At 58.2% G+C, this 57,549-nt stretch carries 48 protein-coding genes and 4 tRNA genes (1 of these 52 only partly in view); 31 read left to right on the top strand and 21 right to left on the bottom strand.

Annotated features, from left to right (window positions below; genetic code table 11):
- Together DXB53_RS06150 and DXB53_RS06145 are read left to right on the top strand one after the other, a co-directional pair.
- A protein-coding gene (locus tag DXB53_RS06150) for a DegV family protein (protein ID WP_117583755.1) crosses the window boundary here: on the top strand, positions 1-412 show its 3' end. It extends 443 nt beyond the left edge of the window; 412 of the gene's 855 nt are visible here — the last part of the coding sequence; its start codon lies off the left edge, out of view; its stop codon occupies positions 410-412.
- Positions 413-491: 79 nt separating this feature from the next.
- Positions 492-812, top strand: coding sequence for an MGMT family protein (locus tag DXB53_RS06145; RefSeq protein WP_117583754.1), 321 nt, complete (start codon positions 492-494; stop codon positions 810-812).
- 331 nt (positions 813-1,143) lie between these two features.
- On the opposite strand, the gene trpS is transcribed toward DXB53_RS06145, so the two are convergent.
- Together trpS and DXB53_RS06135 are read right to left on the bottom strand one after the other, a co-directional pair.
- Entirely contained in the window at positions 1,144-2,193 is a 1,050-nt protein-coding gene (trpS, locus tag DXB53_RS06140) for a tryptophan--tRNA ligase (RefSeq protein ID WP_089572045.1), read from the bottom strand.
- 159 nt (positions 2,194-2,352) lie between these two features.
- On the bottom strand, positions 2,353-3,552 hold the full coding sequence (locus DXB53_RS06135) for an MraY family glycosyltransferase (protein ID WP_117583753.1): 1,200 nt from the start codon (positions 3,550-3,552) through the stop codon (positions 2,353-2,355).
- A 524-nt stretch (positions 3,553-4,076) separates the two neighbouring features.
- On the opposite strand from DXB53_RS06135, the gene DXB53_RS06130 reads away from it, so the two are divergent.
- From DXB53_RS06130 to proB, 5 genes are all read left to right on the top strand, one after another.
- A complete protein-coding gene (locus DXB53_RS06130; RefSeq protein ID WP_117583752.1) occupies positions 4,077-5,015 on the top strand; it encodes a radical SAM protein in 939 nt (312 codons plus the stop codon).
- Positions 5,016-5,209: 194 nt separating this feature from the next.
- Positions 5,210-5,282: transfer RNA gene (locus DXB53_RS06125), tRNA-Ala, on the top strand.
- A gap of 64 nt (positions 5,283-5,346) precedes the next feature.
- On the top strand, positions 5,347-5,805 hold the full coding sequence (locus DXB53_RS06120) for a hypothetical protein (RefSeq protein WP_055252324.1): 459 nt from the start codon (positions 5,347-5,349) through the stop codon (positions 5,803-5,805).
- Between the two features lie 81 nt (positions 5,806-5,886).
- A complete protein-coding gene (locus DXB53_RS06115) occupies positions 5,887-7,392 on the top strand; it encodes a nicotinate phosphoribosyltransferase (protein ID WP_117583751.1) in 1,506 nt (501 codons plus the stop codon).
- 79 nt (positions 7,393-7,471) lie between these two features.
- On the top strand, positions 7,472-8,599 hold the full coding sequence (gene proB / locus DXB53_RS06110) for a glutamate 5-kinase (RefSeq protein ID WP_117583750.1): 1,128 nt from the start codon (positions 7,472-7,474) through the stop codon (positions 8,597-8,599).
- A gap of 101 nt (positions 8,600-8,700) precedes the next feature.
- On the opposite strand, the gene DXB53_RS06105 is transcribed toward proB, so the two are convergent.
- Positions 8,701-10,119 (bottom strand): alpha/beta fold hydrolase, encoded by a 1,419-nt coding sequence (locus DXB53_RS06105; protein WP_117583749.1) that lies wholly within the window; start codon positions 10,117-10,119, stop codon positions 8,701-8,703.
- Positions 10,120-10,231: 112 nt separating this feature from the next.
- Here DXB53_RS06105 and DXB53_RS06100 point away from each other — a divergent pair, with 112 nt between their 5' ends.
- Both DXB53_RS06100 and DXB53_RS06095 read left to right on the top strand, forming a co-directional pair.
- Entirely contained in the window at positions 10,232-11,518 is a 1,287-nt protein-coding gene (locus tag DXB53_RS06100) for a glutamate-5-semialdehyde dehydrogenase (protein ID WP_117583748.1), read from the top strand.
- A gap of 171 nt (positions 11,519-11,689) precedes the next feature.
- Positions 11,690-12,289: an HD domain-containing protein gene (locus DXB53_RS06095; RefSeq protein ID WP_117583747.1), complete on the top strand. Its 600-nt coding sequence runs from the start codon at positions 11,690-11,692 to the stop codon at positions 12,287-12,289.
- A 170-nt stretch (positions 12,290-12,459) separates the two neighbouring features.
- Here the strand turns inward: DXB53_RS06095 and DXB53_RS06090 are convergent, their stop codons facing one another.
- The gene (locus tag DXB53_RS06090) at positions 12,460-13,218 is read right to left on the bottom strand and encodes a transposase (protein ID WP_158552035.1); all 759 of its coding nucleotides are present in this window, start codon (positions 13,216-13,218) and stop codon (positions 12,460-12,462) included.
- A 356-nt stretch (positions 13,219-13,574) separates the two neighbouring features.
- Positions 13,575-14,060, bottom strand: a complete 486-nt coding sequence (locus DXB53_RS06085) for a CarD family transcriptional regulator (RefSeq protein ID WP_089572030.1) — start codon at positions 14,058-14,060, stop codon at positions 13,575-13,577.
- A gap of 342 nt (positions 14,061-14,402) precedes the next feature.
- Between DXB53_RS06085 and argS the strand changes: the two genes are divergently transcribed.
- The 4 genes from argS (at position 14,403) to DXB53_RS06065 (ending at position 21,771) form a co-directional block, all read left to right on the top strand.
- Positions 14,403-16,256: an arginine--tRNA ligase gene (gene argS / locus DXB53_RS06080; protein WP_117583745.1), complete on the top strand. Its 1,854-nt coding sequence runs from the start codon at positions 14,403-14,405 to the stop codon at positions 16,254-16,256.
- A 788-nt stretch (positions 16,257-17,044) separates the two neighbouring features.
- Positions 17,045-19,600 (top strand): transcription termination factor Rho, encoded by a 2,556-nt coding sequence (gene rho / locus DXB53_RS06075; RefSeq protein ID WP_369831575.1) that lies wholly within the window; start codon positions 17,045-17,047, stop codon positions 19,598-19,600.
- Positions 19,601-19,913: 313 nt separating this feature from the next.
- Positions 19,914-21,314 (top strand): hypothetical protein, encoded by a 1,401-nt coding sequence (locus DXB53_RS06070; protein ID WP_117583743.1) that lies wholly within the window; start codon positions 19,914-19,916, stop codon positions 21,312-21,314.
- A 7-nt stretch (positions 21,315-21,321) separates the two neighbouring features.
- Positions 21,322-21,771: a VanZ family protein gene (locus DXB53_RS06065; protein WP_117583742.1), complete on the top strand. Its 450-nt coding sequence runs from the start codon at positions 21,322-21,324 to the stop codon at positions 21,769-21,771.
- 115 nt (positions 21,772-21,886) lie between these two features.
- Here DXB53_RS06065 and DXB53_RS06060 read toward each other — a convergent pair whose 3' ends face one another.
- Positions 21,887-22,324 (bottom strand): ROK family protein, encoded by a 438-nt coding sequence (locus DXB53_RS06060; protein WP_233503826.1) that lies wholly within the window; start codon positions 22,322-22,324, stop codon positions 21,887-21,889.
- Positions 22,325-22,341: 17 nt separating this feature from the next.
- Complete coding sequence (locus tag DXB53_RS06055; protein WP_055252293.1) at positions 22,342-23,523, bottom strand: pyridoxal phosphate-dependent aminotransferase; 1,182 nt, start codon at positions 23,521-23,523, stop codon at positions 22,342-22,344.
- 166 nt (positions 23,524-23,689) lie between these two features.
- Between DXB53_RS06055 and DXB53_RS06050 the strand changes: the two genes are divergently transcribed.
- The 3 genes from DXB53_RS06050 (at position 23,690) to DXB53_RS06040 (ending at position 23,983) form a co-directional block, all read left to right on the top strand.
- A tRNA-His gene (locus DXB53_RS06050) sits at positions 23,690-23,766 on the top strand.
- A gap of 22 nt (positions 23,767-23,788) precedes the next feature.
- Positions 23,789-23,864: transfer RNA gene (locus tag DXB53_RS06045), tRNA-Lys, on the top strand.
- A gap of 43 nt (positions 23,865-23,907) precedes the next feature.
- Positions 23,908-23,983 (top strand) — tRNA-Lys (locus tag DXB53_RS06040).
- 83 nt (positions 23,984-24,066) lie between these two features.
- On the opposite strand, the gene dinD is transcribed toward DXB53_RS06040, so the two are convergent.
- From dinD to DXB53_RS06020, 4 genes are all read right to left on the bottom strand, one after another.
- Positions 24,067-24,927 carry a DNA damage-inducible protein D gene (dinD, locus tag DXB53_RS06035; protein WP_117583741.1) on the bottom strand — a complete coding sequence of 287 codons (861 nt, stop codon included), beginning with the start codon at positions 24,925-24,927 and terminating at the stop codon, positions 24,067-24,069.
- Between the two features lie 161 nt (positions 24,928-25,088).
- The gene (locus tag DXB53_RS06030) at positions 25,089-26,615 is read right to left on the bottom strand and encodes an FAD-dependent oxidoreductase (RefSeq protein ID WP_117583740.1); all 1,527 of its coding nucleotides are present in this window, start codon (positions 26,613-26,615) and stop codon (positions 25,089-25,091) included.
- Positions 26,616-26,871: 256 nt separating this feature from the next.
- Positions 26,872-27,876 carry a GGGtGRT protein gene (locus DXB53_RS06025; protein WP_055252290.1) on the bottom strand — a complete coding sequence of 335 codons (1,005 nt, stop codon included), beginning with the start codon at positions 27,874-27,876 and terminating at the stop codon, positions 26,872-26,874.
- Positions 27,877-27,894: 18 nt separating this feature from the next.
- Positions 27,895-28,629 (bottom strand): iron-sulfur cluster assembly scaffold protein, encoded by a 735-nt coding sequence (locus DXB53_RS06020; protein ID WP_006235554.1) that lies wholly within the window; start codon positions 28,627-28,629, stop codon positions 27,895-27,897.
- 403 nt (positions 28,630-29,032) lie between these two features.
- On the opposite strand from DXB53_RS06020, the gene DXB53_RS06015 reads away from it, so the two are divergent.
- Positions 29,033-29,833 carry a transposase gene (locus DXB53_RS06015; RefSeq protein WP_117583739.1) on the top strand — a complete coding sequence of 267 codons (801 nt, stop codon included), beginning with the start codon at positions 29,033-29,035 and terminating at the stop codon, positions 29,831-29,833.
- 65 nt (positions 29,834-29,898) lie between these two features.
- Here DXB53_RS06015 and sufU read toward each other — a convergent pair whose 3' ends face one another.
- Genes sufU through sufC form a run of 5 tightly spaced genes read right to left on the bottom strand, consistent with a single transcriptional unit; the run spans position 29,899 to position 35,144 of the window.
- Positions 29,899-30,333, bottom strand: a complete 435-nt coding sequence (gene sufU, locus DXB53_RS06010) for a Fe-S cluster assembly sulfur transfer protein SufU (RefSeq protein WP_117583738.1) — start codon at positions 30,331-30,333, stop codon at positions 29,899-29,901.
- The gene (locus DXB53_RS06005; RefSeq protein ID WP_197032756.1) at positions 30,326-31,651 is read right to left on the bottom strand and encodes an aminotransferase class V-fold PLP-dependent enzyme; all 1,326 of its coding nucleotides are present in this window, start codon (positions 31,649-31,651) and stop codon (positions 30,326-30,328) included. Before DXB53_RS06005 ends, sufU begins: the two co-directional genes overlap by 8 nt.
- The gene (locus DXB53_RS06000) at positions 31,648-32,919 is read right to left on the bottom strand and encodes a SufD family Fe-S cluster assembly protein (protein ID WP_117583737.1); all 1,272 of its coding nucleotides are present in this window, start codon (positions 32,917-32,919) and stop codon (positions 31,648-31,650) included. Before DXB53_RS06000 ends, DXB53_RS06005 begins: the two co-directional genes overlap by 4 nt.
- A complete protein-coding gene (gene sufB, locus DXB53_RS05995; protein WP_022094821.1) occupies positions 32,919-34,331 on the bottom strand; it encodes a Fe-S cluster assembly protein SufB in 1,413 nt (470 codons plus the stop codon). Before sufB ends, DXB53_RS06000 begins: the two co-directional genes overlap by 1 nt.
- Before the next feature lie 12 nt (positions 34,332-34,343).
- Positions 34,344-35,144 (bottom strand): Fe-S cluster assembly ATPase SufC, encoded by an 801-nt coding sequence (gene sufC, locus DXB53_RS05990; protein ID WP_117583736.1) that lies wholly within the window; start codon positions 35,142-35,144, stop codon positions 34,344-34,346.
- Between the two features lie 224 nt (positions 35,145-35,368).
- Between sufC and DXB53_RS05985 the strand changes: the two genes are divergently transcribed.
- The 3 genes from DXB53_RS05985 to DXB53_RS05975 all read left to right on the top strand — a co-directional run bounded on the left by DXB53_RS05985 (position 35,369) and on the right by DXB53_RS05975 (position 39,748).
- Positions 35,369-35,800 (top strand): Rrf2 family transcriptional regulator, encoded by a 432-nt coding sequence (locus tag DXB53_RS05985; RefSeq protein ID WP_117583735.1) that lies wholly within the window; start codon positions 35,369-35,371, stop codon positions 35,798-35,800.
- Positions 35,801-35,939: 139 nt separating this feature from the next.
- A complete protein-coding gene (locus DXB53_RS09935) occupies positions 35,940-37,748 on the top strand; it encodes a hypothetical protein (protein ID WP_158556503.1) in 1,809 nt (602 codons plus the stop codon).
- Positions 37,749-37,948: 200 nt separating this feature from the next.
- Positions 37,949-39,748 (top strand): AAA family ATPase, encoded by a 1,800-nt coding sequence (locus tag DXB53_RS05975; protein WP_158556502.1) that lies wholly within the window; start codon positions 37,949-37,951, stop codon positions 39,746-39,748.
- Positions 39,749-39,772: 24 nt separating this feature from the next.
- On the opposite strand, the gene DXB53_RS05970 is transcribed toward DXB53_RS05975, so the two are convergent.
- Positions 39,773-40,792: a glycosyltransferase gene (locus DXB53_RS05970; RefSeq protein ID WP_117583733.1), complete on the bottom strand. Its 1,020-nt coding sequence runs from the start codon at positions 40,790-40,792 to the stop codon at positions 39,773-39,775.
- A gap of 256 nt (positions 40,793-41,048) precedes the next feature.
- On the opposite strand from DXB53_RS05970, the gene DXB53_RS05965 reads away from it, so the two are divergent.
- The 8 genes from DXB53_RS05965 to DXB53_RS05930 all read left to right on the top strand — a co-directional run bounded on the left by DXB53_RS05965 (position 41,049) and on the right by DXB53_RS05930 (position 50,733).
- Positions 41,049-42,152: a glycosyltransferase gene (locus DXB53_RS05965; protein ID WP_117583732.1), complete on the top strand. Its 1,104-nt coding sequence runs from the start codon at positions 41,049-41,051 to the stop codon at positions 42,150-42,152.
- Between the two features lie 6 nt (positions 42,153-42,158).
- Positions 42,159-43,199: a glycosyltransferase gene (locus DXB53_RS05960; protein ID WP_117583731.1), complete on the top strand. Its 1,041-nt coding sequence runs from the start codon at positions 42,159-42,161 to the stop codon at positions 43,197-43,199.
- A 74-nt stretch (positions 43,200-43,273) separates the two neighbouring features.
- Positions 43,274-44,392, top strand: a complete 1,119-nt coding sequence (locus DXB53_RS05955) for a glycosyltransferase family 2 protein (protein ID WP_158556501.1) — start codon at positions 43,274-43,276, stop codon at positions 44,390-44,392.
- 12 nt (positions 44,393-44,404) lie between these two features.
- Complete coding sequence (locus DXB53_RS05950) at positions 44,405-45,472, top strand: glycosyltransferase (RefSeq protein WP_117583729.1); 1,068 nt, start codon at positions 44,405-44,407, stop codon at positions 45,470-45,472.
- Positions 45,473-47,959, top strand: coding sequence for a glycosyltransferase family 2 protein (locus DXB53_RS05945; RefSeq protein ID WP_117583728.1), 2,487 nt, complete (start codon positions 45,473-45,475; stop codon positions 47,957-47,959). It begins immediately after the preceding gene.
- 276 nt (positions 47,960-48,235) lie between these two features.
- Entirely contained in the window at positions 48,236-49,006 is a 771-nt protein-coding gene (locus DXB53_RS05940) for a hypothetical protein (protein ID WP_147330902.1), read from the top strand.
- Between the two features lie 281 nt (positions 49,007-49,287).
- Positions 49,288-50,301 (top strand): Abi family protein, encoded by a 1,014-nt coding sequence (locus DXB53_RS05935; protein WP_117583726.1) that lies wholly within the window; start codon positions 49,288-49,290, stop codon positions 50,299-50,301.
- Positions 50,302-50,544: 243 nt separating this feature from the next.
- Positions 50,545-50,733: a hypothetical protein gene (locus tag DXB53_RS05930; protein ID WP_117583725.1), complete on the top strand. Its 189-nt coding sequence runs from the start codon at positions 50,545-50,547 to the stop codon at positions 50,731-50,733.
- A gap of 105 nt (positions 50,734-50,838) precedes the next feature.
- On the opposite strand, the gene DXB53_RS10205 is transcribed toward DXB53_RS05930, so the two are convergent.
- The 3 genes from DXB53_RS10205 to DXB53_RS05920 all read right to left on the bottom strand — a co-directional run bounded on the left by DXB53_RS10205 (position 50,839) and on the right by DXB53_RS05920 (position 52,992).
- Positions 50,839-51,057 carry a DUF4869 domain-containing protein gene (locus tag DXB53_RS10205; protein WP_199409692.1) on the bottom strand — a complete coding sequence of 73 codons (219 nt, stop codon included), beginning with the start codon at positions 51,055-51,057 and terminating at the stop codon, positions 50,839-50,841.
- Positions 51,058-51,293: 236 nt separating this feature from the next.
- On the bottom strand, positions 51,294-51,797 hold the full coding sequence (locus DXB53_RS09890) for a hypothetical protein (protein WP_147330901.1): 504 nt from the start codon (positions 51,795-51,797) through the stop codon (positions 51,294-51,296).
- 670 nt (positions 51,798-52,467) lie between these two features.
- Complete coding sequence (locus tag DXB53_RS05920; protein WP_117583724.1) at positions 52,468-52,992, bottom strand: hypothetical protein; 525 nt, start codon at positions 52,990-52,992, stop codon at positions 52,468-52,470.
- Between the two features lie 1,553 nt (positions 52,993-54,545).
- Here DXB53_RS05920 and DXB53_RS05910 point away from each other — a divergent pair.
- Both DXB53_RS05910 and DXB53_RS05905 read left to right on the top strand, forming a co-directional pair.
- Complete coding sequence (locus DXB53_RS05910; protein WP_117583722.1) at positions 54,546-54,968, top strand: DUF2971 domain-containing protein; 423 nt, start codon at positions 54,546-54,548, stop codon at positions 54,966-54,968.
- Between the two features lie 400 nt (positions 54,969-55,368).
- Positions 55,369-56,055 carry a hypothetical protein gene (locus DXB53_RS05905; RefSeq protein WP_117583721.1) on the top strand — a complete coding sequence of 229 codons (687 nt, stop codon included), beginning with the start codon at positions 55,369-55,371 and terminating at the stop codon, positions 56,053-56,055.
- A gap of 228 nt (positions 56,056-56,283) precedes the next feature.
- Here the strand turns inward: DXB53_RS05905 and DXB53_RS10035 are convergent, their stop codons facing one another.
- A complete protein-coding gene (locus DXB53_RS10035) occupies positions 56,284-56,484 on the bottom strand; it encodes a hypothetical protein (protein WP_199409691.1) in 201 nt (66 codons plus the stop codon).
- Between the two features lie 351 nt (positions 56,485-56,835).
- Here DXB53_RS10035 and DXB53_RS10030 point away from each other — a divergent pair.
- On the top strand, positions 56,836-57,549 hold a 714-nt coding region (locus DXB53_RS10030; RefSeq protein ID WP_199409690.1), incomplete at its 3' end, for a fibronectin type III domain-containing protein.

Here is a 57,549-nt window from a genome sequence, read left to right as displayed (position 1 = left end):
CCGTGACCGCGTGGTGGTTATTGGTCTGCTCGAGACGCTGGAGTACCTGGTGCGCGGCGGTCGCCTGTCTGCTGCTGCCGGTGCCGTGGGTACGCTGCTCAACGTAAAGCCTGTTGTGGCTGCCGAGGACGGTCTGATCGTGCAGCTGGGCAAGGCGCGCGGTTCCAAGAACGGACGTAACCTGCTCAACCAGAAGGTCGAAAAGGCAGGCGGCATCGATTTTTCCATGCCGCTGGCGCTCGGCTATACGGGCCTTTCGGATGCGGTGCTCAAGAAGTATATCGAGGACAGCGCGGCACTGTGGGCTGGCCACACCGAGGGCGAACTGCCCGTTCACACCATCGGTGCCACCATCGGCACCCATGTAGGCCCCGGCGCCGTAGCCGTGGCCTTCTTCCAGCCCGTTAACTAGCCCACCTGCCAAAACCACCACAAAGGGGACAGGCACCTTTGTGGTGGTTTATGCTATTCCGGGTGGAAGGGAGCGAGCAATGGCGTCTGAGGGCTTTTTTGAGCGGGTGTACGAGGTGGTCGAGCAGATTCCCGAGGGGATGGTCGCCACGTATGGTCAGGTGGCGCTGCTTGCTGGACGTCCACGAAGTGCGCGGTACGTGGGGTATGCCCTGCATGGCAATCCGCGCCCCGGCGAGAGTCCCTGTCACCGCGTGGTGTTTGCCGATGGCCGCATATGCGATGGTTTTGCTTTTGGCGGTCCCGATGCTCAACGTGAGCTTTTGCTAGGGGAGGGTGTGGCGTTTAAGGACGACATGCACGTCGACTTGGCCGCCTGTCGCTGGCCTGCAGGGCTCTAGCGGCTCTGCCGTGGCTTAAACCACCACAAAGGTGCCTATCCCCTTTGTGGTGGTTTTGGCAGGTTTACCGAGGTTAACTTATGGAGAAGGTATGGCGGCGCGGTTTGTCGCAGCAAAGTAAACCACGGTGAACTATATTGTTTTCAGCAACGGAGCAGGCAATAGGCGATGAAAAAGCCTGCCCTGTTGAGTTTGATTCGCATTCCTCCCCTCTGTGCGATTCAACGGTGTACTTCGGGAACAGGCCCGCTGGCAACTATCTGCCAGCGGGCCTGTTCCTGTTTCGGTGAGGATTCAGCCTCACCGTCTATGTTGTGCGAAGGCGCTTTGCCTAGTACACCATGCCCATGGCGTCCTGAACCTCGGCCAGGGTCTGCTCGGCAATCTCGTTGGCGCGACGGTTGCCCTCGTGCAGCACGTCCTTCACATAGTCCAGATCGTTCTCATAGCGCTGACGACGCTCGCGGATCGGCGCGAAGTACTCGTTGACGGCCTCGGTCACGTACTTCTTGAGCTGGCCGGAGCCGCCCATGCCAATCTCCTCGGCAATTTCGACCTCGGAACGGCCGGTGCAGATGGCGGCGGTTGAAAGCAGGCCGGACACGCCGGGGCGGTTCTCGGGATCGAACGTGATCATGCGCTCGGAGTCGGTCTGGCTCTTCTTGATGCGCTTGGCCGTCTCCTCGGCGGTCATCGAGATGTTGATGGCGTTACCGTAGCTCTTGCTCATCTTGCGACCGTCCAGGCCCGGCAGCAGCGGGGTCTCGGACAGCAGTGCGTCGACCTCGGGGAACACCTTGCCGTAGCGGTTGTTAAAGCGGCGGGCGATGGTGCGGGTGAGCTCGATGTGCGGCAGCTGGTCGCGACCGACGGGCACCACGTTGCCCTTGCAGAACAGGATGTCGCAGGCCTGGTGCACCGGGTAGGTGAGCAGAAGGCCGGTGAGCTCGTGGCCCGAGGCCTCCATCTCGGCCTTTACCGTGGGGTTGCGCGCCAGCTCGGCCTCTGAGACCAGCGACAGGAACGGCAGCATGAGCTGGTTGGCGGCGGGCACGGCGGAGTGCGCGTAGATCATGGTCTTGTCGGGGTCGATGCCGCAGGCAAGGTAGTCCATGACCATGTTGTACACGTTGTCCTGGATGTGCTCGGTCGTGTCGCGGTCAGTGATGACTTGGTAGTCGGCGATGAGCACGTTGGTCTTGGCGCCCATGTTCTGCAGCTCAACACGGCCCTTGAGGGTGCCGAAGTAGTGACCCAGGTGCAGACGGCCGGTGGGGCGGTCGCCGGTGAGCATGGTGAACTTCTCGGGCGTTTTGGCCAGGCCCTCGCGAATGGCGTTGCTCTTTTGCAGCGCGACTTCGTAGCTGTTCTCGTTTGGCATGATTGCTCCTAACGTATGTTCATGGGTCAAGATGATAACGCGTTTATTGGAGGGGCGGGGCGTAAGTAGGCGAGGGGCTGGCAAGGGGTGGCTTACGCGATTGATGCGATGTAGTTGCACTTGGTCAGCGATGCCTTGGCACATTCTCGGCAGCTTACCCTAGAGCTTGTGGTGGCGCTCTTCCTTACGTTCCTCGGCTGCCTGCTCCTCCTGCTTAAAGGCGGGGTCGTCGGGGGTGACGAGCTCATCCTCGTGCGTGCGCTTGTTGTAATGGTGGCGCAGCACGGGCTCAAACAGATGTAGATGCTTGGCAAAGGCCGCCGAGCCAATGGCGAGCACGGTAAAGATGAGCACGCGCATGGGCACCTCGACCTGGTTGATCGCGGCGGCGCCGGCCGAAAGCATAATGCACCAGGCATAGATGAGCAGCACAGCCTGCTTTTGGTTGTAGCCCTCTTGGATCAGGCGGTGGTGGATGTGGCCCTTGTCGGCCTGCCCGATGCTAATGTGGGCGCGCTTGCGGCGCACGATGGCGCTAAACGTGTCGATGATGGGCACGCCGGCAACGATGAGCGGGATGATAAGCGAGGTGAGCGCGGCGGTGCGGCTCACGTTGAGTAGCGAGATGGAGCCCAGCGCAAAGCCCAGAAGCAGCGACCCCGAGTCGCCCAAGAAGATGCTTGCGGGGTTGAAGTTGTAGCGCAAAAAGGCCAGACAGGCGCCAAAGAGCGCAATGGAGAGCGCGGCGGCGTCGATGCGGCCCGAGAGAACGGCCATCGAAAACATGGTGAACGACGCGATGCCGCAGATGCCCGTGGCTAAGCCGTCGAGGCCGTCGATGAGGTTAATGATGTTGGTGAATGCCACCAGATAGATCACGGTGATGGGGTAGGCGAGCCATCCGAGCATGATTTCGCCGGGGGCAAACGGGTTGACGATGACGCCGATGCGCAGGCCACCCACGCAGGCGATGAGCGCAGCGAGGACCTGTCCGGCCAGCTTTTGCTTGGGCTTGAGCTGGAAGACGTCGTCGATAGCGCCGGTCGCAAAGATGACGGTAAAAGAAAGCGCAAGTATGGGGTAGCTGATGTGCAGACGGGGGTGGGGCACCAAAACGGGCGGCCAACCCAGGTACCAGGTGCCTAGGATTTGCACAATACAGGCAACGACCAGGCCCAAAAACACCGCCGTTCCGCCCAAACGCGGGATGGGCTTGGTGTTGATGCGGCGCTTGGAAGGATAGTCGACGGCGTCGAGCTTAATTGCCAAGCGCTTGACCAGGGGCACCATGAGGAAGGTCGTGATAAAGGCCGCCGCTGCCACGCATAGGTACGGTATGTAGCTCGGGGATGAAGCCATGAATCTAAAAACCGCCAAGCGTCGAAGGAAAAGGTCAAAGGTTGCTAAGCGCAAAGGGCATAGCCGAACCATGATACTCGACCAAGGGGGGTGCATGGAATTGCACGCAGCGATAATCACGCGCTTACCAGATATTGGGATGTTGTCGATGGATTGTCGGGATACCGGCGGGGATCCATATGGGCTGTAATGGTGGTTTTCGGCAAATAAAAACCACCCCCCACGTTACGAAAATGAACCCACCTAAAACAGGTGGGTGCCCTCATCGACTGTTCCAGCGTCCTTAACAACGAAGGATACCTGTACTAGGTACGACTGTGTGGGCTCCCTAAATAAACGCGACGGTTCACCCAGTTGCTCCGCGGGGGGCGGAATACCTACATCATAAAGCGGCACTTTATCGATTCCAGTCTTGACATTACAAAAATCGTGTCGGACGATTACGGCGCCTTGGGCTCGAGCCGTCTGTGCGGTTGGTCCCTTTACGTTTGAGCTGCTGAATCGTTGTTTTGGAGCATGTTTTTATGCCGACGCCGTTGACCGAACTTTTTTCGCCCGCCTGCCATTTGTGTCCGCGCCGTTGCGGTGCGGTGCGCGACGAGGGTGCGCACGGCGTATGCGGTGCCGATGACACGCTCAAGGTGGCCCGCGCGGCGCTTCATATGTGGGAGGAGCCGCCTATCTCGGGCGAGGCCGGTTCGGGCACGATCTTCTTTAGCGGCTGCTCGCTCAAATGTATCTATTGCCAGAACCACGAGATCTCGACGGGCAATTTTGGGCTTGAGATTTCGCCCGAGCGCCTGGTCGAGATTATGCTGGAGCTGCAGGACCAAGGTGCCAATAACATCAATCTGGTGACGGCGACGCATTATGCTCACCTGCTGCCGGCCGCGATTGCCGCAGCTCGGGAGCGCGGACTGGTCATTCCAATCGTCTACAACACGAGCGGTTATGAGCGTGCGAGTGCCGTGGCGGCGCTCGGCGATTTGGTCGACGTGTGGCTTACGGACTTTAAATATGCCGATGCCGGGCTTGCGCAGTCGCTTTCTCATATTAAGGACTACCCGCGCGTGGCCGTGTCGGGTCTGGCCCAGATGGCGCGCGAGATTGAGCGCCGCGGGGGAGAGCTGGTAGACGAGGACGGGCTCATGAGGCGCGGCATAATCGTGCGTCATCTGGTGCTGCCGGGGCATGCGGACGATTCGTGCCGCGTGTTGGACCTGGTGTGGCAGACGGTGGGCGACGTGCCGATCTCGGTCATGAACCAGTACACGCCCAATGCCCTCATGCGCGAACAAGGCGGCGACCTGGCGCGCGCCGTGACGCGCGAGGAGTACGAGCAGGTGCTCGACCATGCCGACGACCTGGGCTTTACGACGATGTTTTGGCAAGAAGGCGGCGCGGTAGACGAGAGCTTTACCCCGGCGTTCGACACCACCGGCGTCCTCACCAGCGCAAAGTAGCGCGTTCGCCGATGATTTTTCTGGGACGGGGATTATAAAATCATTCGGTACACAATGTTTTTTTAATCCCCGTCCCAGAAAAATCATCGAGAGGATCGCCTGCTCGAAAAGTTGTCAAAATAGCCGCGCCCCAAAAAGACTGATTATTGGGCGTTGACAGTTGGCGAGCCGTAGGTAAAATATCGACTTGTCCTGGGGACGTAGCTCAGTTGGGAGAGCGCTGCCGTCGCATGGCAGAGGCCGAGGGTTCGACTCCCTTCGTCTCCACCCTTGGGTTTGATAAGCCGCTGACATTGTGTCGGCGGCTTTTTTTAAAAGAAAGGGCTGTACCATGGCCGAGCTTGAGTCCCAACCACTGTCTGCCGAGGAACGCGCCGAGTTGGAAGAGCTCCGCGCCGAGAAAGCTCGTCGCGAGGCCCAGGAAGAGGCACGCCGCGAGCGTGAGGAGTTGGCCGCCCTGCGTGCCGAGCGCGAGAAGGCCGAGGAGGCCGCTGCGAAGGTTGCATCCGAGCCCAAGCCCGCGCCCGCACCCAAGCCCGCTGCTGCGAAGCCTGCACCTGCCGCGCCCAAACCTCAGCCTAAAAAGGCCGCTCGTCCCAAGTCCGTCGATCCCAAGCCGAGCCGTGACGAGATGAGCTTTGCCCAGCGCATGGTTACCTCCAAGGAGCCTGCGGGTGAGAACGAGATCCCCGGTATGGCGCCGGCTCAAAAAATCATCATTGTCCTTGCCCTCATCGCGTTTGTCATCTTTATGGGCTACACGATCCTGACCAGCATGGGCCTGCTTTAGCCTGTTCGCGCTGGGCTCCATGCCCGCACGCCCGCCTCGCCAACCCTCAACCTCTGCACAACGCATCCGAAAGGTCGCCCCATGGCTTTGACCGACATCTCGCATCCCACCGACATTGCAATGCTCACTGATCTGTACGAACTCACTATGGCCCAGGGCCTGTGGGAGAGCGGCAAGGCCAATGAGCAGGGTTGCTTTACGGCGTTTTACCGCGACCATCCCTTCGGCAGCGCGTATGCCGTCATGTGCGGCACCGCCGAGCTGCCCGAGCTTGTCGAGAATCTGCGCTTTACGCCCGAGGATATCGACTACCTCGCCTCGCTCCAGGCCCCGGCCGGCGGCGCGATGTTCAAGCCTGGATTCCTCGACTACCTGCGCGATTTTCGTGCGCATGTAAACATCGACGCCGTGCCCGAGGGCGAGCTCGTCTTTCCGCGCGAGCCCATGGTTCGCGTCACCGGCCCCGCGCTGGAGTGCCAGCTGCTCGAGACGGCGCTGCTCAACATCGTTGGGTTCCAGACGCTTGTCGCCACCAAGACGGCGCGCGTGGTGCTGGCGGCGGACGGCCGTCCCGTTGCCGAGTTTGGCCTGCGCCGCGCTCAGGGTCCCGATGGCGGCTTGGCCGTCGCGCGCGCGAGCTACGTTGCCGGCTGCTCCTCTACGTCCAATGTGCTCGCCGGCCGCCGCTACGGTATTCCCGTCTTTGGCACGCATGCGCACAGCTGGGTGATGAGCTTCGATTCCGAGCTCGAGGCCTTCCGCGCCTTTGCCAAGTCGAGCCCCAAGAACTGCACGCTGCTCATCGACACCTATGACGTGCGCGAGGGCTGTGAACATGCCATTACGGTTGCCAAGGAGATGGAAGCGGTGGGCGAGCGCCTGTCGGCCATTCGCATCGACTCCGGCGACCTCGCCAAGCTCTCAAAGTATGTGCGCGGCCGTTTTGATGCCGAGGGCCTGCCCTATGTGGGGATCTCGGTTTCTAACGATTTGGATGAGTACACGATTCAGTCCCTGCTCGACCAGGGCGCGCCCATCGACAGCTTTGGCGTGGGCACCAAACTCGCGACCTGCTATGACCAGCCGGCGCTGGGCGGCGTGTACAAGCTTTCCGCCCGCCGTGCGAGCGAGGCAGATCCATGGACGCCGGTGGTCAAGCTCTCTGAGCAGCCATACAAGCGCACGATCCCGGGTGTGCAACGCGTGCGCCGTTATTACGACGGCTTTGGCGGCCCGGTCTGCGACATGATTTATGACGAGGACCATCTGGCAGGGGAGGGCGCCGCGCGCGGCAATACCCTTGTGGCCGTGAACGATGCCGCCCTGGTGACCGACGTGTCCGAACTCGAGTATCGCGAGCTGCTGGTGCCGATCGTGCGCGATGGCAGTGCGGTGGCTCCGCGTGAGAGCATCCAGGACGCGCGCGAGCGCTGTGCTTGGGCGCTCGACCATCTGGACGCAGCTTTCAAGCGCTTCCTGTACCCGCAGACCTATGTGGTGGGTATGGAGCAGGGCCTGGCTCAGGTGCGCGACGAGCTCGTGCGTAAGAACATGGCCGCGGCCTCTGCCTTTCCCTGGGCTCACTAATTCCTTGGGCGGTAGGGGCGAGTCACGCTTCCCTGGCCGCCGGCTCGGCCGTTCGCTGAACAGTTGATTGGTTTGACGTATGACGACTTCTTATAAAACGATGGTGGTAAAGATCGGTTCGTCCACGGTGGTGGGCGCCGACGGCAAGGTCAACCGCGCCTTTATCGGCGGGCTTGCCGACCAGGCCGCAGCGCTGCGCGAGCTTGGCTGGCGCCTGATCGTGGTGAGCTCGGGCGCCATTGCCTGCGGCTATCCCGTGCTGGGCTTCGACCGTAAGCCGGTCGGCGACCTGCCGAGCCTGCAGGCCTGCGCCTCGGCCGGTCAGTGCATCATCTCGTCGGCCTACGACGAGGAGTTCCATGCGCGCGACCTGCTCACCTCGCTCGTGCTGCTCACGCGTCACGACACGGCGCGCCGCACGTCCTACCTGCACGCGCGCGACGCCCTGCTTCGCCTGGTGGAGCTCGGCGTGGTGCCGGTCGTCAACGAGAACGATACCGTCACCGTCGATGAGATCAAGTTTGGCGACAACGACACGCTGGCGGCGCTTGTGAGCTGCCTGGTTTCTGCCGATCTGTGCGTGACGCTCTCGGACATCGATGGCCTCTACACCGCCAATCCGCATGAGGATCCGACGGCCGAGTTTATCCCGGTCGTGCATAAGATCGATGCCAAGATTATCGCCTCGGCGGGCGATTCTTCCACATCGGTGGGTACGGGCGGCATGATCACCAAGATTCGCGCGAGCCGCATTCTCATGACGGCGGGCATTCAAAGCGTGATTTGCTCGGGCGAGGAGCCCGATGCGCTCGTGCGTCTGGCCCGCGGCGAGAGCGTGGGTACGCTGTTCGATCCGCCGGCGGAGCGCCTGGACATTGCGCCGCGCAAGTTGTGGATTGCACTGGGCGACAAGGCACACGGCTCGGTGACGGTCGATGACGGCGCCGCGAAGGCGCTGGTCAGCCGCGGATCGTCGCTGCTCGCGGTGGGTATTCGCGAGGTCGATGGCCAGTTTGCCGAGGGCGATGTGCTCGACGTGTGCGACCCGAGCGGCATGGTTGTCGCCCGCGGTATCGCCGAGGCCGATTCGGACGTGCTGGAGCTTGCCGCCGGCCGCCGCCAGGACCAGATTGCCGGCAACCGTCTACTGGCAGACCTAGCCGAGAAGCCCGCAATCCATAGGGACAACTTGATAGTGTTTGCATAAAGAGAGGCAGCGCTGCGGCTCGTTTTGCCAGCAGTGCTGCCTCTCCTTTTCCGGCACTTGGGGACGTTTCTATTGTGCCGGCAGGTGGGGACACTCCTTTGCTAGAAGATTCGGCGCAGGTCTCCGCGGTTGAGGGACTCGTCGAAGAGGTGCTTGAATACCACACTGCCGTGCAGGCCGTCGTGCTCGAACTCGTTGGTTACCCAGGCGTGCGAGTTGCCCACGCGGCTGAGCGTGTCGAGCTGCAGACTCGAATCGACGTACATGTCATCGAAGTACACCGCGGCCTGGAGCGGCACCTCGTTGCAGGCCAGGCGCTGCGGGTCATAGATCTTGTCCCAGCTGGTGTCTTCCATCAGCAGGTCCATGGCGGGCTTGAAGGGCTTGAGCTCGGGCATCTGCTCGAACATCCACGGGAACATGGCCTCGCCGGTAAACATGAGCGGGCGCGCGAGGGTGTCGAACTCGGCGTGGTGTGCCTTCTCTTCAGCTGCGGCCCAGCCAATGGGCATAGTGTCACCGTCGGCGTATATGAACTCCTGCAGCGTCCAGTACAGCGGATTCGTGCGCGTGTTGGTGCGCTCGAAGGCGCGCATCAAAAAGCTGTCGGATACCGAGGAGCCGCAGCTCAGCGTACCGTCGCCTGTAACAAACGCGTGATCGATAATCCAATGCATGCGCTCAAAGCTCGGCTTCATGCCAAAGTCGCTGCCCATGAGCTGTAGGCGCTCGACCGTCATTGGCGAGCCGTCGGGCAGTACGGGCTTCTGAGCCTCGAGCGCATCGGCCAGGGCTGCCACGCGCTCGACATCGGCGGGGTAACGGTCGTAATACTGCTGCGTCTTGGCGGCCATGCGCGGGAAGGTGTGCGCGTAGACCTCGCTGGCGCTCGCCGGCACGTGCGGAATGCCGCCGCAGGTAAAGCTTGCCGCCACGCCCTCGGGGAAGAGCGACAGATAGCTCAACGTCAAAAAGCCGCCGTAGCTCTGCCCGAGTGTGACCCAGGGCTTGCCGCCAAAGCCCACCAGGCGCAGGTACTCAAAATCGCGCACGATGGAGCTGGCGAGGTGACGCTTGAGGAAGTCCGCCTGCGAGCGGGCCGCATCGGAGCCTGCCGCCTCGGCGCGCTCGCCCAGTGCGGCAATCGTGCGCCCGTCTACACAGCTGCTGCGCCCGGTACCGCGCTGGTCGGGCAGCACGACGCGGAAATGCTTGACGGCCTCTTCGATCCAGCCATCGCTTGTGGGCGACAGCGGACGCGGGCTCTCGCCACCGGGGCCACCCTGCAAAAAGAGAAGGAGCGGCAGGTCGTCGTTGATGCGGTCGGGTGCGCAAACCACACGGTAGAAGAGCTTGATGCTCTCGGGCGCGCCGGCGATGGGTGTCGGTATAGCGCCGCGGCGCATGGTGCTGCCGACGGCCAGGAGCATCGGCTCCAGGCCGCGCCAGTCGAGGGGGACGTCGATGCTGTGGTCCTCGACATACAGGCCGGGGACGTGGTACGAAGTGATGAGGGCCATGTGAGTCTTCCGTTCGTTGCGGTGTTTCGGGTTGACCAATTCTACCGCCGCGGGCGAGGCCATGCGCAAATCGGCTACCATGGTTGCAAACTTCTAGGAGAAAGGGCCGCCCATGTCGGTCGATATGGCCACGTATGTCCACGATCTTGCCGTTGCCGCTAAGGCAGCGTCGGCCTCGCTTGCCACGGCGAGCGACGAGCAGCGCCAGGAGGCCGTGCGCGCCATGGCCGCAGCACTGCGCAACGGTGTCGACTCCATCGTCGCCGCCAACGAGCTCGATATGTCCGCCGCGCGCGATGCGGGGACCTCGGCGGGGCTCCTCGACCGTCTGCTGCTGACGCCCGAGCGCGTCGAGGGTATGGCCGCCGGCCTGGAGAAGCTCGCCGAGCTGCCCGATCCTGTCGGCCGCGTGCTCGACCACCGCGTGCTCGCAAGCGGCGTGGACCTCACCCGCGTGAGCGTGCCGTTGGGCCTGGTCGCCATGGTGTACGAGGCGCGCCCCAACGTGACGGCCGACGCCGCGGGCATCTGCATCCGCACCGGCAACGCCTGCATTCTGCGCGGCGGCTCGCTGGCCTATCACTCGTGTGCCATGATTTCTGAGCTGCTGGCCGATGCGCTCGAGGCCAAGGGCTTCCCGCGCGAGGCCGTGTCGATGATCGAGTCTACCGACCGCGAGGCCACCGGCGAGCTCATGAAGCTCCGCGGCGTCGTCGATGTGCTCATTCCGCGTGGCGGTGCGGGCCTGATCCAGCGCTGCGTGCGCGAGTCGCTCGTTCCGGTGATCGAGACGGGCACGGGTAACTGCCACATCTACGTGCATGAATCCGCCGACTTCGATAAAGCGCTCAATATTATCGTTAATGCCAAGACCCAGCGTGTAGGCGTGTGCAATGCCGCCGAGTCGCTGCTGGTCGACCATGCTGTGGCCAATGTGTTTTTGCCCGCGGTCGTTGCCGTGCTGCACGACCACGGCGTGCTCATTCACGGCGACGAGGCCACGTGTGCCGCGTGCGCCGATGCCGGCTTTGTGGAGGGCGATGACTACGTCGCCGCGACTGAGGAGGACTGGGGTCGCGAGTACCTGGCGCTCGAGATGAGCGTGAAGGTCGTGGCAAACGAGGACGAGGCCATCGCACACATCAATCGCTACGGCACGATGCACTCCGAGGCCATCGTTGCAGAGGATACGGATGCTTGCGAGCGCTTCCTGGACGCGGTCGATGCCTCGGCCGTGTACGCCAACGCCAGCACGCGCTTTACCGACGGCGGCGAGTTTGGCCTGGGCGCCGAGATCGGCATCTCGACCCAAAAGCTCCACGCCCGTGGCCCCTTTGCCGCCGAGGCCCTCACCACCTACAAATACAAGCTCCGCGGCACCGGCCAGGTCCGCCCCTAAACCTACCAAAAAGGGACAGGTTTATTTTGGCAGGTTTTATCTGCGGTTTTGCCGGGCGACACGTTCGCCCGGCTTTTTTCTCCGCATAACTTTTTTGCCTTTCGGCTTGAGCCGCGGCGATATACGATAGTGACACCGTGTCCTAACATCGACTCACCTGGAGGTATTGCCATGTCCCAGACGCTCACCGCCGGAATCACCCGCGACCGCGCATTCGAACTGCTCAACGAGCACAACAAGGACCCGTTTCACATTACCCATGGCGAGACGGTTGAGGGCACCATGCGCTACTTTGCGCGCGAGTTCGACCCCGAGAACGAGGAGTTTTGGGGCATCGTCGGCCTGCTGCACGACTTGGATTGGGAGGAGCATGAGGACGACCCCATGAACCACACCATCTATACTGCCGAGATTCTTAAGGGTGAAGGTGCGTCTCCCGAGCTCATTCGCGCCATCCAGACGCACACGTCGGACTTCAACACCTCGCTGCCCAAACCCGAGCTGCAGATGGAAAAGATCCTGTTTGCCTGCGATGAGCTCACCGGCCTGATCGGCGCCGCCGTCATCATGCGCCCGAGCAAGAGCGTTATGGACTTTACGACCAAGTCGCTCAAGAAGAAGTTCAAGGACAAGCGCTTTGCCGCCGGCTGCTCGCGCGACGTGATTTCGCAGGGCGCCCTGATGCTCGGCTGGGAGCTCCCCGAGCTCTTTGACCGCACCATCGCGGCCATGCAGTCCTTCGCGCCCGACCGCGACACCTTCCAGGCCTAACCTGCCAAAAAGGGACAGGTTTATTTTGGTAGGTTTTATCTGGGAAAACGCTTCCGTTGGATGTTATTCAGCGGAAGCGTTTTCTGTTTGACATGGTGAAGCTGGCGAATGGCGGCGCCTCGCGGCAGACAGCTGCGCTTCGCCGTATCCGTAACTCGGCAAACGCGACGCTACGACGCGTTCTTGATAATCCATGTTCCCAGTCCGGTCAGCAGCTGAACCTGCTTAATCGTTAGCCCTTGTTTTCGAAGCGCGAGAATCGCCTCATTGCGAAGTGGCTTGGAGGCGGATTTGAGTTCCGTCGGAGCACATCCTGCGACACTCTGCACGATTGCCGTGCCAAATTCGCATAGATCTTCCTCGCGAACCTTGGCTGTTGCGCTGGGGCGATAGGGAAGCGACGGCGTACTTTCCATGAGCCGAAGGTATGAGCGAGGTGTTGGGAATATAACACCGACAACGCTGCCGGTAACATGCGGCCGTGACCTGGCACTCATGAGATACTCGCGATGGCTGCTCCAGGGATATTCGTCGTATGCTGCCAGTCCCGCTTTTTGTGGATTCAAATGAATGTATCGAATTGCCTCGAGTAAATATACTTCTGACTTAATGGGCGAATCCCAAAACCGCTCCTGAAACACGTGGCCGATATGCCCCGTCCGCGCATTGTACCTGCCCGCATACGATACGGCTATCGCATGCATCGCGTCGCTCTTGCGGTCGTCCGGATCGTCGATGAGCAGATGAATGTGGTTTCCCATAAGGCACCAAGCGATAAGCTCGATATTGTGTTTGGGGAGGATCGCATCGAGGATCTGAAGCATGGCGATTCGGTCCTCGGCATCGTCAAACAGCAATTGCCCTCCGTTTCCACGCAACGTGATGTGGAAATAACCGGTTGGTGACTTTGAACGAGGTTTTCTCGGCATGGCCCCTCCTTTAGCTTGGATGGGCTGAAGATACCTCATTCGGGGGCTTCGGTTGTCGAGATTCAGTTCACCGACTATAGCTGCTACCTGCCGAAATATAATTGCGTTTTCAAATTGATGCTTTTTAATGGTAATTGAGTAAGACGGGCGCGCTTGTTGTGGATGCGGGCGTTGGTTACGTCGATCTGGACGGCCCTCGCGTGATGTCATCGCAAATGGGCTTCACGCATTTTTGCGGCGATAGAAAAATGGTCGGGCGCTCTTAAACAAAACGGAGCACCCGACCATTTACTGATTGTTTGTTGATGTTTGGCCAGATAGAACCTGCCAAAATAAACCTGTCCCTTTTTGGCAGGTTAGTTGAGGGCGGCTTGGGCTAGGCGGGCTTCGGCGGCCTCCTCGGTGACGCCCAATGCCACGGCGAACTCCTCGATGGAGCGGCGCTTGGCTTCCTTGAGTACACGCATATAGTAAGAGCTGGGCTTTTTATCGGCTTCCTCGGCCTGGCGAATGCGGTGCATCATGGTCTTTGCCACGCGGACCGTCTCGGGCGCGCCCAGCTTGAGCTGCTGCTTAAAGTGTGTCTCTTCAAGCGAGCTGTTGCGCTCGGTAAAGGTGTCGCACTCCAGCTCGTCATAGTGGCTCAGCAGATGCTCGGCATCTTGCTGAGAGATGGCGGCATGCAGACGGTCGGCCTGCGCCACGGGGTACATAAGGATCGTCTGCGCATGCCCCTGCTTGGCCTCGAGCAACAGCATGGGCTGCGGCGTGTCGTCCCTAAAACCGACGACGGTGCAGACTCCCTGACCCGGATGAATGACGTGTTGACCGATTGAGAACATGCTACCTCCAACTTATACGAATTTACGTATGTCTAGAATAACACGCTGACGTGCGCAAATCCTCACTTTATGCAGGAAAAGCACACAACTCTGATAGGTAAGAGTATTCGATAAAAGACACAGCTCATTCACACCTTTATGCATTTTCAACGCGTGCATAATCTGCAGGCAGACCGGCATCTTTGAGTGAGTCCATGCAAGCTGTAGTCAATTTTGTGCATATGCAATTTCGATTGGCTTTACCCTGCGACAGTGTCCCTCGCTTGTGATAGAGTGCTACAAACTCTGGCTTTTGCCCTACGAGTGACCAAGAGCTCGGGGGCTTTAACACAAGGAGGATCTATGCCCGAGAAGATTGAAGAGCTGGTACGCGCTGCGCTTGCTGCGGCCCAGGAGGCCGGCGACCTTTCCGCATTTGAACTTGACGATTGCGCTATCGAGCGACCGGCTGACACTTCTCATGGCGAGTGGACCTCCACCATGGCCCTGAAGTCCGCCAAGCTGGCTCACTGCGCCCCGCGCAAGATCGCCGAGGCCATCGTTGCCCATATGCCCGAGGACCCCGCGATTGAGAAGGTCGAAATCGCAGGCCCCGGTTTCATCAACTTCTACCTCTCCGTTGCCGTCAAGAATGCCATCTTTGGCGAGGCTCGCGAGAAGGGCATGGACTTCGCTAAGTCCAACGTCGGTGGTGGCCTGAAGACCCAGGTCGAGTTTGTTTCCGCCAACCCCGTCGGCCCCATGCACATCGGCCACGGCCGCTGGGCCGCGCTGGGCGACTCGCTCTGCCGTGTTATGGACCACGCCGGTTACGACATCCAGCGTGAGTTCTACATCAACGACCACGGCTCTCAGATGAACACCTTCGGCAACTCCATCAGCACGCGCTATATGCAGCTTGCCGACATCATCGCCAAGCAGGGCGTTGATATCGAGGAGGCTCACAAGCTGCTGATCACCGACCGTGACGCCTTTGTTGCCGACGAGAACGACGAGCACCCCGAGACCCATCCGTATCAGGACAACTTTGCCGAGACCCTGGGCAAGGACTCCTACGGCGGCGACTACATCATCGACGAGGCCGCCGAGTTCTGGCGCACCGACGGCGACAAGTGGGTCGACGCCGATCCGCAGGAGCGCATGGAGAGCTTCCGCGAGCGCGGCTACGTAAAGATGGTCGACAACATGCGCGACCTCTGCCACGCCGTCAACTGCGACTTCGATCGTTGGTACTCCGAGCGTTCGCTGTACGTGAAGGACACCGAGGGCGAGACCGCCGGTACCTCTGCCGTCGACCGCGCTTTTGAGAAGCTCGACAAGATGGGCTACCTCTACACCAAGGACGGCGCCCTGTGGTTCCGCTCCACCGACCTGGGCGATGACAAGGACCGCGTCCTGATCAAGTCCGATGGCGAGTACACCTACTTCGCCTCCGATGTTGCCTATCACTGGGATAAGTTCCAGCGCGTCGACCACGTCATCGACATCTGGGGCGCCGACCACCACGGCTACATCGAGCGCGTCCGCTGCGTCTGTGACGCTCTTGGCTATCCCGGCAAGTTTGAGGTTCTGCTGGGCCAGCTCGTCAACCTGCTGCGCAACGGCAAGCCCGTCCGTATGTCCAAGCGCAAGGGCACCATGGTGACCCTGCAGGAACTCGTCGACGAGGTCGGCTCCGACGCCGCTCGCTACACGCTCATCTCCAAGAGCTCCAACCAGATGGTCGACTTCGACATCGAGGCCGTCAAGAAGCGCGACAACTCCAACCCGGTGTACTACGTGCAGTACGCTCACGCTCGCGTGTGCTCCATCCTGCGCCGTGCCGCCGACGTTACTGCCGAGCAGGCCGCCGAGATGGGCATGAAGGCCGTCGCCGCCAAGGCCATCGGTGAGAACGTCGATTACTCGCTGCTGACCGACCCGACCGAGCTCGCCCTGTCGCGTAAGCTCAACGAGCTCACCGACCTGATTGCCAGCTGCGCTCGCGATCGCGCCCCGTTCCGCCTGACGCACTTTGCCGAGGAGCTCGCCGGCGACTTCCACAGCTTCTACGCCGCCTGCCAGGTTCTGCCGAGCGAGGGCCGTCCCGTCGACCCCGAGCTCTCGCGCGCCCGTCTGGCCGCCTGCGACGCCGTCCGCGTGACGCTCGCCCTGGTGCTTACCCTCGTTGGCGTTTCCGCGCCCGAGCAGATGTAATCTGCGGGTCATTTGACCGTGTAGGTTCGGCTTTGCTGAACCCTATAAGCCCGATCTCCATGCGGAGGTCGGGCTTTTTTCGTTTGGCGGGGCTTTTAGGCGTGTTGGAAAATGCTACCAAATCGCAACTATACCGGTTTACGGGGCTGAATCGCTGCCTGGCGACCATAGCGACAGCAGTGAAAATAAAACCGCAGCTAGACGGTTTATTGTTTCTTGAAAATGCAGGGTATGGTTGGCTTGCAGCATTCTGGCCCCGTAATCCGGCGTAGTTTTGAAAATTGTCCCTTGGGGACGGAGGAAAATGGATCATTTTTGTCTCGCGGAGGGGTGGCGGGATACCGTCCGCCGCGAATCGTGCTCATCTCCTACGTTTGGACGCATATCCCGAACCATGCCGAAAAGTACGATATTAAAACCGCAGGTAGCAGACTCGTTGTTTATGAAAAAAACAAGGGTATGGTCAGGGGCTCGGGTGCAAACGTAGTAGATGGGCGCGATTCGTGGCGCGGCTATTCCGGGTGCCACGGCTTCACTCCTCTGGCGCGACATTTCAAGGCGCTTTTGAGGAGGAGTGTCCCTGATGACTGGGCGTTTAAGAACGTCCAATGACTAAGTTGCAGGTGGTTGCGGTTGTGTTACACTAACGCTGCGTATATGACGCAATCATCTCGATACAGATCAATGATATCCGTCGTTTTGAACGGAACTAGACTGTTTAGCCGCCCTGAAGGTTTATGCAGGGAGCATGTGATTACAGGGCTTGAAAAGAAAGTTGAGCAAACACTGTGTCTGATCAACAGCAAGAAAACGAAATAACGACGACGCAGGCCGCTCCCGCTGCACCGGTTGCGTCGGACCAGGTCGCGGCGCCCGCGCAAGCCTCGGCTCCTGAGACGCCTAAGGCTGCTTCGACGCCTATGCCTGTGGCGGCTGAGAAGGCCGTGCCTGCAACTGGTGAGGAGGCTGCTCCGGCAAAGCCCAAGCTCACGCGCCACACGGCCAAGCCTGCCACTGACGGCGAGGAGGTCACCAAGCCCAAGCGCCGTACCACGCGCACGACGCGCGCCAAGCGCACCGTTGCAGCTGACTCCTCGGCGCCGATTTCCGATGAGGTCGCGCAGGCACGTGCGTTGGCGCAGATTAGCGAGGCTCAGGTGGTGCGCGCCCGCCGTCGTGCTGCCGAGCGCGAGGCCGCGGCTCTGACCGAGCTTGCAGCTCCGTCTGTGCCCGAGACCCCTGCCGCCGACCTGCCGACCGAGAAGCCGGCACCGCGCACACGCCGCCGCACGGCTGCTAAGGCCGAGCAGGTTGCGGAACAGGTAGCCCCCGAGCTCACTGAGGCTTCGGTCCGTTCCGCGGCAGGGGAGGGCGCATCGCCTGCTGAGCCCGCTGTGCCTGTCGAGGCCAGCGAAGTTCCCGTTGTCGATCCGGCTTTGCGCCCGCACCGTCGCGGTCGCAAGCCCAAGGCCTTCGTCGAGGCAGAGAAGGCCGCAGCCGCAGCCGCCGCCGCTCGGGATGCTGCGGCGACCGCCGAGTCTGCAACCGCTGCCGATGCACCCGTCCAGGATGCTACGACTTCCGAGGCCGCTCCCGCCGATGCCGAGCCCGCCGACGTCCGTCCCGGTCGCAGCCGTCGCACCGCTGCTAAGCGCACGTCCAAGGCTAAGGCCTCCAAGAAGGGCGCGTCCGAGGATTCCACCGAGGCGACCGCCGATGTATCGACTGATGCCGCCGAGCCCCAGGACGTCGAACAGCCTGCATCCGAGAAGCCCAAGCGCGGTCGTAAGAAGTCCGCTAAGGCCAAGGTCGCCGAGCAGCAGGCTGATGTCGAAGCGCAGATTGATTCCGGCGCCGAGGCCAATGACGCCGCTGCGGCCAATGCCGACGCCGCCGCAACCGATGGCGCCGCGCCCGCTGAGGCCGATGACAACGCTCGCCCCAACCGTCGCCAGCACAAGCGCAACGAGGAGCGCAACGAGCGCAAGGACGAGCGCAACAACGACCGTCGCAACCGCCAGCGCGATCGCAAACAGCGCAACAAGGAGCGTAACGCCGCCCCCACCGAGCCCACGCTTTCGCGTGAGGAGCTCTCTGCCATGAAGGTCGCCGAACTGCGCGAGAAGGCCAAGGAGTTCGAGATCGAGACGACCGGCAAGAAGAAAGCCGAGCTCGTCGAGGAGATCTACGTCACCGCCGCGAAGGCCGAGGGCTTCCGCGACATCAAGGGCATTCTGCAGATTCGCCCGGATAGCTCCGGCATCATCCACGCCCATGGCTACATGAAGTCCAACGACGACGCCTTCGTGCCCGCCTACCTCATCCGCTCCGCGCGCCTGCGCACGGGCGACGTCATCGAGGGCTCGCTGCGTCCTTCGCGCGGCGGCGACAAGCGCGCCGGCCTCGCCAAAATCACGACCGTCAACGGTCTGGACCCCGAGCAGATTCGCAACCGCCCCAAGTTCGGCGACCTCACCCCGGTCTATCCCAACGAGCCGCTGCGCATGGAGCACGGCAAGGACTCCATTACCGGTCGCGCCATCGACATCGTGTCGCCGATCGGCAAGGGCCAGCGTGGCCTGATCGTGTCCCCGCCCAAGGCCGGCAAGACCACGATCCTCAAGAAGATCTGCCAGTCCATCTCGATTAACAACCCCGAGGTGCACCTCATCTGCCTGCTCGTCGACGAGCGCCCCGAAGAGGTCACCGATATGCAGCGTTCCATCAAGGGCGAGGTTGTGGCGTCGACCTTCGATATGCCCGCCGACAACCACACTCGCGTGGCAGAGCTCGTTATCGAGCGCGCCAAGCGCATCGTGGAGCTGGGCGGCGATGTTGTGGTGGTGCTCGACTCCATCACGCGTCTTGCCCGCGCCTACAACTTGGCGGCGCCCGCCTCAGGCCGCATCCTTTCGGGCGGCGTCGATTCGGCGGCACTGTATCCTCCCAAGCGCTTCCTGGGCGCAGCCCGCAATATCGAGAACGGTGGCTCGCTTACCATCCTGGCCTCTGCCCTCATCGACACCGGTTCCAAGATGGACGAGGTCATCTTTGAGGAGTTCAAGGGCACCGGCAACATGGAGCTTAAGCTCGACCGCGACCTGGCCGACCGCCGCATCTTCCCGGCTATCGACCCCGTTGCCTCCGGTACGCGTAACGAGGACCTGTTGGTCGACGAGCAGATGCGTCCGTTTGTCTTTGGTCTGCGTCGCATTCTTGCCGGCATGAACAACACCGAGCGCGCAGCCGCATCGTTTATCAAGGGTCTTAAGGGCACCAACACCAACCAGGAGTTCCTGGTGCGTTCGGCCAAAAAACACAGCGACTACGAGCAGACGTTCTAGGTTGTCATCCACGCGCAGCGATAGTCATCAATGCGATAAAGGGTCGGGGCTTTGAGCCTCGGCCCTTTTCTATAGCGCCGCTCCGCGCTTATTTTTGACCGTAAGACCGACGAGCAGCAGGTTTCCCGTTTCAATCCGACATCGTCACTTGCAATCGACAGGACGGTTTCGCATAATAACTTTTAAGCTTCGCGACGGAAAACGCAGATGAAACGAACCATATACCGTTGCTTTGGGGCATAGCCCCGCTTCATCTTCTCTCGCGCAGCCAACTGAATGATGCGATTTGGGTGCTGGAAGATGGGGAGAGCTCATGGCTTCTTCTGATGCAACACAACGAGCAGTCCTTGCCGGACTTTCGTGCGGGATCGGCCTTGCCGCTCCCGTGGTTATGTATGCCGCGACGCTGCCGTTTTCGTCGGTGAACGAGACGGTCGTGGCGGGTGCAGTTCCCTTCGCCGTGGGCGCGGTGGCGGGCGTGGGTATCTATGCCGCCTCGCTGGGTATCTCCGAGTATCGTGCGCAGCGTGAAGAGCGTCTGTTCCAGCCCGATGCCATGGGCGGTGCCGCCAATCTCAATCAGCATCAAAGCGAGTTCAAGACCGCCTCGATTCCAGCTCAGCAGCAGGATGCGATTCCGTACGCTGCGGCTTCTGCTTCTCAGGCTCAGTCGGAGCAGTCTACCTCGGCATTCCTTTCCGGCCTGACTGGTGCGTTCCAGCGCCGTCATGCCGATGATGGTGTCCCTACCATCGCTCGAGCCGCAGATGCTATGGACGAGGCCGAGGCTTGGTCCATGATCGACAGCATGCTCGACGACGATTCGCCGGTGAGCTGCGACCCTGCACGCTCGCGCGACGTCTATCAAGTCGCCATCGACGAGCTCACCAACGGCGGGCAGACCGGCTCCTTCAATCGCGATGATATCGCCGCCGCGGCACGCGCCGTGTCGGGCTCCCAGGCCGCCCCTGCGGGCAGCACGGCGGCTTTCGTGGCACTCGTTGCCAATGCGGCGGTCAATAACGCCTACAGCGCTACCTCGGCGGACGCGAACGCTTCTGCCGATAATTCGTACGTTGATGAAGCCATGACCGCGGACGAGGAGGCTGTTGCCGCCCGCCGTGCCGCCGAAAGCTCGCTTTGGGGCGCTCCTGCCCAGCAGCAGGCGGCTGAGGCTGCGCCGTACAATGCAAACCTCGCCAGCATGCCTATCATCTCCGGTGCCGCGGGCATCGATCTCGATGACCTCGATGAGCCTGCAGCCATCACCGCATCGATTGATGCCCAAGATCGCATCGACACCGGCGACCTTCCGGACGCCTCGCTCGAGGTTGATGTCCCCATGGCCGATTACTCGGGCCACGAGGGTATGTGGGCCGCCGCCACCGCGATTCTGGATGAGATTGACGAGCCTGCTCCTGTTTCAGCCCCCGCTCCCGTCGCTGCCCCTCAGCCTGCTGCCCCCGCCTATGTCGGCCGTCACAGCGCTGTGTTCCCCGAGGATACTGCCCGTATCTCGCGTGAGAGCATCGAGCGGGCCGAGGCTATTGCCGCCGGCATTATGGAAAATCGTCGTCACGAGCGCGTCAATCAGATCCTCGAGGAAGAGATCGAGCGTCTTCAGTCCTCTACCGCCAAGCGTACGGGCCGTGCTTATCTGAGCGTTATCGAGGGCGGTACCGCCAGCTTCGCGCCGCTCCGTGCGGAGGCATAACTTCTGCATGGTTAAGATCAATCGAAAATGGGCGGTCGTAACCTGCCTGATGGCGCTCTTGATCTGGGGCAATTCGCTGGTTCCCGGCTCGGGGTCGGGCTCACTGAGCCTAACGGTCATGGAAGCTATCCGCGGTTTCCTGCACGGCGTGGGACTTCCATATGAATGGGTGACCAACTTTGTTGTTCGTAAGTGCGCGCATTTTACCGAGTATTTGGTGCTCGGCATCCTGGCAACGCACGCCTTTGATTTTGAGGGCCGACGCACCTTTGACGTGCTGCTGCCCACGGCAGTGTTCCTGCTGCTGATTCCCTCGATCGACGAGACGATTCAGCTCTTTGTGCCGGGACGCGCCGGCATGATCACTGATGTGATGATCGACTGCTGTGGAGCGGCAACGGGCGTTGTGCTCCGATATCTCTTACGGTCGCTGATGTGCGCCAAAAAGGCCGCCTAAGGACGCATTGTTTGGTCCTAGGCGGCCTTTTTTATTGGAGGGCTTATATGAGGTGTGGCGGCGTCGTTCCATAGGTCGGATTTGCCGGGTGCGCCACGCCCTGTGGGTGCGTCTGTTACTGAAGCGCCTGTGCGCCTAGGGCCAGGCAGCCCATGATGCCCTGCTTGCCCTCGAGGCTGTTGTTGACGATGTAGGTATCGATGTCGTTGACCTCGGGCGTGACGATATAGCCGTTGAGCATCTCGGCGCACTTCTTGCGCGCGAGCGGCACGATGGGGGTGTGGTCGGCCACGCCGCCGCCGATGACGATCTTCTGCGGCGCATAGCACAGGATGAAGGTCATGAGCGCCTGCGCCAGATAGCCGGCGAGCAGATCCATGGCCTCCGGGTCATCGGCCATGTCTCCGGCGCTCTTGCCATCCCAGCGCCTTTTAACGCCGGGGCCGGCGATGAGGCCCTCGAGGCAGTTGTCGTGGAAGGGGCAGCCGCTGTGCTCGCCGATGGTGTCGCGCGGGTCGCGCGTGACCAGGATGTGGCCGGCCTCGGGGTGCATTTAGTGCCGGGCCGTCCTTACCCGCGCGGGTTGATTTTATCACGTAGCGACTTGAGGTTCTCAAGCGCAGCGTTGAGCGTCTCGTCTCGCTTGGCAAAGTGGAAACGAATCAGATGGTTGACGGGCTCGCGGAAGAAGCTCGATCCGGGAACAGCGCCCACGCCCACCTTGGAGGCCAGGTCCTCGCAGAAGTCGAGGTCGCTGTCATAGCCAAACTCCGAGATATCCATCATCACGTAGTAGGCGCCCTGCGGCACGTTGTGCTCAAGACCGATGCTATCGAGCCCCTGACAGAATAGGTCGCGCTTGGCGGTGTAGAGGTCGAGGACCTCCTGGTAATAGCTGTCGTCGAATTTGAGGGCGGTGACGACAGCTTCCTGCAGGGGAGCGGCAGCACCCACGGTGAGGAAGTCGTGGACCTTTTTAATGCGCTCGGTGATCTGGGCCGGGGCGATGGTGTAGCCCAGACGCCAGCCGGTGATGGAGTACGTCTTAGACAGCGAACTGCAGCTGATGGTTCGATCGAACATGCCGGGCAGCGTGGCCATATAGACGTGCTCGTGGGGCGCGTAGACGATGTGCTCGTATACCTCGTCGGTAATGCAGTAGGCGTCGTACTTTTTGCAGAGGTCGGCGATTAAGGTGAGCTCCTCGCGCGTAAAGACCTTGCCGCAGGGGTTGGAAGGGTTGCACAGGACGATGGCCTTGGGATCGTTGTCGCGGAAGGCCGCCTCGAGTGTCTCGCGGTCAAAGTCGAACGCAGGTGGGTTAAGCGGCACGTAGATGGGCTCGGCACCCGAGAGGATCGTGTCGGCGCCGTAGTTCTCGTAGAATGGCGAGAAGATGACGACCTTGTCGCCGGGGTTTGTGACCGTCATCATGGCGGCCATCATGGCCTCGGTGGAGCCGCAGGTGACCACGATGTTCTCGTTGGGGTTGATCGGCATGCCCATAAAGTGCTCCTGCTTGGCGGCAAGCGCCTCACGCATGGCCTGGGAGCCCCAGGTGATGGAGTACTGGTGATAGAGCGGCTTGGGGTCGCTGGCGATGGCGCTCAGGCTGTTGAGCAGCTGCGCCGGGGGATCGAAGTCGGGGAAGCCCTGCGACAGGTTGACGGCGCCATACTTATTGGAGATGCGCGTCATGCGGCGGATGACCGAATCGGTAAACGTTGCCGTACGGTTGGAGAGTTCTTTCATGCTTGTCCTTTCGAGCATTTGCAGTGGGGCAAGTTTACTCCTATGAAACCGGTGGGAATTGCTCGAAATGGTCTCGAAAAACTCTTTTCAAAATTCTTGAAAATTGGGGCTTGCATCGCGTGGCGTTCCTTGCAATAATAGTCGAGCGCGAAGCGCACAGGACACGGTGGGTGTAGCTCAGTTGGCTAGAGCGACGGGTTGTGGTCCCGTAGGTCGAGGGTTCGAGTCCCTTTACCCACCCCAGTTCTTGCTTCGTGTTGATATCGGGTCGTTAGCTCAGTTGGTAGAGCAGGGGACTCTTAATCCCAAGGTCCAGGGTTCGACCCCCTGACGGCCCACCACACGATATCTCCTCTAAAGTCCGCCACAACGGACTTTAGCTTTGGGTCGTTAGCTCAGTTGGTAGAGCAGGGGACTCTTAATCCCAAGGTCCAGGGTTCGACCCCCTGACGGCCCACCAAAGATTGTTAAGACGGTCAACTTCGGTTGGCCGTCTTTTTTATTAACCTCGCATGGGGCCGAACCCGTAAGGGCACAGACGCTTTACAAGTCGAGCCTGCCCTGGGGGTCGGTGAATCCGTCTGTACCCTCCTTGAGCTTTTTCTCGTCTGCTTTCACGCGACGTTCGAGCTTCTTTGTATCTTCGGCAGGCGGTAGGTTCTCGGGTACAATTCCGCGGTCGATGAGGCTGCCACGCACGCTTGTGTTGTTCTCGACGTGCTCTTGCTTGATCTGGTCCAGACCGTACAGGTCGTGTTCCTCGGCGTTGAAGGCCGTCATCGAGTTCGTAAGGTCCTTTGCTTTGATGAGAACATCGGCTAGCCTGTCCGCCAATGCCGAGCTCTTGGATACGCCGAGCTGTTGTTTCATTTCCGCCGTGCTTCTGCCGCCGAATAACGCTTCATCGCCCTTCGACTTGATGATCGCGAATCCTTTGGAGTCCACGCCGCGTTTGAACGCAATACCCGAGAGCTGTTTCTCTGAATCAGATAGCGAGTGGCGCGCCTGCAAGCGCTGAATCTCTGCGAAGCGCTGCTCTATGAGCTCTTGGCGGCGCGTCTGCACGGCGAAGTACGCCTGTGCGAGCGCGATTTCTTGCTTGTTTGAATCTCCGTTCTGGGCGATTAAATAGCATGCATAGCGCGTAAGTTTGTAGTCTTTAACCGCGCGAGCGGCGACACCGGCAGTTACCATTTTCGTGGTGTCACGAAAATGGGAATCAACTGGAGTTTTGTTTGTTTCGCACGAGACTTTTGCCCTCTTAACAACTTCGGCAAAGTTCTCCCATCGAGTGTACCCCATGGGTTCCATTAAATCGCGTGCGAGCCAATACTCAACGCCGTCTTCTACATTGGCGTAGCTATCAAGTTCGACACGCCACTTCTCGATATCTCTACTGTCCATATCTCCTCCTCGCTGGCCTATTGTCTATGCGGGCTTTGCCCGCTCCGTATTCAGAATAAGGATACGCTGCCGTACGGACACGAATGGGCCCCGTGCCACTTCGAGCTCACGGGGCCCATAGATATCGATTAGTTGTGTTCTGCTTTAGATGGGTGTTCGAATTAGTCTGCTCGATAGTGCGATCCGAGACTTTCGGTTCGCTTACGCATGGCTTTGATCATTTCCTGTGCTAGTTGAATCTGCGATTGCAGGCGGGCGAGGGCTGCGACTTCGCTGTCCTGGGCTTTCTGTGTGCTCAAGGTCGTTGCCTCCGTCTTCAAGCCCTCAAGCTCGTGTAGTGCCTCGGATAGGCCTGTTTCGGTCCTGTTGATCATGCAATAGGTGCTCATCGTGTGCCTTAGGCTGTGTGTCAGGCGTTCGGCATCTGTTGCGGCTATGCCGTACTGGGGGAGGGCGATATCCGCCTTCAGGGCTGTCTCGGGCTCTTTCTGTGCTGCTTGGGCTGCCGATGCGCCCGCGATGCGCCCGAACACGATGCCGTTGGCGCTTGACAAGCCACCAATGCGGTCGGCGCCGTGCATGCCGCCTGTCGCCTCACCGCAAGCGTAGAGGCCCTCAACGCCCGTTTGCGCGGTCTTATCGATCTTGATGCCGCCGTTAGCGGCGTGGGCATACATCGCAACGCGCATCTCGTCAGTCGGGGCGATGCCGTGCTCGTCTTGCAGCCAGGTGGCAAAGGTCTGCACAAACTCTGGGACATCCTCGCGGGGAAAGTCGTAGTGGAGTGCCAGGCCTTCGACACCTGCCTGATCGATGACGAGATCGATAGCGCGGGAGGCCAAGCGTGACGTGAAGGGACCATATCCAGAGCGCTGCTCGAGCAGGTCGTCCAGCTTGTCGTCGGCAATATCTACCGGCTGGTCTACATGTACGTAGCGCCAGGTTTTCTCGTTGAAGACCAGGTTGCGCTTGGGCTCGATGAAGCCGGGCATCATCTGCATGAACTCTATATTAGTAAGTGTTGCGCCGTGCGCCAGCGCGATGGCCTGCGAGGAGCTGAGCACATCAGCCGACGTAAGGCTGCGCTCGAACAGGCCGCCTGTGCCACCGGTTGCGATGATCGTGGCCTTGGCAGCAAAGGGCACGATTCGATTTTCGGTGAGGTCGTAGAGCATGGTTCCGGTTATTCTGCCGTTCGTGTCCTCAACAAGGTCGATAAGCTCATGGCGGGGGAGCAGGCGAATGCCGAGCGACTCGATCCGGGTCGTCAGAGCGTCCTCAAGGGGCTTGCGGGTGAGGCCGCGCCACATGCGCGTCTTGTGGTCAAAGCAGGGGATAAATTGCTTTTGCTGAGCGCTTTCAGCGCTTTGCGGACGCTGGAGCTCAACACCCAGGTCTTGCTCGAGCCATTCAATTGCCTGGGGAATGCTGTGGACAAACGTCTGGACAAGATCGGGGTCGGCGACGCCGCCACCAACGGTCTGGATGGTATCGATAAGGTCTTGTTCGTCGTCTTCGTTAACGGGTCCGATAAGCCCCAAGCCCCAGGTTCCGGGGAAGAAGCTTGATCCACTCATAGTCTTGCCGGCGCTTGCCACAGTGACGGTCACGCCCGCGCGCGCCGCTTCGATGGCGGCGCAAAGGCCCGCAATGCCAGATCCAATTACCAGTACATCAGTCGATTCCATCGGATTCCTTTCTCGTCCGGCGCATTGTCGCACGGGTGATCGGCAATGGGGCCGCAAAGACTCGGCAAATCGGTAAAGGGCACATATGGCAGGTGGGCGTCATGGGCGTTCTGATGCTCCATCTCATCACATCTCGTATATCGCCCCAACTGATATATCGGCATTAGCTACCCTGCGACAGTGCAAACAAAAAGAGCCGCCACCTTAAAAGGTAGCGGCTCTAAAGCTCAACTATATGAGCATCGCGCGGGCGCGATTAGGCCTTGAGGGCCTCCTCGACGGCGACAGCGCAAGCGACGGTGGCACCGACCATGGGGTTGTTGCCCATGCCGATGAGACCCATCATGTCGACGTGCGCAGGCACGGAGGAAGAACCAGCGAACTGGGCGTCGGAGTGCATACGGCCCATGGTGTCGGTCATGCCGTAAGAGGCGGGGCCGGCGCCCATGTTGTCCGGGTGCAGGGTACGGCCAGTGCCGCCACCAGAAGCGACGGAGAAGTACTTCTTGCCAGCCTCGAGGCGCTCCTTCTTGTAGGTGCCAGCGACGGGGTGCTGGAAGCGCGTGGGGTTGGTGGAGTTACCGGTGATCGAGATGTCGACGTTCTCGTGCCACATGATGGCAACGCCCTCGCGGACGTCGTCGGAGCCGTAGCAGTTAACGGCAGCGCGGGGACCATCGGAGTAGGGGATGGTCTCGACGACCTTGAGCTCGCCCGTGTAGTAGTCGAACTGGGTCTTCACGTAGGTGAAGCCGTTGATGCGGGCGATGATCTGAGCAGCGTCCTTGCCCAGACCGTTGAGGATGACGCGCAGCGGCTTCTTGCGAGCCTTGTTGGCGTTCAGAGCCAGGCCGATAGCACCCTCAGCGGCAGCGAAGGACTCGTGGCCAGCCAGGAAGGCGAAGCACTCGGTGTCGTCGGAGAGCAGCATAGCGCCCAGGTTGCCGTGGCCCAGACCGACCTTGCGGTCCTCGGCGACGGAGCCGGGAACGGTGAAGGCCTGGATGCCCTCGCCGATGATGGCGGCAGCCTCAGAAGCGGTCTTGGCGCCACGCTTGACAGCGAGAGCGCAACCGAGGGTGTAGGCCCACTCGGCGTTCTGGAAGGCGATGGACTGGGTGTTGTTGACGATCTCACGCGGGTTGAAGCCCTTGTCGGTGCAGATCTGCAGAGCTTCCTCGAGGGAGGCGATGCCGTTGTCGGCGAGGCACTTGTTGATCTTGTCAGCGCGGCGCTCGTAACCTTCGAACGTAACAGTCATAGTTATTTCCCTCCCTTTCTACTCGTGAACCGGGAACACGCTGGCGACGGAGTGAGTCTCCTCGTCGGTGCGCGGGTCGATGTACTTGGCAGCGTTCTCCCACTGACCATAGTGGCCCATAGCGCCAGCGATGGCCTCCTCGGGGGTCTTGCCGGCCTTGACGGCGTCGGTGAACTTGCCGAGGTTCAGGAACTCGAATGCGATGATCTCGTTCTTGTCGTTGAGAGCCATGCGGGTGACGTAGCCCTGAGCGAGCTCAAGGTAACGAGCGCCCTTGGCCTTGGTGCCGAACATGGTGCCGACCTGAGAGCGAAGGCCCTTGCCGAGGTCGTCGAGGGAGGCGCCCACGGGCAGGCCGCCCTCGGAGAACGCGGTCTGGCTGCGGCCGTAAACGATCTGCAGGAAGATCTCGCGCATAGCAACGTTGATGGCGTCGCAGACGAGGTCGGTGTTGAGGGCCTCGAGGATGGTCTTACCGGGAAGGATCTCGGAAGCCATGGCAGCAGAGTGGGTCATGCCCGAGCAGCCGATGGTCTCAACGAGGGCCTCCTCGATGATGCCGTCCTTGACGTTCAGCGTGAGCTTGCAGGCGCCCTGCTGAGGTGCGCACCAACCCACACCGTGCGTAAGACCGGAGATGTCGGAAATCTCCTTAGCCTGGACCCACTTGCCCTCCTCGGGGATGGGTGCGGGGCCGTGGTATGCACCCTTGGCAACGGGGCACATGTTCTCCACTTCCTGTGAGTACTGCATGCCTCTCCTCTCTATCGTGTTGGCGTCCCGTCTGGGGGTCGTGGCTGGCGATTGCCGGGCGACCCTTCGAAAGGGACATGACATGCAGCCCCTATAATACCGCGAAATGCACGGAATATTCGGCGAACGGCTCAGTTTTCGTAGCGAGAAGTCCGGAAGTTTTAATTGAAACGGTTTAACTATATGTTCTGTGGTCGCGAACTTCCGTAGAGGGGGTTCGTCTTGGGCAAGCTTTTGGTCAGCTCTTGTAAGCGTTGCAGGGGTTGACCTGTTGCAACGGTGCCGTTCGCCGCCCGTTTACTGCCTTTGGCCGCGCGAGTGTATTGTTTTGCGTGAATGTTTTGATGGCACGCTTCAATCGTGCTGTATTGGATGGCAATCAGATCCCGGCGAAGGGAGCGCCATGCAGCGCGTTTGGAGAACGGTTACCGGCTTTTACCATGTCTGTGCCCGCGGTGTGGGCAAGCAGCTCATCTTTGAGGGCGATGAAGACCGGTGGGAGTTTTTGGAGCTGATGCGCGAGTGCTGCCGCGAGGCGGGCGTGACGGTTATCGCCTGGTGCCTTATGGGCAATCACGTGCATCTGGTGCTTGCAGATTACGAGGACGCGATGAGCGCGGCGATGCACCGGCTGCTTTTGACGTACGCGCGGCGGTTCAATAAGCGCACGGGGCGCACGGGTCATCTGTTCCAGAACCGTTTTGACCGGCGCTCGCTCGATACCGACCGTTATCTAATGGCTGCCATTCGCTATGTTCACGCTAATCCGCAGGAGGCGGGTATCGCCCTGATCGAGCGTTATCCCTGGAGCAGCTTTGCCGAGTATCTGAGAGCGTATGACAACGATACGACGAGGGGATTTTCGGACCCTTCTTGTGTGCTTGAGCTCTTTGAGTCTGCCAAGGGGTTTCTGGATTATTCTCTGTCGATGCCCGATGGTTCCGATCCGGTGATTCACGATATGGATGAGACAGAGTGGGAGCGGCGTGCGTTTGCCGACAAGATGGCGAAGCGCCTGGGCGTGCCGCTCAACGAACTCAAGACCGTAGCGCCCTCGCGGCGAGATGGAATCATTTTCGCCCTGCACGATGTCGGCTACACGGTGCGCGAGATCGAACGATATACGGGAATCAGCAAGAGTACCGTCTCTCGTATCGTGCGCGCTTATGTTCGGGTGAATGCTCAGGCTGAGGGCTCGGAATAGAAAATGGCCGAACCACTCTTGTCAAGCGATTCGGCCAACAAAATTCTTAAGATTTGGGACAAATACTACTGATTATTTTGTCCTGTGAGCATGCCGTCGAGGGTGCGCCAGGCGAGCTCGGCGCATTTGACGCGGGCGGGCATGTGCGAGATGTCCTGGAGCTGGGCGGCCTCGTCCAGGTCTTCCAAGTCCTCCTCGGAGAGCTGCTCGCCGCGGATCATGGCGAGGAAGAGCTCTGCCAAGCGGCGAGCTTCCTCGACGGTCTCGCCGGTGATGAGGTCGGCCATGATGTCGGCGCTTGCCTGGCTGATGGCGCAGCCGTGGCCGGTAAAGGAGGCCTCCTCGATCACGTTGTTCTCGACACGTAGCTGCAAGGTGAGCTCGTCTCCGCAGCTGGGGTTGATGCCGTCGTGCTCGTGCGTGGGGGCGTCCATCTCGTACTTGTAGTCGGGGTGCGAGTTGTGCTCCATAAACGTGGTGGAGGTGTACAGATTACCCATTGAACGTGCTCCAAACGTGATGCAGGCCGGCGATGAACTTGTCGATATCGGCCTTGTCGTTGTAGAAGGCCACGCTGGCGCGGCAGCAGGCAAGGTTCTCGACGCCCAGCCAGGTGAGCAGCGGCTGCGCACAGTGGTGGCCGGCGCGAATGCAGACGCCGTCCATGTCCATGATGCTCGCTACGTCGTGCGGGTGGATGCCCTTGACGTTAAAGCTCACGACGCCGTGGTGGTTGTCCCAATAGATGGAGCCGATGATCTGGACAAAGTCGAGCTGCATGAGTTCGCCCATCAGATAGTGGACGAGTGCCTGCTCGCGGGCCTGGATGTTCTCGTAACCCACCGTGTTGACCAGGTAATCGAGTGCGGCGCCCGTGGCGAAGATGCCGGCGGCGTCCTGCGTGCCGGCCTCGAACTTCTCGGGGACGGGAGCCCAGACAGCGTTCTGCTCGGTGACCGAATCGATCATCTCGCCGCCGGTAAGCATGGGCGGCATGGCGTTGAGCAGGTCCATCTTGCCCCACAGCACGCCGATGCCCATGGGGCCCATGGCCTTGTGCGCACTAAAGGCAAAGAAGTCGGCGCCCAGGTCGGCCACATCGACCGGCATGTGCGGCAGCGACTGCGCGCCGTCGACGACCAGGTAGCCGCCGTACTTGTGCACGAGTTTGCCGAGGTTCTTGACCGGGTTCTCGACGCCCAGCACGTTGGAGACCTGTCCCACGGCTAGGATCTTGGTCTTGGGACCCACCTTGGCAAGAACCTCCTCGGTGGTGAGCTGGCCGGTCTTGGTGGGGTAGAGGTAGACGAGCTTGGCGCCGGTCTCGCGGCAGACCTGCTGCCACGGAATCAGGTTGGAGTGGTGCTCCATGATGGTGATGACGACCTCGTCGCCCGGTTCGAGCACTGTGGGCGCAAAGCTCTTAGCGACCAGGTTGAGCGACTCGCTCGTGTTGCGGGTGAAGACGACCTCGTTGGCCTGTGAGGCGCCGATGAGGTCAGCGATCTGCTGGCGGACCTTCGCGATGGCGTCGGTGGCCTCGACGGACAGCGAGTACAGGCCGCGCAGGGGGTTGGCGTTCATGCGCTGGTAGAAGTCGCGTTCGGCGTCGAGCACACGGGCAGGGCGCTGCGCGGTGGCGGCGCTATCGAGGAAAGCGATCTCGGGGTGCTGCTGGAACAGCGGGAACTGGCCCTTGTAGGGGTTGGTCTCGATGTCCACGGTGGGCCAGCCGCGCGAAGCCTCGTCGCTGGCGTCGAGCTCCATGGGCTCGGGGGCAGTACAGGTGTCGCATTTAACGTGCTCGGTGTCGATCATGCGAGCTCCTCTTCAAAGTTGTCGATCAGGTTGTTGCCTAGGCGGACGACGGCGGCGCGGGTGCGCTCGTCGGTGGCGGAAAGCGCGGCGTCCTCCAGCTTGGCGCGGATGAACAGGTCCTCGGCGGCGTTTTGGTCAAGGCCACGGCAGGCGAGGTAGAACAGCTGCTCGTCGCGGACGTGACCGATGGTGGCGCCGTGGTTGCCGGCGACGTCGTCCTCGTCACAGAGAATGACGGGAACGGTCTTGTTGTCGACGCCCTTGTTGGCCAAAAGCACCGTCTCGCGTTCGGTGCCGGTTGCACCCTTGCAGCCGTGCACGAGGTCGATGGTGCCACGGTAGACCTTCTTGGACGTGCCGGTCAGCACGCCGTTGGCGTCGATCTCGCACTCGGTCTTGCGACCGCGGTGGCGCAGCTCGTAGTTAAAGTCGCGCACCTGCTCGCGGGCGCCCAGGTAATCGGTATCGATGGTCACCTTGGCGGTGTCGCCCAGCAGGTCGCCGGCAAGGCCGGTGGCGCTGGCGCCGGCGCCCAGGACGGTGTGCTGCACGTTGACGCGCGCGCCCTCGTCCAGGAACAGGCCGGTGTCGTCGAGTGCGATCCAGCTGTCGTCGAGTGTCTGCGTGCAGGTCACGTTGACGGTGGCGTACTCGTGGGCGCACACGCGTAGCACGGAGCCCACGACACCCTCGCCCTCGGCGGGCGAGTCTAAGGCGATATGCAGGTCAAGCGTTGCCTGCGGGCGGGCGACGACGTCGATGGCGGCAATCGCAGCCGCCGCGTCGTCGCCGCTTACGCGCACGGTAACCGTGGCGTGCTGGTACGCAGGCATATCGATGACGATGCGCTTGGTAGCGTGCTCGGCCATGTAGGCGTATGCAGCCTCGCCCATGCCGGTTTCGAAGGCCTCGGCGGGGGAGAGCTCCTCTTCGAGCTTGATGGCGCCGACCTGGTAGACAGAGGTGGCGGGCACGTCGAGCTCGGTCTCGGGCGTGATACGGGCGCGGTCGGCGGCATCACCGGGGGCAGCGGTACGGCGCTCGGGGAAGCGCTCGGCCATGGCTTCCATGGCGGTGTCGAAGGCGTCGGCAGCACCGCGGAACTGCTCGTCCAAGCCCTCGACCTCGACGGCCTCGGCAGGAGCGACGGCAAGCTCGTCCGAAAGCTCAAGCTTAGTCTGGTTCATCTTGAGCCAACCCCAAGTGGCAGCCGGCATCGCATTGACCTGCTCAAGGGTGGTAGCAGCGGTGTTCGTGGTCTGTTTCATTATCCGATCGCTCCTTCCATCTCGAGCTTGATCAGGTTGTTCATCTCGACGGCGTACTCCAGCGGCAGCTCCTTGGAGACCGGGTTGGCAAAGCCGTTGACGATCATGGTGCGGGCCTCTTCCTCCGAGATGCCGCGGCTCATCAGGTAGAACACCTTGTCGTCGCCGATGCGTCCGATGGTGGCCTCGTGGCCGATATCGACGTTCTTGGCGCGGATGTCCATAGCGGGGATGGTGTCGGAGCGGCTCTGGTCATCGAGCATGAGCGACTGACAGCTCACGGTTGCCTTGGAGCCCTCGGCCTTGGGTGTCGCCACGATGGAGCTGCGGAAGGTCTGGATGCCGCCGCTCTTGGAGATGCCCTTGGTCTCGACGGTCGCCGAGGTCTCGGGCGCGTTGAGCACGACCTTGCAGCCGGTGTCGAGGTTCTGCCCGGCGCCGGCGAAGGTGATGCCGGTAAAGCTCGAGCGGGCGCGGCGGCCGTTGAGCACGCTCATGGGATAGAGGTAACCTACGTGGCTGCCGAAGGAGCCGCTGATCCATTCGATGTCGCCGTCCTCGTCCACGCGCGCACGCTTGGTGTTGAGGTTGTACATATTCTTGGACCAGTTCTCGATGGTCGAGTAGCGCAGGTGCGCACGCTTGCCCACAAAGAGCTCCACGGCGCCAGCGTGGAGGTTGGCCACGTTGTACTTGGGCGCGGAGCAACCCTCAATGAAGTGCAGGTCGGCATCGTCCTCGACGATGATGAGCGTGTGCTCAAACTGGCCGGCACCCTTGGCGTTGAGGCGGAAGTAGCTCTGCAGCGGGAAGTCGAGCTTGGTGCCCTTGGGCACGTAGACAAACGAGCCGCCCGACCATACGGCGCCGTGCAGGGCCGCAAACTTGTGGTCGGTGGGCGGGATGAGCGTCATGAACTTCTCGTGGATGAGCGGCTCCCACTGCGGATCGTGCAGGGCCTCCTCGATGCCGGAGTAGACGATACCCATCTTGGACGCCGTGTCCTGCATGTTGTGGTAGACCAGCTCGGAGTCGTACTGTGCGCCGACGCCCGCCAGATAGCTGCGCTCGGCCTCGGGGATGCCCAAGCGCTCAAAGGTGTTCTTGATGTCGTCGGGCACCGACTCCCAGTCGTGCTTTTGGTCGGTGTTGGGCTTGACGTAGGTGACGATGTTGTCCATGTCCAGGCCCTCGATGGAGGGGCCCCACGTCGGGTCGGGAAAACGGTTGAAGATCTCGAGGGACTTTAAGCGCAGGTCGAGCATCCACTGCGGCTCGTCCTTTTTGGCGCTGATCTCGCGCACGATGTCGGGCGTGATGCCGGCGTCGAGGCGCTCGAATCCCTCCTCGCCATAGGTGAAGTCGTAGAGGCTGCGGTCGATGTCCGCGACCTCGGTGCGGTTCTTGGTCATTGCGTCGCCCCTTTACGCCTGCTGCCCGGCAGCGGCGGCCTCGGCCTGGGCGCGCTGCTCGGCGGCCTCGCGCTCGAAGGTCTCAAAGCCGTTCTTGTCGATCCAGGGGATGAGCGAGGCGTCGTCCTCGCGCACGATGTGGCCCTTGACCATAACGTGGACACGGTCTACATCCAAGTGCTCCAGGATGCGCGTATTATGCGTGATGATGAGCATGGAACCGTCGCAGCTCTTGCGGTAGGCGTCCATGCCGTGGCTGACGGTGGAAAGCGCGTCGACGTCCAGGCCCGAGTCGGTCTCGTCGAGGATGGCGAGCTTGGGCTGCAGCAACAGGAGCTGGAGCATCTCGACCTTCTTCTTCTCGCCGCCCGAGAAGCCTACGCCCAGCTCGCGGTTGAGGTAGGCGGTATCCATGTTGAGCTCGGCCGCGAGCTCCTTGACGCGACGGCGGAACTCCTTGCCCTTCATCTCCAGGCCGGGGCGGCCGGCAATGCTGGCGCGCAGGAAGCTCGACAGCGGCACGCCAGGGATCTCGACCGGGGCCTGGAAGCTCAGGAACAGGCCGGCGCGCGAACGCTTGTCGGTGCTGAGCTCGGTGATGTCCTGGCCGTCAAAGACGATGTGGCCGTCGTTGACCGTGTAGACGGGGTCGCCCATGACCAGGTGGCCGAGGGTGGACTTGCCGGCGCCGTTGGGGCCCATCAGCACGTGGGTCTCGCCGGCGGCGACGTTGAGGTTGACGTTGTGGAGGATGGTCTTCTCGTCCACGGAGGCGGTCAGACCTTCGATGGAAAGCAGCGGATTTGCGCTCATGCTGTCCCTCTCTGTATATGGTGTACTCATAGGTGTACTAAACCCTAGGAATCTTCTCGGAATAAAGTTACTATGGGTTCGGCGTTAGTCAAGGGAAAACCCGACTAATCCACTCGACTTTTCAAATTCTGGGACAAAATAACCTGTTGTGTTTGTCCCACTTACTTAAGATTTGGGACAAACAAACCTGGTTATGTTGTCCCAGATGCGATGGGAGGGTAGGTATGCTCATTTCTTCTAAGGGCCGCTATGCCCTCCGGTTAATGATCTATATCGCGGCGCTGGGTGACGCCGAGGGCAAGATTGCTTTGCGCGAGGTTGCCGACCGCGAGCATATCTCGCAAAAGTATTTGGAGCAGCTGGTTCGTCCGCTTATGAAGGCGGGCCTGCTTAAGAGCGTGCGCGGCAAAGGCGGTGGCTACTTGATGGCCAAGGACCCCGCCGAGGTGCGTGCTGGCGACATCCTGCGCGCTGTCGAGGGCAGCACGGCGCCCGTGGCGTGCGACGGCATCGACAACAGCTGCACCCGCAGCGATTTGTGCTCGACCGTCAAGTTCTGGCGCGGTCTGGACGACGTGATCGAAAAGTACGTCGACGGCGTAACACTGGCCGACCTTGCTGCCATCCCCGAGATTAACTTTGACATCAAGCTGTAGGTCGAGCGCAATTCCTTAAGATTTCGCGGAGGGTTGTTGCCGTTTACCGAGGGGTTGTTGTGCAACAACGGGCGAGCTGCAATACTTACTTCTATCTTTGCAAACTGCACTTTAACTATACCAATGCAGGGAGGATCTTATGCAGCCCAAGCATTCTGCTATTGTCGCGGGCCTGACGCTGGCGCTTTCGTTTGGCGCCGTTTCCGTGCCGGCACCCGCCGCTGCCGAGGAGCCCACGCCGGGCGTTGCCTCGGATGCCACCGATATCGATAAGGGTCTCTACACCCAGCAGTCCTTCTCGGGCGTGCTGAGGTCGGTCCAGGGCGTTTCGTTTGTTAACGTGACCCCCGAGATGAAGTACTTTACCAAGTACGAGAGCCATGGCAACTATAACCAGGGCTTTTCGTATGGCGACGGCTATAACGCGCTGGGTTATTACCAGTTCGACCGTCGTTGGTCGCTCATTCCGTTTATGAAGCAGGCCTACAACTACAACCCCGAAAAATACAGCATGCTCAAGGATGCGATTGATCGCGGCAGCGAGATTTCCAACGCGAGCAATGCCATGTATGAGAACGGTCAGCTCACCGAGCTGGGCCATATCGCGCAGGATGCCTTCCAAGGTGCGTACAACACCGATCCTGTTGAGTTCTCAGCTCTTCAAGATGCCTATGCGTACAACTCGTACTATGCGGTGACCGAGGCTTGGCTTAAGAGCGGCTTGGGTATTGATATTTCGGGCCGTGCCGATTGCGTTAAGGGCATGGTGTGGAGCATCACCAACATGTGCGGCACCGGTGGCTGCAGGGACTTTTTCCGCTGGGCGAATCTCTCCAACGATATGTCCGACCGCGAGTTTGTGACGGCGCTTTCCAACAGTGTGGTCAATAACGTGGCGACCAAGTATTCGAGCCAGCCCCAGTATCATGAGGGCTGGAAGAACCGCTACCGCAATGAGCTGAAGGACTGCTTGGTTTATATCGCCGAGGACGAGGCCGCTGCGACGCCCGTGCAGCCCGAACCTACGCCGGCGCCCTCGCCGACGCCTGATTCGAATGACGACTCGAGCGACGATGCCAACGATGACAGGATGGATGCGCCCTCGACCGGTGCTGATGGTGATGGCTCTGCTGGTGGCACTACCAACAACGGCTCTACCTCGAACGGTTCCGATTCAAACGGCTCTGCAGCGGGCGATTCGTCTTCAAGCTCTGCCGGCAATACGGACAGCGACGCTTCTGGTTCGACCGGCGCTGGCACCTCTAACTCATCCACCGGCTCGAGCGATTCGTCCGTTGGCACCGGCTCTAACAACGGCTCCGGCTCTGACGCAACCCCTGGTTCCGATGCTTCCAAGGATGACTCGAATAAGGCGCCGGACGTTCCCGTTGCTTCGCCGGACAAGAAGCCTTCTTTCTCCGAGCAGCTTGGCTCTACGCTGGGCTCTTCGCTGATGGCTGGCGTCAATAACGGCTCGACCCAGAACAAGGGCAACTCTGATCAGGTTTCCACGGAAAAGATCGAAGCCGCAAAGGGCGACTCCAAGGACAAGGCTTCCGAGAAGACCGAATCCGATAAGGGTTCTAGCTCTGAGGAGAAGAGCGACAAGTCCGAACAGAAGAAGGACGAGGATAAGAAGTCTGAATCTGAGGAGAAGGACAAGAGCAAGGCCGAGGGCGAAAAGAAACAGTCCGAAGACGACGACAAGAGCGGTGCTGACAACCAGGTCCAAGAGCAAAATGACTCCAAAACGGTGACCACCACGACCACGACGACTACAACTACCAAGTCCTCGGGCGGCAACATGCCCAAGACGGGCGATCTGATTGTGATGGCGAGCCTTGCCAGCGCGAGCTTGGCCACACTGGGCGCTACGTCTATCGTAAGTGGTAAGCATAAGCTCGATCAGCAGAAGAAGGCTTCTGGGGAGGACGGCTCGGAGGAGTAATCTTCTAGATCGTTTTCTATAAGAGTTTGGGACGGGGTCCGGTGCGGCGGCATCGGGCCCCGTTTTTGTTGTGCAACGATTTGTTATGCCCCCTCGGGGGTCTGCTGCTACCGTTGCCCGAAACGTTTGCATGTCGATATTGTTGCGCTCTACCCGCTCGCTACAATGGGCATCGTGCTGCGTTAGAAGGAGAGTTTACGGTGTCTGAACAGGCGAATTATGGTGTTGCTCATGCGTTTGGCGCACGGTTGCTCAGTTATGCGGATAACGCAGCTCTGCCGGTTGATGTACACGACTTTTCCGATGCAATCAATCGGTGTTTACTCGTCGATAAGACTATGTTTATTGCCGATATATTGGACAGCGAAGCACCTGTTGCGGTTTGCTGTCGGCCCAAGGGTTTTGGCAAGAGCATGAATCTATCGATGCTCAAATGCTATTTGGAACGACCTGATCACCGGCGGCCGGATCGAAGCCCGTTCGTCGGCTCCCAGATTTGGCAGGCGGGCGGCGGTCACTATCGTGATGAGTACGCGTGTTATCCGATCATCACGCTCGACTTTTCAGCTGCCGCTGCGGGGCGCGACGCCGATGCTGCGGCGGCTATTCGCAGCGCTGTCGCGAACGAGTGCGCCCGATTGCTGCCGCTGCTTGCCGCACCTGATCTGTCAAGACGTGAGGTTCGTCTTATCGAGAGGGCGGCGCGTGGGGTGGCCAGCGATAAGGAGATCGATGCGGCGATTAGCGTGCTTATTAAGCTGCTCCAGACAGCTTTCGATGAGCAGGTTGTTCTTCTGATAGACGACTACGACGCGGTATGTCCAAAGCGCTTGGACGCCAAGGACGACGGTAGCGTGGATTCCCTAGAGTCGCTCAGCCGAATGTTGTTCGACACCATTGCCGACGCCGGCGACTCGTTGCGATTGACGTGTCTGATGGGCGAGCGCCCCGGTCCTGCCGAGCTTGCGTTGTCCCAGCGTGGGGTTTCCTATCGATCGGCGACGCCACTGTCGAGTTGGTGTGATCGATGGTTCGGTTTTTCGGACGACGAAGTCCGGGTGCTGTTAGATCGCATCGGGCGCAACGGCTGTCTGGATGACGCGCGTGAGTGGCTCGAGGGCTATCTGTTTGGTGGTTTTTATTGCTCGAGCCCGGAGCGTGTGGTGGACTACGCACATCGCGGTTGCGTCGCTCCTGTTCGGGCAGATCTGTATGGTTACGCCGACCGTCTGAGCGCATGCATCGGTGACTGGAACCTCATACGCTTGTCCACATTGTTCGATTTGCTTGAGCCGCATGGGTTTATTGAGGCGCCAATACATGTGCATGCCGAGGAGGCCGATGCCGCCAAGCCCGAAGATATCTGGACTGCGCTGTATCTGTCTGGATTCCTTACGACGGACATGACGGGGCATTCGGAGGACGGCGCGTGCCTTCGTTCCCTGCGTCTGCCTAACAACGAAGTGCGTCAGGTACTCCGTCTTGTAATTCTGGAATGGTTTGAGTGCTCCGTTGAGGACGTTGGAGCTATCGACTCGTTCCATGACGGGCTATGTCGAGGAGACGAGGACGCTGTAAAGCAGGCTTTGAGCTGTGCTATCGGCGATCTAGGCATCGATGTGGGCCAATCAGATATGCCGACATCCTATCATCTGGCGCTGCAGGGGCTCTGCTTTGGCTTGCCGGGCTATGCCAATCCTGCTTCGAGGCGAAAGTGTGGCGCGGGTCGCTGGGACATCCAGGTTTTTCCTACGGGCACTGTGTTCGACGTAGCAGATACGATTGGCATGCTGGACGAGCGCCCGCTGATAACGATTAATATGATGTATGACCCCGATGTGGATGCGCTGGGGTTGGAATTGCTGGCCGTGCAGTCGCTACTCGACATAGAGCGCGGCGGCATCGACGAAATCCGTGTACCGCGCCCCGGCGTGGGTCGCATGCGCTGGGGGTTCGGTTTTGATGGGCAGCATGTGGCTACGGTGTGCCAGCGGCTTTAAGCGCTGAGGTGTTTCCGGCTTCCGTTACTTGGTGGCCTTCATGGGCGGCATGGGTTTCCAGTTGGGGTCCTTGATGATCTTGCGGGCGTCCTTCATGCCACGGCGCAGCGCCGGAATACCGGTCTTAAAGCACTTATCGACCGCAGCCAGGCGAATGAATTCCTTGCAGAAGGTCGCGGCGTTGCCCAGACGGAACAGCACGGGGTGGTAGTCGCCGTAAATCTGCATGTAGCGTGCCAGATAACCGCGGTTGCGCATGATGTAGTAGCGGTTGGTATCGCTCGTGGAGTTGAGCTGGCGCTTGCCGGCGATATCCCAGTTAGAGACGGCGCGGGCGCGCTTGAGCACCACGTCGGCAACCACGGCGGCGGGGAAGTGCTGGCTGGCCACGTAGCCGTAGCAGGCATCGTCGCCGTAGATAAAGAAGCGCGCGTCGGGCAGGCCAATCTTGTCGACCACGCGGCGCGAGAACATGCCGCCTTCAAAGCACAGTTGGTTCATGGTGCGGTAGCCCTCGGGTCCCAAATCCCACTTGGCGATGGGGTTAGGGATGCCGAGCGAAAGGATGAGCTGGTACTGCCAAAAGAAGGCGCCGCCGTCAAAGTCCAGGCGCGAACCCTGAATGACGTCGTAACAGTCGGTCCACTTGGCCAAGCGCTCGATGCCTTCGGGGATGACGAGCACGTCGTCGTCCATCACCCAGAACCACTGGGCGCCCAGGTCGTAGGCGCATTTGGTGCCGGCGGAGAAGCCACCCGCGCCGCCACCGTTTTCAAGCTGCGGCGCGTATATAACGCGGTCGGTGCCACCCTGTGAATCGGGCTGGTCGGTGTCGATGCCCCACAGGTTGGCGAGGCGCTCGTTAAATGCGGTGCACATGGCCTCGGTCTCGCGCGAATTCTCGTTATCGACAATCACGATGCGCCAGGGCGTTGCCGTGAGCTCGGTCATGGAGTCGAACAAGTTGGCCAGGAGTTCCTGGCGCTTGTACGTGACGACAACGATGGCGAGCTTATCGATGGGGGCGGGAAGGGTTGAAGGCATGGGGCAATATATCCTTTCACGCGCGGCGCGCGAGCGCTGCGCGGAAGCTATCGAATACGTCCTTGGGACTGTCCTATTGTAAAGGCTCGGCGCACCTTGACGGCAAGCTTTGAATAAAACGCAGGAACCTGCCACGGGCCCGCCGCATGACGTGCGGCTACTTTGCCCGCAAGAGGCTCCATAGATTATATAAACGTCCGCTGGCGCGCTGACCCTTTGATACCATGAAACGACAGGTATTTCCTAAGGAGCACATTTGTCTACTAACGCCTCTGGCAGCCCTGTTCTGTCGCTGCTTATCCCCATTTACAATGTTCAGCGCTACCTGCGCGAGTGTCTCGATTCCGCCCTGGCGCAGACGCTCAAGGATATTGAGATCATCTGCATTAACGACGGGTCGACCGACAAATCGCCCGCGATTATCCGCGAGTATATGGAGCGCGATGGGCGCGTCAAGATGATCGACAAGGCCAACAGCGGCTACGGCGACTCGATGAATCACGGTCTGGAGATGGCGCGTGGCAAGTACGTTGGCATCTTGGAGTCCGATGACTTTATGGCGCCCGACGCACTCGAAAAGCTTGTCTCGGCCGCCGATAGCAATAATGCCGACTTTGCGAAGGCGAACTTTGATTTCTACTGGTCTAAGCCCGAGGAGTGCCGCTCGCTGCACGAGATGTTTAGACCTCAGGATTGCGGCAAGCCGGTGCACCCGAGCGATACGACTCAGTTCTTTAAGCAAAAGCCGTCGATTTGGTCGGCCGTGTACCGTCGCGATTTTCTTGAGCGCAACGGCATTACGTTCCTGCCGACTCCGGGGGCATCCTTTCAGGACACGTCATTCGCCTTTAAGGTGATCGCGTGCGCCGATAAGGCTGTTTACCTGCACGATGCCGTGCTGTCGTATCGCCAGGACAACGAGAATTCCTCGGTCAATTCTTCGGCTAAGGTCTTTTGCGTCAATACCGAGTATGCCGAGATTGAGCGTTGGATTCGAGAGGATTATGCCCGTGACCACGCAGGTGATGACGTCGCGCGCATGCTCAAGTTCAATCAACTCATTAAGTACGATTCGTACATGTGGAACTACGTGCGCCTGGCGCCTAAGTTCTATAAGGAGTTCCTGGTGCAGATGGCCAAGGAGTTTCAGGCGGCCTTGGACGCGGGGGAGTTTTCGCTTGACGACCTCAAGCCGTGGAAGCGCGCGAATCTCGCTGCCATCCTCAAAGATCCTGAGGGCTGGGTTGACGAGCATCCGAGTTTTGCGACGGATGGCGCCTTGGGGCGTGCTAAGTATTACGCCTCGGTTGGAGGCCCAGGCGTGGTTGCCGCCTTCCTCATCGAATCGCTGAGGGGGTAGGTCGGCATGGGAGAGGTCTCGTGTCCTAAAGCTACCATTGTCGTCCCCGTTTACAACTCTGCGTGTTCCATTCAGCGATGCGTTGATTCGCTGTTGGCCCAGTCCGAGCGCTCGATTCAGGTTGTCTGCGTCAACGACGGTTCGACTGATGATTCGTTGAACGTGTTGCGCCAGATCGCGCAGGCCGACGATCGCGTACTGGTGATTGACCAGGAAAACGCGGGTGTCTCGTGTGCTCGAAATGCCGGTATCGATGCCGCCGAGGGCGAGACCGTCTTTTTTGTGGACGCCGACGATTACATCGATCCCCAGACGGTCGAGCGTGTGCTGCATGCCATGGAGTCTGCAGATGCCGAGGCTGCCGTTTTTGGGGGCGTCTGTGAACCTGCCGATGCTGCCCCCAAACGCGTCCAGCAACTCATGAGCCCCAAAGCTGGTACCTTCGGCGCCCGTGATTCCCAACTGCTGTTCCATTCGAATGCGCAGCCCTATGCCTGCCGTGCGGCTTTTTCGCGCGAGCTGCTTAATCGCGAAGGCATTCGCTTCGCCCCCGGTTTGGCTTTGGGCGAGGACGTCGTCTTCCAATTCGCGGCTTATGCGCTTGCCCGCAAGACCGTCGTCATGCCGGACAAGTTCTACCACTACGTGATGGAGAGCGAATCGGCGACGCACGAGTTCAACAGTGCCGAGGCTCGCGCCAAAAAGCTTGACGCCCACATGAGAATGCTCGAGGAGGTCTTGGAGGACTGGGCAGCCTACGGTCTTTTGGACCTGTGTCCCGGCGAGCTGATAACTTGGTTTTTGGACCTCATTGTGTTCGACCTGGCGCGCTTGGATGCCGATGACTTCCCTCGCGTGGCGGCTCGCGTCAACATGGACCTCACGACGTTTTTGGGAACGGAGTGGGCGGATATGCCTGCCAAGGGCGCCGTTCGCCGTGTTGCCCACAAGCTCGTTGCGGCGACCACGGGCGTTTCGATGGCAGACGCCACGCTGTTCTATCTTTCGACTCGCGGTCTCAAAGCCTGCCTGGAGCGCTTTCTCTAGTTCCAAGCGCTGCCGCCCGCCGCAACTCGGCTGCTAAAATAACCCTGTTACACGCTATTCAACAGGAGGTTCTCTTGCAGAACTCTGATACCCCTAAAGTTTCGCTGCTTGTCCCCATCTGCAATGTCGAACGCTACCTGCGCGAGTGCCTCGATTCCGCCGTGGCTCAGACGCTCAAGGACATCGAGATCATCTGTATCAACGACGGCTCCACCGATAGCTCGCCGGATATCATCCGCGAGTACATGGAGCGCGACTCTCGTGTAAAGATGATCGACAAAGCCAACAGCGGCTACGGCGACTCGATGAACCGCGGCCTGGAGATGGCGCGCGGTGAGTACGTGGGCATCCTTGAGTCTGACGACTTTATGTTTGAGGATTCGCTCCAAAAGCTGGTCGCCAAGGCCGATACTGAGCATGCCGATGTGGTAAAGGGCGACTTTTACCTGTATTGGTCCACGCCCAGCGAGCGCCGTGAGCTGTTTGGGATCATCGACGAGCATATGACGGGCGCCGCGTATCGCCCCGTCGATCGCCCGGGCATCTTCTACCGCAAACCTTCCATTTGGTCGGCTATCTATCGGCGTGAGTTCCTCAACGACAATCAGATCCGTTTCCTTCCCACGCCGGGTGCCTCGTATCAGGATGCGGGCTTTAACTTTAAGGTTTGGGCTTGCGCCGAGCGTGCCGCGTTTATTGCGGATCCCATTTTGTGCTATCGCCAGGATAACGAGAAGAGCTCCGTTAATTCGCCCAACAAGGTGTTTTGCGTGTGCGACGAATATGCCGAGATGCAACGTTTTTTGGATCAACGTCCCGAGCTTAATGCTCAGCTTCAGGGTATCTTAATGCGCATGAAGGTCGATACGTACCGTTGGAATGATGAGCGCCTGGTCGATGAGCTGCGTGAGCAGTTTTGGGAGAAGGCCTCTCCCGAGCTCAAGTCCGATTGGGATGCCGGTCGCTTTGACCTGTCGCTGTTCGATCCACGTGGCGAGACCGACTTGCGCCTGATGGTCAAGTCGCCCCGCGCCTATATCGATTCGCGCTTTGACTTTAAGAAGCCGGGCAAGCTCAATACGTTTAAGCATTACTTTAAGATTGGCGGCCTGCCGCTGGTCTGGCGCGTGCTGACGTATCAGCGCACCTACGGCGGCAACCCGCACCCTGATGATGTTCCGGCCGCACAGTAGGAGCGAGTGACTATGGCTACCCCCAAGATTTCCGTTGTCGTTCCCATCTATAAAGTGGAGGAGTGCCTGGCCTGGTGCCTGGACTCCCTGCTTGCGCAGGACATGCCCGATTGGGAAGGCGTGCTGGTCAACGATGGCTCGCCGGACGGCTCGCGCGATATTGCGGCTGCCTATTGCGAAAAGGACGCACGCTTTACGCTGGTCGATAAGGAGAACGGCGGCCTGTCGAGCGCGCGTAATGCAGGCATCGCCGCGTCCACGGCGCCTATCGTTGCGTTTTTGGATTCCGACGATCGCTTTACGCCCGATGCATGCCGCGTGATCGTCGACGCCTTTGAGCGCGAGGACTGCGACGTTTTGACCTTTGGCGCGAATCCGTACCCGCTCGAGGCGGGGTATCCGTGGCTTAACTATGTGCTGAGCCCACGCGATGTGTCGTTTGAAGGCTATAGCTCTGGCCTGCTGTTTAAGGAAGCGTCTCGCCCCTTTGCATGGCGCACCGCCTGCAAACGTGAGTTTTTGTTGGGCAACGGGATCGTGTTCGACGAAACCGTTAAGTATGGCGAGGACCAGGTCTTCGATTTTGCCGTGTACGGTCGATCGCGCAAGAGCGCGCTTATTTCGAACAAGCTGTATGACTACCGCGTGGCGCGCAAGGGCTCACTTATGGACACCATGCGCTATGACGACGAGACGCGTCTGCTGGAGCACGTGAAGATTTACTCCGCGGTGCTGGCTGACTGGCAGCGCGACGGTCTCGATGCTCAGCATGCCGATGACCTGGCGTACTTCCTCTGCGACCTGGTGCTGTACGATGCGCTCAGGTTGCTGGGTTCGGACTGCGGCAAGGTGTTTGCTGCCGTTGCCACGGCACTTGCCGGTTCTGCCGTGGGCAGCGATGATGCGCTCGCACAATGCGCTCCTTCTGTTGCTGCTATGGTGCGTGTGGCGCTTACCAGCAAGGCCCCCAATGCCCGTGGGTGCAAGAAGCTCATGTTCGATTACGACGTCTTGAGGTTTGGGCGCCTGGGTGCCTGCAAACGCATGGCAGCGAACGCCCTGGGAAAGCGAGAAGTATAGATGAGTATCAAGCGTTTGGCACTTTGCCGCAGTCAGGGCCGTCTGTTTGTGTTGCTTCGTTTTGCCGGTCAGGATGTCGCCGCGCTTATTGAGTGGGAGGGTTCTCAAGCGTTTGCCCATGCGACGACGAGCGGTTCTTGCGTGCCGTCGCTGGTGCTCCCGGTCGATCATGGCCGCGTGCTGGCGCTTTGCCCTTCCGTTTCCGATTACGGGCGCGAGCTCGCCGTCTTGGTGCTTCCGTTTTTGGATGGCTCGTCGATGGATGTCGTTTTTGCATCCGGTGGCCAAAGGTTGGGCTCCATTCGCCTCGATAGCCGCGTGGCCAAGCTGGAATCCAAGATTAACTACAAAGCAAAGTCTGCGCTGTGTGCGCTTATCCGCGATGCGCAGCGTGGCGAACACTGCGGCCGCTACGAGATCGATGCCATTCGCTATTTGCCGGCAGACGCCGGCGCGGTGTGGCGCTATGAGGTTACGTGGGTGGGGGACTCCAAGTGCACCCCTGAGCTCCAGATTTTCGATGCGCATATGAATGCCATCGATGTCACCGTGCATGTGTTTGAATCGCAGATCGATGTGCCGCAGCAGAACGGATGCCGCGTCAATAAAACGTATTTGAGCGTTGAGATGCCCCAGGATATACGTGATTTTGTCGCGATTGCGGCTGATCCCACGGGCCTAATCCAGAGCGGTTTTTGCGCCATGGATGGTCGCCTGTACAACGGCATGGTCGACGACAGCTGGAACCGCATGAAGGACGCGCGTGCAGACGACGCAGCTTATCGACGTTGGTTTGAACAGCATCGCGCAAAGCCGGCCGATTTGGCGTGCCAGCGTGTCGCTTCGGCGGCCTTTGCCTATAGACCGCTCGTGAGCATTGTGGTGCCGTGCTACAAGACTGATCGGGTCTACCTGCGCGAGCTGCTGGAATCGGTGCTAGCCCAGAGCTATGACAACTGGGAACTGCTGCTCATGGACGCCTCACCCGAATGGGATGCGGTGGCCAATCTTGCGGCGGATGCCAATGACGAGCGCATCCGTCGCATCGGTCTTCCCGGCAACGGCGGCATTGTGGTCAACACCAACGCTGGTATTGAGCATGCGACGGGCGACTACATCGCGTTCTTGGACCATGACGACATTCTGGAACCGGACGCGTTATTCCACTATGTTGCCGTGCTGAACAAGGCTGCCGAGGACGAGCGTCCCCAGGTCCTGTTCTGCGATGAGGACATGTTCCAGAAAACGGGGGAGTGGGGCCAGCCGGTCTTTAAGACCAAGCTCAACGTCGACCTGCTCTATAGCCATAACTGCGTGACGCATTTCCTGATGGTGGAGAAGACGCTCATCGATTACATTGGCACGTCCCCAGAAGACGTTGCGGGTGCCCAGGACTACGACCTGACGCTCCGCTGCCTTGCAGCCGGCGCGCGGTTTGAGCACGTTGCGCATGTGCTGTATCACTGGCGCGTGCATCCGGGATCGACCGCCGATGGCTCTGCCGATAGCAAGCCGTATGCTATCGAAGCCGGGCGCCTTGCGCTTCAGTGTCACTTTGACGCGCTGGGCATTTGCGGAACGGTCGAGGAGACCGAGACGCCGTTTGTCTACCGCATGCGCTATGCGCTGCCGGAGCCTGCGCCGCTGGTGAGCATTGTGATTCCGACCAAGGATCACATTGAGACGCTCGACGCCTGTGTGATGTCGATCGCCCAGAAGGCAACGTATACCAACTACGAGATCGTTTTGGTGGAGAACAACAGCGAAGCCCCGGAGACGTTTGCGTATTACGAAACCCTGCCAGAACGTGTGGCTGCAGCATCCGAAGGCAAGGGCATCGCGCGCGTTATGTACTGGCCGGGCGAGTTCAATTACTCCAAAATCATTAACTTTGGTGTGGAGCACGCCAAGGGCGACTACCTGCTGCTGCTCAACAACGATACCGAGGTCATAAGCCCGGACTTCATCGAAGAGATGATGGGGTATCTGCAGCGTCCCGATGCAGGCGTGGTGGGCGCCAAACTCTACTTTGCCGATCATCTGGTGCAACATGCCGGCATTTTAGTTGGCGTGCGTGGCGCACTTGCCCATGCCAACCAGGACTTCTCGGCAAAGCGCGAGGGCTATCTTGCCCGCGCTGTGCGCCCGGGCAACTTTAGTGCCGTGACGGGCGCCTGCCAGATGGTACGCCGTGACGTATTTGAGCAGGTCGGAGGCTATAATGAGAAATTCGCCGTCGGCTTTAACGATGCGGACTTTTGCCTGCGCGTGTGGGAGGCGGGCTACCGTACCATCTTTACGCCCTATGCGGAGCTGTACCACTACGAGTTCACCTCGCGCGGCAGGGAAGAGGCCAACGAGGAAAAACTGCGCCGCTGGAAGCGCGAGCAGGCGCTGTTCATGCAGCGCTGGCCTGAGTTCTTTCTCGATGGCGACCCGTGGCTCGGGCCAAATCTATCCTCCGACAGTGAGTACTTCTCGCTTTAGTGCGAGGTGATGTGAAAATCCAGCATAGGGTGCTCAGGAGCTGTGAGAGCGTTGGGTTTTTGCTATATCTCTGGTGTTTGATTCGTGGAGCCTACGCTTAGCTTTTCTTATGCGTGTTGATGCGATTATTGGGATTTCAAACGCAGTCCGCTTGTCTAAGGGTGAAACAGCATGAGATTATCGAGAACGATCGTATTTGCGTCATCCATCATTGCTGCTATCTCGTTTATTTTCTATATTTGCCCTCTAAACGCGGTCATTTTGACGGATGAACAGATGAACGAGGTTTTGGTAGCGGTTTTAGGTGCAGGAATATCATCTTTGTTTGTTGGGGTAATTGAATACAGCGACCGATGTCGGGAACTTGAAGATCGTTTTTTATTTGGCATTCAGCCGTTATTGTCTGAGCTGGGCGGAATGGATGAATGCTACATTGAGCATCTATCTCGATGCGAAGATACCTTGGGACTTCTTTTGGCTTATTACGAGGAAGAAGAGTCATACGTCTCCCAATTGCTTTGCATATCGGATGATAGGCATGAACAAAGGGATTCTTTAGTTCAGGCAATTGAACATTGCGAAAGGGATGAATGCGAGCGCTACTACTCAGATGAAGATTCTCATACGCGACGATATCTGCTTCATTTGGAGAATAGACTTCGAAAGTCAGTAGGATCCTATCTTCGATTGGAGGCTATATTTCCCTCCGAAGACGAAGTCTACATTCTGAAATCAAAGCTTGCATACTTTCCTGGGACATGTAAGTTCAAACAAATATCTGCCATTGCTAGAAAAATTGATGCAATTCGCAATGATTATCAAGATATTGTCGGAAAATGTCATCATTTTAACAGCCGAGACTGTGGCTACTACGACTTGCTTAGCGCTATTAAAAAGTGTGAAAAGGAACAGACACGATACGACCGAGAAGGAATGGCGCGCTTAGATCGCGATGCATATGAACTCTACGTACTGGTTTACGAGTTTGCTAGTAGGTGTCATTCTCCCTATGCGGAAAAGTATGAAGAGGAGCCTTGGTTGGTGTAAGTGCGATAATAATACTTCTTTCTTGGGAGATTTTTCTGGACCGTGTGCTGGATAGTGGCTCAGGTCGGGTCAATTTACGATGTTACTCAGCTCAAAATGAGATAGCGAGAGGATGCTCCCTCTAATTCTGTGGAAGCTAATGCAAATGTTGTCACGAGCTCAAGGCGAGATGGGCGGCGGCGTGCCATGATGTATTTGCATGAGCGTCCGGCTGTTTAATAGGTATTTACAGTTAGGATAAAATTAGATCTGTTATTTCATCAAATACGCTGGAGAGCGCAATGAATAGTCCTATTCGTCAACAAGATATGTGCGATCAAAAGCCTTGGCTTACTCCTTGGGAACAAGTCTCCCATCTTAAGAGCAAGGGTGTCCGTTTCCGCTATATGAGCGAGGCAGAGGCGGTCGAGTATCTGACGAAGAACAACAATTACTTTCGCTTGCGCTCGTACCGCACCGGATTTTCAAAGGTTTCTGATGGAAAACGCAAGGGTGAATATGTCAACTTAGATTTCAAGATGCTTGTTGACCTTTCGATTATTGATATGTTGCTTCGAAACGAGATGATTTCGCTTACTCTTGATATTGAGCACTTCTGCAAAGTTGACTTGCTGGGCAGGATAGAGCAGCATGCCGAGGACGGTTACGAAATCGTTCAAGACTATTTAAGCGAGCAGGATACATTTGATAGCAAGGGGAATGTGACCAACTGGGTCAAAAAAGAGATTTCACGTTGTGAGTCGAGTGCCTATTCTGCAGGCATTCTTGCAAAATACAGTGGTTTTAATGTGCCTGTCTGGGCCTTTCTGGAAGTTATTACCTTTGGCGCCTTTAATTCATTCATTTTGTTTTGCGCCAAACGGTTTGACGATGATGAGCTTCGCGATAGGTTTTATTTGCTTCGCGCGGCAAAAGATCTCCGCAACGCGTGTGCTCACAATAGTTGTATTCTTAATGGTCTTGCTTCGGGTGAGAATGCCCGAAGGGCAAATAACGGTGTTATGAAGGCATTGAGCAAAATAGATGGGGTTGGCTCTTATCAGCGTAAGGCAAGGATGAGCAATGAGAGAATACGCCAGATTGTCACAACGCTATATCTGCACAAAGAGGTGTCGTCTAAAGGCGTTATTAAGCACAAAGCACAATCGCTTTCCAAGTTTATTTCTAGGGCAAATCGCAACATCAACTACTATAAAGGTGCGGAGGTCATAACTTCCTCCTTCTCGTTTTTGTCGAAAGTGATCGGCGCATGGTATTTGTGTGACGCTGAAGATATGCCTTCTTGCGATTCCTAGGCATCTGGTGCAAAATATTTCCACTTCGAAAAACGGTTCGGCCGTTTTGCAAGGGGGCTTCTCTTTATGGGACGCCCTCTATTTTTTTATGCCGCGCCAATCGGAAGATATTACGTTTTCGGCTACTGCATTTTTTCAATCCCCAACGGTTGTAGATCAATACCTACCGCTCGCGCTTGTTGCTTAACAAATGGCGAGGTTGGTGGACTAAGTTAGTGACAGTGTTTTGTTGGAGGAGGGCAAATGCCCTATGCCGAGCTGTGCCACTACGAGTTCACCTCGCGCGGCAGGGAAGAGGCCAATGAGGAAAAACTGCGCCGCTGGAAGCGCGAGCAGGCACTGTTCATGCAGCGCTCGCCGGAGTTCTTCCTCAACGGTGATCCATGGTTGGGGTCGAACCTATCTGCCGAGAGCGAGTACTTCTCGCTTTAGAGCGAAGTAATTCCAAGATCCGGCAAAGTATCCTCAAGAGCTGCAAGAGCGGTGGGGTTCAAGTACTCCTCGTTCAAGCGGCTCTTGTCATATCAAAAATGTGCGTCAGGAGTTCTCCCTTAGGCATTTTGCGGCTATAGGGACAAGGTCGAACATCGTGTGAACGACATCATCCGTGTTTGCAACGGTTGCCATGAACTTGCCGTTTCCAAAATCCATCAGATTGTAAAGGTTGATCGTCGGGTCGTGGTGCGCTGCGATCCGCAGAATCCAATATGCGCAGTTGTCGCCACAGTTTGAGGCGTTATAGACGTTTCGAGGCATAAAGTACATGGGGAGCAATGTTTTGGTGCCACTCGATAGCTTTTAGGTGGGATGATTCCCAAGATTTTAGTGTCTATGGCATGAGCCCGACGACAGTGCCCTTGTCGATAGATTTAATGACACATTGGGCAAAAGAATCTTCAAACCGCTGGAGAGTATACGTTATCGAAATAGACCGATGTGTTGTAAATCACGTTATCCATGTCCCCATAATGAATCGTTAACACGTCGATCTCCTAGGTTGAATGCAGCGTTTTCCCGTGGTGCTGTTTATATCGTTTTGTTTTTTGGGTCGCTGAAACTAGCTTGTCTCGTTGCGCGGCAGCAATCGATAAAAACGGGGCGCATCGTTGTTCTCTCCTTGTAAGCACTTTGATGCTTGCTGCGTCGGCTATTTTGCGTCGGCCATTCACTAGCCTTATCTTCATGAGCTCTCGAGTGCTTAAAGATCGAGTGAGCGAGCCGCACGTTGATGCAAGAGGTCCGATGAGCCCCTTATTCTCTTCGACTTCAACACGGCGCATAAGCACGCCATTTTCTGCGGCAATGGATTCGATTGCATTAAGAAGAACAGTTCTACCCACTTCTAGCAATCCATAGAACGTCATGGGTTGGGTTTGATATCCTTCGGATAATGCCTTCAACTTGAGTTCTGCTGATAGCGGTATTTCGCCTCGTCCAGCCAAGTATTTGGGCATAGTTTCAACTCTAGGGGTATATTGCTTTCGATAGTCGATCATTTACTTCATCTGCTTAGGTATCGAGGCAATTTTTAGTTTGATAATATCGGTAACCCTTATGCGTGTCACCAAATTGTGATACGGCTTAGTTGTCTGTCGCCTGTGAAATCGTCCCAATTATTATGTTTTCTCCTTGAGAGGAAGTGGGGGCACGCTCCTAAGAGCGCCGATTTACTTATTATTCGCGGCAAACGAAACCCATCACGCCTTTGGCGGAAATGCTGTCGACTCCACGCGATGGTACATTAGTTTGGAAATGAATATCTCTAAATTGACCACCTCCTCCTTCAAACAAAAATTAGTTAGCAAATAATTATTAGCATCTCCATATTCAAAGAGCGGGTCCAGGCTCGTTGGGTATATGAACGCGTGCGCAATGTGCTAATCAGGGAGTGAGGACTCGGCAGCCACGCACATATGCACGACGTCGCCGACCCTGTGCCTGAAGCGCATGGGGATGGAAAAGCTCTCTGCTCGTAGCTGAGACACTCCCCATGGTGCTTTACGAGAACGTTTCCCAAGAAAATGCAGGCCTACCTCGGCTGGTACGTTCACCTTTTGCGGGTCAACAGGGTCCACGAGAGGTTGGACCCGACCACTAAAAGCGATGTACCATGTGCTGAGGTCCGTGAAAGCCTTTCGCAGCTTAGGGTGGATGGGGTACCATCTGCTATCCAAAGCGTTGAACAATAAAATATAATAGTACCGCTGCCATCGTTCCAAATAAGACTCGAGCTACAGGGTGGAATCTAAAGTACTTTACCGAGGGCAATATAATTTCAGAGACAAAAAATCCGATTAGCAGTACTTCAAGTGCGCTAAGCATATTAGTGAATAAAATGATTGAGGCATAATTGACGTTTGCGTCGTTTTTAACTAATCCCGCAACTGTGTTTAGCATAGATACTAAAATTGCCAGTACACTAATGATAATACTGAAAACGTTTGCGGATTCTTTGTTAGATTTACTCTTATGTTCTTCGTCAAATTGTCGAAGAGCCATTCTGCCTTGCAATGTCAGGAAAACGTTTGAGTGCTCATGTCGAATATAGCCAAGGGCCATTAAATCCTTCAGTGATTCAGCATGTTTTATTCTTTTCAATTCGCTATCTGTTAAGGGAGCACCGTTTGATTTGAGGAATGAGTACATAATTTCATCGGCTCCAAAGGGGATTGTGGTGTTTTTATCTTTCAATTTTGATTCGCTCCTTGCATATTCAGCGCTTGCATTGCTACTGCGTTACTTTTCTGACCTGATGACTGCATTTGCTCAAATTAATGTGATTTTAAATGCTTAAATTCTCCGAGTGGTTGTAGGTGCCACCAAGATTCTTTCGATAATTGATTGAGCCAGTCTCGCTCTGTCCGATGCCCTAGCCCTTATTCTTGTCTTCAGTTCGTCGGTCTCTTCCGACTTTGTCATTTCCAGATACCTCCTCTTTATCCGCTCGTGCCCAACGGTGCGCACGAACCTTGCTGTGACGAGCATGGGGCCGAGTTTCCATCGATGAAGGTGCTGGCGAACCTCACCCTTTGCCTGACCTTGTAGTTTATCCGGTCGATGCCGTTGCTGGCTCGGGCGGGGAGTCCGTGTAGGCGAGTGTGCCTGAATCGGAATCCGTTCTGCGCGGTGAGCTCGCGCATGCTCAACCGCTTCCTTAACTGGTTCTCGTTGACCGGGCTGACAAGACACACCGACAGTCATAGGTTCGACGCGTTTGGGGTACAGTTTCGGACGGAACCCACAAGAATGTGCGAGATGACCTAGGGGCACCTTGCAGCTGTACTGGGGTTACTGGAAGGGGCGGCAATGTCGTTGGATTAACTTTCTTCAACAGAGACTTTTTTAATTGACGCGCCCATATAAATCTTTTCTGCATACTCGACTGCTTCTGCAGTCTCTGCGACGCTCCGTCATTGGTAAAGCGAACTGACAGAGAGGGGAGTTCGATGTCATAGCTGGTATCATCATCGGAGGATAAGATTGCTTGATAGCTATATGTTTTCATCTCTAGTCATCTCAGGCTATTATAGATATATCCGTTGGCAGCTTTTACGATTTCCGGTACGTTCCAATCGGAATCATTTTTGGTAGTTGATAGACATGGCTTCTGCTTCGTATGTGTATTCAGTTTTTATGCACTGGATAAAATCAACTGCATCTAATTTAGCTAGATCGGGAAGCGACATTGCATGGTACTAAGCTTGACACAGAAAGAAGCATATCGGGAGACACTTGCTAATCTCGTTGCTAAGCAAAACGATGGCGCTTCAATTGTTTCCGCTGAGAAGGAGCTGGAAGATCTATCGACTTCTCTCGTCCCGCGAATGCTTTACCGCTATCGACCTCCAACTGAATACGCTTTTGCCGACCTAGAAAACGCGACTGTTACATTTTCTCATCCAAGGGTTTTCAGTGATTAGCGCGACTCGGTACCGATCTATAACTGGAATGGTATAGATGAAATCGAAAGTTATCTCAATGATGATGAACACGCGTTAGAGATAATAAATCAAATTGATTTTAGACGACTTGCGTTTGTTTCAGGGGTTCTGGGGGTTCCTTTAAATCCAGCAAGAATAGATGAGTTTGAGATACTATCCGATGAGGGGAGAGTTAGCCTTTTTCGCTCGGCTGTTAAAAACTTGCGCTTATTTGTTGGAGGATTTGTTGTTCCAGTTCATCAGAATAGCTGCCGAAATTGTTGTCGCATTTTGTGCCTAACAGACAATCCTAGCGATTCGAATATGTGGAATGTATATTCCGAAAGCCAAGCGGGTTTCGTTCTTGCTTACGACAGAGAAGCTATTCGCAATTGTAATATTGCTAACGGAATGCGTACTGAAGTATTGCCAATTTTATATGATGACAAACCATTTAATTGCGACCCTCAAATTGCTTGGACTGCTGCTAGGATGCTTGGTCTTAATGTGAGCAGTGATGACATGCTTAGTGATCTACGGGCAATTTACAGAAAGGGCAGTGCGTTTGAGTGGGAGAACGAATATCGTGCCCGTCTTGTACCAGAGCCAGATGAGCTTGAGATGAATTATGTACAACGCTCATGCAAGCCGTTGCGAGTTATTCTTGGGAGCAGGATGACTCAAGAGGATAAAGAGCTTTGCATTTGTGCGGCGAATAAACTGGATATTCCTGTAGATGAACAGTGATAGTTATCCGTTAATAGTGCCGTATAGTCATTTGTTTGTCAGCTGAATCGTGTACTAGTAGACTCCTGAGTTGGCGATTGCTATATCTACTGGGGCATTTCGAAAGATAATTTGGGTTGATCCGTGGCTTGGGGCAAACCTATCCTCCGAGAGCGAGTACTTCTCGCTTCGGCGCGAAGCAATCCCAAGATCCGGCATAGTACGCTCAAGAGCCGCGAGTGCGGTGGAAGGTTTAGCCTCGTTATTGGTTTTTGGTGGTGTTATATCTGTTTGAATTTAATTCATAGGGCTGTAGGGCGTCAAAGCTGGCGGCTCTCCCCGATGGATGGATGATTTTCAATAAACCATATCTTTAGTGAAATCTAATGGATATAAATTTTTGGACTTATAGGAGCGGCGTATGGATGAGTTGAGTCGAGCGCATTATGATATGGAATCTATTGTTTCAAATATCGTGACTATTTTGGAAAACTGTAAAAGTATCGGAGATTCATTGGGGCTGCCGATGGATGCAGTAAGCATCGTGTTTGATGAAACGTTGGACGGCATTTCATTCTTCAAGGCCGTCAAAGCGGTGGCTTCAATCCCTGATCAGCTCTTTTTTAATAAGGTTGAACGCTTTCTTGTCGGACTGGATTCCGTCGATGACGAACAGCGTCGTTCGTTCTTTGCTAAGAACGAGAAGAAGTTGATCGAGAATTTTGAAACTACCTTGAATTTGATCAATAAAGTTGAAGACAGACGAAAGGTGGATTATCTAAGTAAGCTGTTCTCGGCCTTCATTGAGGAAAGCATAGGATACAACGAGTATTTGAGGCTTGCTGGTTTGGTTGCAAATACTCCTTCTACTGATTTGCAAGCGCTTTGCTCTTTAGATTTACGTGGTGACATACATCTCAATGATGTCGAGAAAGAATCTCTCGCGCAGAACGGCTGGCTGATATACGCCGGGCAAGAAGTTCTTGAATTTGATTCTTTAAGTGAGAATGACCTTCAGAAATCTGATGATCAGCTATATAAGGCCAGTAAATCTGCTGTCAGTTTTGTGAACCTGATGCGAAGCAAGACTGATAAGGGTCCTATTTAGACGGTTGATTTCCGATCTCAGTCGAACACGTTGAGCGGATAGCCCGTTCCCGCAGCTAGCTGAACGCCCCCGCGGCCCCTCACGGGCCCCGGGGGCGCCGTTTTCCAAGTTGAAAGAACAGCGGAGATGTGTTTCGATGGGTCCGGTGGCCATGCTCCGGCCTTCGCCCGGCGCCTCTTCCCAGACTCAGCCGGACGGTCGGCCCGTCTATTCCTTTTTGCCTTTAGGCTAGGCCAGCGGGGCATCGCCCCTCTCTGCGCGCACCCGCTCTATGAGCTCCGGCGTCAGGTCGAGCCCGCCGATGGGCACGTCCTCCACGCCGCAGGCGTGCAGCAGCGCAGCTGCGTCCTCCCCGAGCATCGCCCTGAAGGCACACGCGGGCGTCGAGAAGCCGAGTGCGCCGCGGGGCTCCGAGTTCACGTGCGACATGGCGAGCGCCGGGTTCGGCCGCCGAGAGCCGGTCGAACCTGAGCCCCGCGCCCTTGGGCGGCAGCTTCCTCGGCTCGACGTGGTTTCGCCCGCAGGCGCCCTTCTGGTCGCTGCGGCGGGGGACGCGGTAGAACAGCCTCGTCTCGCCCGGCCCTCGCCGACGAGCGCGGCGATCGCGTCCTCGTCAGAGAACTCCGCGCCGTTGTCGGTGATCGATTATTGACATCACTTCGATTTAACAATGCTTGAAACCGTCTGCGACAAAAAGCATCCATTGGTCCGAAATAATACATATCGAATCTCGTATTTTCGCTACCATCTAATTGGACTGTTACTCATGGAGGGTCGTATATGAAGCGTATTTCATGTCTGCTATCTCTTGCCGTTGCTATTTTCTTTCTTGTATGTACTCCGGCGATTGCTGAAAACTCGACAACAGGAATAGTGAGGCGTGCTGAATCTGTTTCTTATGCTGCATCCTCCGACCCGTCGGCGCCCGCCCCCAGGGCGGAGGCGACCGGCGACGGCGAGGTCACCCTGACCTGGGAGCCCGTCGAGGGCGCCGAGCGCTACGCCGTTGCGGAGGCCTTCTCCAACGGCACCTACGCCACCTTCACCAAGTCCCTCACCGGGACGTCCTACACCGCCACCGACCTGCCCAACGGCTACGACCACGACTTCCTCGTCCAGGCCTACGTGAACGGCCGCTGGTCCTCCTTCGGCCCCGCCAGCCTCGTGCGCTGCAGGCCGGAGGGGACCGTCAAGCCCGCGCCCGCGGCGACCGCCGGCGACGGCAGCGTCGAGCTGTCGTGGGGCCGCGTGCCCGGCGCCACCAAGTACGCCGTGGCCTACCGGAACGGGTCCGGCTACCGCACGCTGACGACCTCCTGCTCCGGTGAGTCCTTCAAGGCCTCCGGGCTGTCCAACGGGACGAGCTACCGATTCCTGGTGCAGGCCTGCGTCTACGGCAGGTGGACCTCCTTCTCCGACTCCGATCTGGTCTCCGCGACGCCCTCCGACCCGTCGGCGCCCGCCCCCAGGGCGGAGGCGACCGGCGACGGCGAG

The sequence above is a fragment of the Collinsella sp. OM04-5 genome, assembly GCF_003439125.1.
Lineage (GTDB): Bacteria > Actinomycetota > Coriobacteriia > Coriobacteriales > Coriobacteriaceae > Collinsella.
Note: the sequence above shows the minus strand (reverse complement) of the source record. Positions and strands in the feature narration are given on the sequence as shown.

Bases quoted from the DNA above. Each gene is read 5' to 3' on its own strand.
- DXB53_RS06095 (WP_117583747.1), top strand. From the start codon at position 11,690: ATGTCCCAGACGCTCACCGCCGGAATCACCCGCGACCGCGCATTCGAA.
- DXB53_RS06025 (WP_055252290.1), bottom strand. From the start codon at position 27,876: ATGACTGTTACGTTCGAAGGTTACGAGCGCCGCGCTGACAAGATCAAC.
- DXB53_RS05960 (WP_117583731.1), top strand. From the start codon at position 42,159: ATGGGAGAGGTCTCGTGTCCTAAAGCTACCATTGTCGTCCCCGTTTAC.
- DXB53_RS10035 (WP_199409691.1), bottom strand. From the start codon at position 56,484: ATGTCGCACGTGAACTCGGAGCCCCGCGGCGCACTCGGCTTCTCGACG.
- DXB53_RS05910 (WP_117583722.1), top strand. From the start codon at position 54,546: ATGTGGAATGTATATTCCGAAAGCCAAGCGGGTTTCGTTCTTGCTTAC.
- DXB53_RS06055 (WP_055252293.1), bottom strand. From the start codon at position 23,523: ATGAAAGAACTCTCCAACCGTACGGCAACGTTTACCGATTCGGTCATC.
- DXB53_RS05950 (WP_117583729.1), top strand. From the start codon at position 44,405: ATGGCTACCCCCAAGATTTCCGTTGTCGTTCCCATCTATAAAGTGGAG.
- DXB53_RS09935 (WP_158556503.1), top strand. From the start codon at position 35,940: ATGCAGCCCAAGCATTCTGCTATTGTCGCGGGCCTGACGCTGGCGCTT.
- sufC (WP_117583736.1), bottom strand. From the start codon at position 35,144: ATGAGCGCAAATCCGCTGCTTTCCATCGAAGGTCTGACCGCCTCCGTG.
- DXB53_RS09890 (WP_147330901.1), bottom strand. From the start codon at position 51,797: ATGATCGACTATCGAAAGCAATATACCCCTAGAGTTGAAACTATGCCC.
- DXB53_RS06015 (WP_117583739.1), top strand. From the start codon at position 29,033: ATGCAGCGCGTTTGGAGAACGGTTACCGGCTTTTACCATGTCTGTGCC.
- DXB53_RS06130 (WP_117583752.1), top strand. From the start codon at position 4,077: ATGCCGACGCCGTTGACCGAACTTTTTTCGCCCGCCTGCCATTTGTGT.
- trpS (WP_089572045.1), bottom strand. From the start codon at position 2,193: ATGCCAAACGAGAACAGCTACGAAGTCGCGCTGCAAAAGAGCAACGCC.
- DXB53_RS06030 (WP_117583740.1), bottom strand. From the start codon at position 26,615: ATGGAATCGACTGATGTACTGGTAATTGGATCTGGCATTGCGGGCCTT.
- sufU (WP_117583738.1), bottom strand. From the start codon at position 30,333: ATGGGTAATCTGTACACCTCCACCACGTTTATGGAGCACAACTCGCAC.
- DXB53_RS05930 (WP_117583725.1), top strand. From the start codon at position 50,545: ATGCCCTATGCCGAGCTGTGCCACTACGAGTTCACCTCGCGCGGCAGG.
- DXB53_RS05940 (WP_147330902.1), top strand. From the start codon at position 48,236: ATGAACGAGGTTTTGGTAGCGGTTTTAGGTGCAGGAATATCATCTTTG.
- DXB53_RS06065 (WP_117583742.1), top strand. From the start codon at position 21,322: ATGGTTAAGATCAATCGAAAATGGGCGGTCGTAACCTGCCTGATGGCG.
- DXB53_RS06105 (WP_117583749.1), bottom strand. From the start codon at position 10,119: ATGGCCCTCATCACTTCGTACCACGTCCCCGGCCTGTATGTCGAGGAC.
- DXB53_RS06020 (WP_006235554.1), bottom strand. From the start codon at position 28,629: ATGCAGTACTCACAGGAAGTGGAGAACATGTGCCCCGTTGCCAAGGGT.
- DXB53_RS06115 (WP_117583751.1), top strand. From the start codon at position 5,887: ATGGCTTTGACCGACATCTCGCATCCCACCGACATTGCAATGCTCACT.
- DXB53_RS06090 (WP_158552035.1), bottom strand. From the start codon at position 13,218: ATGCCGAGAAAACCTCGTTCAAAGTCACCAACCGGTTATTTCCACATC.
- DXB53_RS05935 (WP_117583726.1), top strand. From the start codon at position 49,288: ATGAATAGTCCTATTCGTCAACAAGATATGTGCGATCAAAAGCCTTGG.
- argS (WP_117583745.1), top strand. From the start codon at position 14,403: ATGCCCGAGAAGATTGAAGAGCTGGTACGCGCTGCGCTTGCTGCGGCC.
- DXB53_RS05985 (WP_117583735.1), top strand. From the start codon at position 35,369: ATGCTCATTTCTTCTAAGGGCCGCTATGCCCTCCGGTTAATGATCTAT.
- DXB53_RS06120 (WP_055252324.1), top strand. From the start codon at position 5,347: ATGGCCGAGCTTGAGTCCCAACCACTGTCTGCCGAGGAACGCGCCGAG.
- DXB53_RS06135 (WP_117583753.1), bottom strand. From the start codon at position 3,552: ATGGCTTCATCCCCGAGCTACATACCGTACCTATGCGTGGCAGCGGCG.
- DXB53_RS06000 (WP_117583737.1), bottom strand. From the start codon at position 32,919: ATGAAACAGACCACGAACACCGCTGCTACCACCCTTGAGCAGGTCAAT.
- DXB53_RS06085 (WP_089572030.1), bottom strand. From the start codon at position 14,060: ATGTTCTCAATCGGTCAACACGTCATTCATCCGGGTCAGGGAGTCTGC.
- DXB53_RS06145 (WP_117583754.1), top strand. From the start codon at position 492: ATGGCGTCTGAGGGCTTTTTTGAGCGGGTGTACGAGGTGGTCGAGCAG.
- DXB53_RS05945 (WP_117583728.1), top strand. From the start codon at position 45,473: ATGAGTATCAAGCGTTTGGCACTTTGCCGCAGTCAGGGCCGTCTGTTT.
- dinD (WP_117583741.1), bottom strand. From the start codon at position 24,927: ATGGACAGTAGAGATATCGAGAAGTGGCGTGTCGAACTTGATAGCTAC.
- DXB53_RS06070 (WP_117583743.1), top strand. From the start codon at position 19,914: ATGGCTTCTTCTGATGCAACACAACGAGCAGTCCTTGCCGGACTTTCG.
- proB (WP_117583750.1), top strand. From the start codon at position 7,472: ATGACGACTTCTTATAAAACGATGGTGGTAAAGATCGGTTCGTCCACG.
- sufB (WP_022094821.1), bottom strand. From the start codon at position 34,331: ATGACCAAGAACCGCACCGAGGTCGCGGACATCGACCGCAGCCTCTAC.
- DXB53_RS10205 (WP_199409692.1), bottom strand. From the start codon at position 51,057: ATGCCTCGAAACGTCTATAACGCCTCAAACTGTGGCGACAACTGCGCA.
- DXB53_RS06060 (WP_233503826.1), bottom strand. From the start codon at position 22,324: ATGCACCCCGAGGCCGGCCACATCCTGGTCACGCGCGACCCGCGCGAC.
- DXB53_RS06005 (WP_197032756.1), bottom strand. From the start codon at position 31,651: ATGATCGACACCGAGCACGTTAAATGCGACACCTGTACTGCCCCCGAG.
- DXB53_RS06100 (WP_117583748.1), top strand. From the start codon at position 10,232: ATGTCGGTCGATATGGCCACGTATGTCCACGATCTTGCCGTTGCCGCT.
- DXB53_RS05970 (WP_117583733.1), bottom strand. From the start codon at position 40,792: ATGCCTTCAACCCTTCCCGCCCCCATCGATAAGCTCGCCATCGTTGTC.
- DXB53_RS05905 (WP_117583721.1), top strand. From the start codon at position 55,369: ATGGATGAGTTGAGTCGAGCGCATTATGATATGGAATCTATTGTTTCA.